The sequence below is a fragment of the Nocardioides sp. WJ219 genome (assembly GCF_058559815.1).
In genome coordinates this window covers 1-56771 of sequence record NZ_JBZUJV010000012.1, presented here as the reverse complement: position 1 = coordinate 56771, position 56771 = coordinate 1, and the positions used below count along the sequence as shown (strand labels likewise).

Below are 56771 nucleotides of genomic sequence, written 5' to 3'. Positions count from 1 at the left end.
CTCGGCGATCCCGGGCCAGCCGGGCAGCCCGAGCCGGCCGGAGAGCTCGCCCTCGTGGCAGCAGGAGGCGGGGCCGGCGAGCGTGGGGTCCTGGGCATGTTGGCTGACGACGCCGCCGAAGGCCTTGACGTACTCCAGCGCCCGCCGCATGACCCGCGCGTCGGCGACGCACCGGCCGTCGTCGGAGAAGACCGAGACCCGGGCCCGCGAGCGGTGCATGAGGCCGAGCTCGGCCAGCTCCTCGCCGCCGAGCCCCCGGGTCACGGCGCCGACGGGGTGGACGTCGACCAGGCCGGCGGCGCGGCCGAGGTCGTGGACCCGCTCGGCGGCCTCGGCGGTGTCGGTGACCGGGCTGGTGTTGGCCATCGCGAGCACCGCGGTGAACCCGCCGACGGCCGCCGCCTGCGACCCGGTGAGCACCGTCTCGGCGTCCTCGCGGCCGGGCTCGCGCAGGTGGGTGTGCAGGTCGACCAGGCCCGGCAGCGCGACGAGGCCGTCGGCGTCGACGACCCGGGCGCCGGCGTCGGACACGCTGCCGACCTCGGCCACGACACCGCCGTCGAGGAGGAGGTCGGCCGTCGTGTCGCCGTACAGGCTGGCGCCCTTGACGAGGATGCGCTCGGTCACGCTTCTTCTCCTGCCAGCAGGTGGTAGAGGATCGCCATCCGGACCGCGACCCCGGCCGAGACCTGGTCGAGCACGGCCGACTGGGCCGCGTCGGCGGCGTCGGCGGCGATCTCGAGGCCGCGGTTCATCGGGCCGGGGTGGCAGATCGGGACGTCGGGCCCGAGCAGTCGCAGCCGGTCGCGGGTCAGCCCGTAGCCGACGGTGTACTCGCGGGCGCTGGGGAAGTAGGCGCCGCTCATCCGCTCGCGCTGCACCCGCAGCATCATCACGGCGTCGGCCTTGGGCAGCACCTCGTCGAGGTCGTACGCCGTGGCGAACCCGGCCTCGGCCGACCACGACGCCACCCCGCTCGGCATCAGCGTCGGCGGCGCGACCACGGTGACGTCGGCGCCGAGCTTGGTCAGCAGCAGCACGTTGCTGCGGAAGACGCGGCTGTGGGTGAGGTCGCCGACGATGACGACGTGGCGGCCCTCGAGGCTGCCGAGCCGGCGCTGGAGCGTGTAGGCGTCGAGCAGCGCCTGCGACGGGTGCTCGTGGGTGCCGTCGCCGGCGTTGATCACGCTGGCGTCGACCCACTGGCTCACCTGCAGCGCGGCCCCGCTGGCGGCGTGGCGCATCACCAGCGCGTCGATGCCCATCGCGGCGATGGTCAGCACCGTGTCGCGCAGGCTCTCGCCCTTGCTGGCCGAGCTGCCCTTGCCGGTGATGTTGATGGTGTCGGCCGAGAGCCACTTGCCGGCGATCTCGAAGCTCGACCGGGTGCGCGTGGAGTCCTCGAAGAACAGGTTGATGACCGTGCGGCCGCGCAGCGCCGGCAGCTTCTTGACCTGGCGCCGCTGCACGTCGTGCATCTCGGCGGCGGTGGCGAAGAGCGTGGCGGCGTCGTCGGCGCTGACGTCGTCGATGGAGAGCAGGTGCTTGCGCATCAGCTGATCCACACCCCCTCGACGCCGTCGGGCTCCTCGAGGCGGACCATCACGCGCTCGGTGCGCGCGCTCGGCAGGTTCTTGCCGACGTGGTCGGCGCGGATCGGCAGCTCGCGATGGCCCCGGTCGACCAGCACTGCGAGCCGGACGACGTCGGGACGGCCGAGGTCGTTCATCGCGTCGAGCGCCGAGCGCACCGTGCGGCCGGAGTAGAGGACGTCGTCGACGAGCACGACCGTGCGGCCGTCGACACCACCCGGGGGTACGTCGGTCGGCTGCGGGCTGCGGGCGGGGTGGCGGCGGAGGTCGTCGCGGTACATGGTCACGTCGAGCGCGCCGACCGGGACCGAGACTCCCTCGACCTCCTTGATCCGTGTGGCGATCCGCCGGGCGAGCGGGACGCCGCGGCTGGGGATGCCGAGGAGGACGAGGTCGCCGGCGCCCTTGTTGCGCTCGAGGATCTCGTGGCTGATGCGGGTGAGCGCCCGGGCGATGTCACGGGCGTCGAGGACGACTCGTCCCTCGGGCTCACCCTGGTCGGGGGGTGCTGGGTGCGCAGTCACGGGTGCTGCCGGACCTCCTTCTCCGCCTCACGGGACGGCTCGTTAAAGGATGTCGATCGCGCCGACCCTAGCAGCGCCGATGCTGCGGGTCGCTACGTTGGTCCCATGCCCGACCTCCCGTTCCCCGACGACGTCCGCGCCCTCCTGGCCAAGCCCAACCCGGCGGTGGTCGCGACGCTGCGCACCGACGGCGCACCGGTGACGGTCGCGACCTGGTACCTGCTCGAGGACGACGACCGGGTGCTGCTCAACATGGACCACACCCGCGTGCGCCTGCAGCACCTGCGCCGCGACCCCCGGGTCTCGCTGACCGTCACCGACGCCGACGACTGGTACACCCACGTGTCCCTGGTCGGGCGGGTCGACGGCCTCACCGACGACGAGGGCCTGGTCGACATCGACCGGCTCAGCACCCACTACGCCGACCGCCCCTACCCCGACCGGGAGAGCCCGCGGGTCAGCGCCCGGATGGTCGTCGAGCGGTGGCACGGCTGGGGCGCCACCCGCCACGACGGCTAGCCCCAGGGGCGGCGGCTCAGGCGTCGGCGACGTCGAGGAGCACCTTGCCGACGACGCCGCCCTCGACGGCGTCGTGGGCGGCCGCGGTCTCGGCCAGGGGGTAGTGGTGCAGCGGCATGCCGGCGTCCTCCCCCACCCGGAGCGCGCCGGCGGCGACCGCGGCGTTGACGTCCTCGGCGCCGACACGCAGCACCTCGGCGCCGATCGTGTAGAGCAGGATCCCCTGCAGGCGGAGGTTCTTGGAGAACGTCGGGCGCAGCGGCACCGTCACCTCGTCGCCACCGTTGTTGGCGTAGTAGGCGATCGTGCCGTCGTTGGCGACGACCTCGAGGTCGAGCGCGAGGTTCTGGGCCGGCGAGACCTCCACGACCACGTCGACGCCGTCGGGCGCGACCTCGCGCACCCGCGCGACGACGTCCTCGGTCGGGTAGTCGATGACGTGGTGCGCCCCGGCCGCCCGGGCCAGCGCGGCCTTGGCGTCGCTGCTCACGGTCGTCACCACGGTGGCCCCCGCCCAGACCGCCAGCTGGATCGCCGCGTTGCCCACCGCACCGGCGCCGCCGGCCACCAGCACCGTCCGTCCGCTCAGCGAGCCCGGCGAGAGCCGGCCGTCGCCGGAGAGGGTCAGCGCCCGGTGGGCGGTCAGGGCCGGCACCCCGAGGCTCGCCCCGAGGTCGTACGACGCCCCCTCCGGCAGCAGCGCGACCAGGTCGGCCGGCTGCACCGTGAGCTCGGCGGCGGTGCCGATCGGGCGGCCGTGCTGCGCCATCCGCAACCAGACCCGGTCGCCGATGCCGAGGCCCTCGACGCCGGGGCCCACGGCCTCGACGGTGCCGGCGCCGTCCTGGCCGGGCGCGACCTGGTCGTGCGCCTTGGGCATCATCCCGCCACGGGACTTCCAGTCGGTCGGGTTGACGCCGGCCCGGACGAGCCGGACCACCACCTCCCCCGGGCCGGGGGTCGGGTCGGGAAGGTCGACCAGGTTCAGGACGGAGGACGGACCGTTGTCGGTGTAGACCACTGCGCGCATGGCAGGCCCAGCGTCCTCGCGGCGCAGGATGTTCCCCGATCTCAGTCCAGCGCCGCGAGCGCCGTCCGCGTGAGCTCGTGCAGCGTGCCCGAGGGGGGTCTGGTCAGCCAGTGCTCGTAGGCGTGCTCCGTCGCCGCCAAACGGGCCGCGACGAGGGCGCCGGGCCGTACGTCGTGCTCGGCGTCGACGCCCATCCGCCCGGCCACCAGCGCGACGAGCTCGGCGCGCTCGTCGTCGTCGAGCAACGAGGCGCGGCGTACCCGCGGGGGCGCGGACGCCATCGCGCGGCGCCACAGGTCGACGACCTCGGTCTCGTCGGCGAACTGGGCCGTGCGGTGCAGGATGGCCGCGGCCAGCCCGGCCGAGACCGGTTCGTCGGGGGGACGCTCGGCGAAGGCGCGCACGATCCGGGTGCGGCCGGCGCGGGTCACCCCGACGAGCAGGTCCTCCTTGCTGTCGACGTGCCGGAAGAAGGTGCTCAGCGAGACGCCGACCTCGGCGGCGAGCGCCTCCACGGTCACGCCGTCGTAGCCGTCGCGCGCGAAGAGCTCGAGCGCCGCCCGGTCGATCCGCTCGCGCAGCTCGAGGCGACGGCGCTCGCGCAGCCCGCTCATCGGGCCGGTCCCGACGGCAGCAGGGGCGGCACCGGTACGTCGATGGCGGGTCGCGCGCAGCCCCCGTCGACGTGCAGCAGCGTGCCGGTGACCCAGGCCGACGCGGGCGAGGCGAGGTAGAGCGCGGCGCAGGCGACGTCCTCGGGCTGCCCGGGACGGCCCATCGGGGTGTTGGCGTCGAACTGCGCGCGCAGCGCCTCGTCGGTGAGCACGACGTCGAGGCCGCGGGTCGCGACGCCGCCGACGCCGATCGCGTTGACGCGCACCCGGGGCGCCAGCTCGGCCGCGAGGTTGCGGGTCATCTGGTCGAGCGCGGCCTTGCCGGCGCCGTACGCGACGAACGCGGGGAGCACCATGTCGGAGGACCGCGAGGAGATGTTGACGATCGACCCCTGGCCAGCGGTGTCGACCATCGCGCGGGCGGCGAGCTGGCTGACCAGGAACGGCGACGTCACGTTGAAGCGCATCGCCACCTCGAAGAACCGCTCCGAGGTCGCCATCGCCGGCCGCGGCCCGGTGCCGCCGGCGTTGTTGACCAGCACGTCGAGCCGACCGAACCGGTCGACCGCCGCGTCTACCAGCCGGCGGCGGTCGTCGTCGACGAGGACGTCGGTGACGACCGCCAGCCCCCGGCGTCCGGTCTCCTCGACCCGCGCCACGACCTCGTCGAGGTCGGCCGCGGTGCGCGCGCCGACGACGACGTCGGCGCCGGCCTCGGCGAGCCCGATCGCGATGCCCCGGCCGATGCCCTGGCCGGCGCCGGTGACCACGGCGACCCGGCCGTCGAGGCCGAACCTGTCGAGGATCATCCGCGTCGTCCGACGCCGAGGTGCGGTGCCGCCCGACCGGCCAGCAGTGGCAGGTCGAGGTAGGTGCGGATGCCGGGCTCGGCGGCGACGACGTACGGGATCGCGCTGACGCAGTGGTTGGCGGTCACCACGACGCCGGGGTTGCGCACCAGACCCTCCTCGATCGTCGCGGGCTGCAGCCCCTTGAAGGTGACCGTGACGTCGGGGTCGCCGGTGACCTCGACCTCGAACCGCTCGCCCGCGGGGCCGAAGGACCAGGCGGGGTCGAGGCGCTCCTCCCCCATCAGCCAGTTGACGGTCGCGGTCACGACGGGCACGCCGTCGACGAGCGCTCGCCAACCGAACCTGCGGGCCGCGACCTGGCCCGGCTCGACCACGCCGATCGGCGCCTCGATCGGCGCGGTCGCGACGGCGACCTCCTGGACGCTCTCGATGCGCGGGTCGGCGTCGAAGCCCATCTCGGCCACCACCATCCGCACCGACGCCTTGAACCCCGCCCCGAGCAGCCCGACGATCGGGCCCGCCATCGCCTCCTCCGGAGCGACGCCGAACCCCATGAGGTGCCGCACCACGTCGGGGGCGCCGTAGGTGCGGATGTCGCTGAACTCCTCCGCGCGCACGTGGGTCACGCTCGCGGACAGGGCCGAGACCATCAGGGGGAAGCGCTCGGTGATTCCGCCGGGGTGGATGCCGGTGCCGTGCAGGCTGGTGCCGCCCTCGCGGCAGGCGTCGTCGAGGGCGCCGGTCCTGGTGCGGTCGGGGTAGATCCAACCGACGGGCGTGACGACGTTCTTGCCCGAGCGCAGTAGCGCGACGACCTGGCGCTCGTCGGGCAGCAGCGGGCTGTAGACGACGCAGTCGGCGTCGAGGGCGAGGACCTCCTCGACGCTGGTCGTGGCGCTCACCCCGATCGGGTCGAGCCCGGCCAGCTCACCGGCGTCGCGGCCGTGCTTGTCGGCGCTGTGCACCCACGCCCCCACCAGAGCGAGGTCGGGGTGCGCCACCACCGCCTCGATCGCCGCCCGCCCCACCCCACCCGTCGCCCACTGGACCACCCGGATCGTCATCCCGCGATCCAGCCAGAGGTGACATGGACTGTCAAGTTCGAAGTCAATGTCACGCTGCGTGGGGATAGTTCGTGACGTCATCAACGTCGCGCCGCGCGAAAGACGTTGATGACGTCTCGAACTATCCCGGTCTCAGAGGGCGGCGGCCATCCCGGCGCACGCCTTGAGCCACGACATCCGGGTGGCGTCGGAGAGGCGGGCGTAGGGGACCACGCTGCCGGAGACCAGGGCCGGGTCGTAGGGCACCCGGTAGACGCTGCGGGTGCGCTGCTCGTAGACCTGGGTGAGGTCGTGGGCGAGCTTGGCGTCGACCTGCGGCGAGGGGTCGGACAGCACCGTGACGCACTTGTGCTTGAGGTCGGTCAGCCCGGCGTCCTGGAGGGCGTCGAGCATCCAGAGCCCGCTGTAGCCGGTGTCCTCGCGCACGGTGCTGGTGACCACGAGCAGGTCGGCGGCCTCGGCGGCGGCGAGCCAGTTCTCGGCGCGCATGTTGTTGCCGGTGTCGATGAGGATGATCCGGTAGAACCGCTCGAGGAGGGCGTGGACCTCCTTGAAGTCGTCGGCGTGGATCATCCCGGTGACGTCCGGGCGCTCGTCGGAGGCCAGGACGTCGAAGTGGGCGTCGCCCTGGGAGCGCACGAACGCGCCGAGGTCGCCGATGCGGGACTGGTAGACGTCCTTGAACCGGCCGAGGTCCTCGAGCAGCTCACGGGTGGTGTTGCGGTGCGAGCTGCGGGTGCCCCGGATGCCGAGGGTGCCGCGGGTCTCGTTGTTGTCCCACGCGACGACGCCGCCACCGCGCACCGTGCCGAAGGTGAACCCGGCCGCGAGGACGCCGGTGGTCTTGGCGGCGCCGCCCTTGGGGTTGATGAACGCGATGGTGCGGGGGCCGTCGAAGTCGCGCTGGATCGCGGACCGGTCGCGCTCGTAGACGACCTCCTTGGGTCCCATGGCCGGCTTGACCAGGCCGCCGCTCCACCGGCGCACGCGTCCGCGCCAGCCCCACGTGGCCGGGCCGAGCTGCTGGTCGCTGTCGCGGCGGTCGAGGAAGTCGGTGGCCGTCATGAACCGGCGCACCTGCGGCTCCTCCTGGGCGGCCTCCGGCGGCGCTACCGGCGGCGCTGCCGGCGGGCCACCGTGGGCGCCGGTCGGCGGGGCCGAGGGCGGCGGGGCCGACGGCGGCGGGCCCACGGGGGCGGTGACCGGCGGCGGGCCCACGGGGGCGGTGACCGGCGCCGGGACGGGCGGCGGCACCGAGGGCGGTCCCGCGGGTGGCGGACCGACCGGCGGGACCGGAGCCAGACCGGGCGGCGGACCGGCCGGCGGCGGACCCGCGGGCGGCGGGGTGCCCGGGACCGCGCCGGGCACGGGCCCGCCCAGGGCCGGACCGGGTCCGGGGATGGGGTCGAGGAGCGGGTCGCCGATCCGGCCCCACGGGTCACCCGACGACGCTGACGACCCCGGCGGCGCCGGCGGGCCGGCGAGCGGGTCGACGTACACGTCGGCGAGCGGTTCGGCGGGCGGGTCGGCCAGCGGGTCTGCCAGCGGGTCGGCCAGCGGGTCGGCCGGCCCCTCCTCGCGATGGCCCGGAGCGGGCGCGGCGGCCCGCGCCTCCTCCTGCTGCCGCGTGTAGTCGGCCAGCTCAGCGGCGGTGTACAACCGGTCGCTGGTGGCGCCGGCGGCGGGCTCGTCCGGGGTGGCGTCGGTCGGCGACTGCGTCATGGGACTCCTCGGGGGGACGGTCGCGACACCACGGCCCAGGGGTGCCGCACGACATCGGGGTCCCTTGCCCGAACGGCCGGGGGCGAAACCTCCCCGGGCCCTTCAGAGCTGGTCGAGCGCCTTCTGGATGGCCCGGTGGAAGGTCAGGTAGGCGAAGTGCATGCCCCGCACCGTATCGATCGGCGTCCGGGCGTGGACGGCGGCGGCGAGCAGCCCCAGCACCTCCCCGCCGTACGGCGCCGCGGCGGTGGCGCCGACCAGGATCCCCCGCTCGGTGTCGGCGACCACCTTGATCACGCCGTCGGTGTCGTCGCCGTGGATCCAGCCGCGGCTGGAGCGCCCGATCGAGGCCACGCCGACGGCCACGGACAGGCCCTGCTCGCGCGCCTGCGCCTCGGTGAGCCCGACCCCGCCGACCTCGGGGTCGGTGAAGGTGACGCGGGTGACCGCGTGGTACTCCGTCCACGGGCCGTCCTCGCCGAGCAGGTCGCGCACCGCCGCGACCGCCTGGTAGCGCGCCACGTGGGTGTAGGGGCCGCGGCCGGTGATGTCACCGACGGCCCAGAGCCGGTCGCCGGCGCGCATCCGCTCGTCGGTCTCGACCGTGCCGGCCGCCGGGTCGAGGCCGACGCTCTCGAGTCCGACGCCGTCGAGGTTGGGCTTGCGCCCCGCGGCCACCAGCAACGCCGCGGACTCGACGACCTCGCCACCGGCCAGCCGGACGGCGAAGCGTCCGTCGTGGTCGACGCGCTCGATCTCGGTCGCGACCCGGACGTCGACGCCCTCGCGCCGGAAGACCCGGGTGACCACCTCGCTGGTCTCGGGCTCCTCGGTCCCCATGATCCGGGGCGCCGACTCCACGAGCGTCACGCGGGTGCCGAACCGGGCGAAGACCTGCGCCAGCTCGCACCCGATCGCCCCTCCCCCGACGACCACGAGGCTCTCCGGGGCCTCGGTCTCGCGGAAGACCTCCCGGTTGGTCCAGTGCGGCGTGGCGTCGAGCCCGTCGATCGGCAGCGTCGCGGGCCGGGTGCCGGTGCCGAGGACCACGCCGCGCCGGGCGATCACGACGGTCGGACCCGAGCCGTCGGCGAGGTCGACGACCACCCGGCCGGGGCCGTCGAGCCGCCCACGCCCGCGGACGATGCGCACGCCGGATTCCACGAGCCGGTCGGCGTGCACGTGGTCGTGCCAGTCGTTGGTCGCGGTGCGCACCCGCGCGGCGGCCTCGGCGAAGTCGGGCCGTACGTCGACCCGCCCACCGAGACCGGGCACGTGCCGCGCCTGCGCCAGCGCCTCCGCGCCACGCACCAGCAGCTTGGACGGCGTACAGCCGTGGAACGGGCACTCGCCGCCGACGAGGTCCTCGTCGACGGCCACCACGTCGAGCCCGGCGCGACCCAGCCGGTTGGCGGCGTACTCACCGCCGGGGCCGGTGCCCAGCACGACGACGTCGGTCTCGATGGTCTCCACCGGTGGCCTCAGCGCCTCAGGTAGCGCGACCAGGCGAAGCAGAACACGCCGTAGGCCGCGAACCCCAGGCCCATGGCGGCCAGCAGCACCGGCCCGAACGGCTGGTCGAGCACCTCGCGCAGCGCCTGGTCGAGCCCGCCGGACTTCTTCGGCTCGTGGGTGATGGCGGCGTAGAGGAACAGCCCGCCGACGACGCCGAGCGCGATGCCCTTGGCCACGTGCCCGACCCGGCCGAGCACGCGGTAGGCGGTGCCGGTCTGGCCGCTGCGGCCCTGGCCGTCGAGGTGCTTGAGGTAGGACTCCTTCCAGGCCATCCGCAGCAGCGCCACGCCGACGGCGATGATGCCCAGGCCGACGGCGCCGACGATCAGCTGGCCGCCCGGCCAGTCCATGACCTTGGCCGTGGTGGAGTCGGTGCCGCCCTTCGAGCCGCCGCCGGAGCCGGTGGCCACGGTGATCGCGCTGACGGCGATGGCGGCGTAGACGACGGCCTTGCCGGCGGAGATGAGCCGCTTGCGCAACCGCTTCTTCTCCTCGGTCTCGTCGCGGTGCCCGACGGCGGCGTCGAGGCCCTGCCAGACGACCATCAGCAGCATCCCGACGGCCACCAGCCAGACCAGGGCGGTGCCGAGCGGCTGCTCGGCCAGCTGCTGCATGGCGCCCTCGCTGTCGGCGCTGCCCTCGCGGTCGCCGAGCGCCAGCTGGACGGCGAGCCACCCGATGAGCAGGTGGACGACGCCGAAGGCGATCAGGCCGGCGGACGCGACGCGGTCGAGCCAGTCGCTCTGGTCGACCTGGCGCGCGGTGGACTCGGTGGTGTCGTTCACGACAGGTCTCCCAGCGCGGTCTCGATGGCACGGTGGAAGGTGGGGTAGGCGTAGATCATCGACTGCAGGGTCTCGACGGGTACGCCGGCGTGCACGGCGACCGCGAGGAAGCCGATGATCTCGCCGCCGGCCGGGCCGACGACCGTCGCGCCGACCAGGACGCCGCGGTCGGCGTCCTCGACGACCTTGATCAGCCCGCGCGCCCCGGGTCCGTGCACGAACCCACGCGACGACTGCTCCAGCGGGGTGCTGCCGACCCGGACCGTCAGGCCCGCGTCGCGGGCCTGCTGCTCGGTCATGCCCACCGCGGCGACCTCGGGGTCGGTGAAGGTGACGTGCGGCAGCGCGTGGTACGACGCCGGCGGACCGTCGTTCCCGAGGAGGTCGCGCTGGGCGATGCCGGACTGGTACATCGACACGTGCGTGAACGCCCCCTTGCCGGTGACGTCGCCGATGGCCCACAGCCCCTCGACCCCCGGCACGCGGAGCCGGTCGTCGACCTCGAGCGTGCGAGCCGTCGGGTCGAGCCCGACCGTCTCGAGCCCGAGGTCGTCGAGGTTGGGCGTGCGGCCCGCGGCCACCAGCAGCTGGTCGGCGGTGACCCGCTCGTCGCCGACGGTGAGGGTGAAGGTGCCGTCGGCGTGCTCGACCCGTGTCGTCTCGGCCGAGGTCATCACCCGGATGCCCTCGCCGACCAGGACGTCCTGCAGCAGCGCGCTGGCCTCGGGCTCGTCGCCCGGCACCAGCCGGTCGCCGTGCTGCAGCACCGTCACGCGGACGCCGAAGCGGGCGAAGACCTGCGCCAGCTCGCAGCCGATCGGCCCGCCGCCGAGCACCACCAGCGAGCCGGGCAGCGCGGTGGCCCGCAGGGCATCGCGGTTGGTCCAGTACGGCGTGCCGTCGAGGCCGTCGACCGGCGGTGCGGCGGGGCGCGTGCCGGGGTTGAGCACGATCCCGCGGTCGGCGGTCACCGCGCGGGTCGAGCCGTCGGGCAGCTCGACCACGACCCGGCCGGGGCCGTCGAGGCGGGCGACGCCGTGCAGCACCTCGGCGCCGGCGTCCTCGAGACGGCGTACGGCGATGGTGTCGTCCCACCCGGCGGTGGCCTCGTCGCTGACGCGGCGGGCGACCGGGGTCCAGCTGGCGGTGACGCTGACGTCACCGGCGAGGGTGGCGGCGCGGCCGGCCTCGGCGAGGGTGTCGGCGGCGCGCACCATCATCTTCGAGGGGATGCAGCCGTAGTAGGGGCACTCGCCGCCGACGAGGTGCTTGTCGACGGCGAGCACCCGCAGGCCTGCCGTGGCCACGGCGGTGGCGAGTGCCTCACCGCCGGGTCCGAGTCCGATGACGACGACGTCGTGGGTGTCGCCGGGTGTGTCCTGACCGGGTGTGCTCATGGGCGCCAGCATGGCGCACGGGGGGTCAGCCGACCGAGGGGTGGGCCCGCTGGATCGCGCCGAGGAGGCCGTTGACGAACGTCGGCGACTCGTCGGTCGAGAGCTCGCGCACCAGCGCCATCGCCTCGGTGACCGCGACCGTGTCGGGGACGTCGTCGGCCCAGAGCATCTCCCAGACCCCCAGCCGCAGCACGTTGCGGTCGACGGCGGGCATCCGCTCGACGCTCCAGCCGGTGGAGAACTCGGCGAGCAGCTCGTCGATGCGGTCGCGGCGCTCGGTGACGCCGCGCACCAGGGTGACGGTGTAGTCGTTGGACGGACCCTCCCCCGCGTCGATGGCGCGGTCGAGGAACTCGGTGGCCGACTCGCCGCGCATCTCGGCGGCGTACAGGACGTCGAGCGCGCGCTTGCGCGCCTTGGACCGGGCGGCCATCAGGCGGGACTCACGACTTGACGCGGCCCATGTAGGAGGAGTCGCGGGTGTCGACCTTGACCTTCTCGCCCTGGTTGATGAACAGCGGCACCTGGATCTCGTGACCGGTCTCGACGGTGGCCGGCTTGGTGCGGCCCGTGGCGCTGTCGCCGGCCAGGCCGGGCTCGGTGAAGGTGACCTCGAGCTCGACCGAGGCCGGCAGCTCGATGAACAGCACGCGGCCCTCGTTGGTGGCGACCACGGCCTCCTGGTTCTCCAGGAGGAAGTTGGCGGCGTTCCCGACGATCTCGGGGGCGATCTCGAGCTGCTCGTAGCTGCTGGTGTCCATGAACACGTACGCCGAGCCGTCGTTGTAGAGGTACTGCATGGTGCTGCGGTCGACGGTCGCGGTCTCGACCTTGGTGCCGGCGTTGAACGTCTTGTCGACGGTCTTGCCGCTCTCGACGTGCTTGAGCTTGGTCCGCACGAACGCGGGACCCTTGCCCGGCTTGACGTGCTGGAACTCGATGACGGCCCAGAGCTGGTTCTCGAGCTTGAGGACCATGCCGTTCTTGAGGTCGTTGGTGGTTGCCATGCGTGGGTCAGCCTTCGCTTCGGAGGATCGGGATCGACCGCGGGTCGGCGGTCGGGTCGGTGGTGGCCACGGACGCGAGACCGCTCCGGGCAACAGCGCAGGAGTCTATCGGCCGGGGCCGTGGTCCCGCGAAGCCGCGGGTCGCGGTGCCGGTCAGAGGCCGAGGCGGTCGAGGACCCGCTCGGTGGCGTGCCCGTCCTCGAGACCGGTGTACGTCGCCCGGAACCGCGCGTAGCGCTCGGCGTGCTGCGGCCACACGGTGTCGAGGTCGCCCAGCACCGCGAGCAGCTCCTCGGTGGTGCGCACCAGCGGCCCCGGCGCCTCGGGGACGAGGTCGAAGTAGAAGCCGCGCACGGTGTCCTGGAAGCGCTCGAGGTCGTGGGCCAGCAGCACGACCGGCCGGCCGGTGACCGCGAAGTCGAACATCGTGGAGGAGTAGTCGGTGACCAGCACGTCGGCGGCGGCGTACAGGTCGCGGACGTCGGGGAACCACGACGCGTCGTGGACGCCGGGCGTCGCGGCGATCGTCGCCCGCGCGGTGACCATGTAGTGGGCGCGCACCAGGAGCGCGTGCGTGTCGCCCAGGACCTCGGCGAAGCGCGGCACGTCGAGCGGCAGCTCGATCGCGGGCGACCCGTCGGCGAACGTCTCGTCGTCGCGCCAGGTCGGGGTGTAGAGCACGACCCGCGTGTCGTCGTCGATGCCGAGGCCACGGCGTACGTCGGCGCGCACGGTGGCGGCCTCGGGCCGGCTCAGCAGGTCGTTGCGCGGGTAGCCCGACTCGAGCACCTCGCCGTCGTAGTGAAACGCGCGGCGCAGCCGGGGGGTGCTCACCGGGTTGGGCGAGAGCAGCAGGTCCCAGCGGGCGACGTCGTGGTCGAGCCGGTCGAGGCGGCCCTCGGGCGCCCAAAGCACGTCGCGGTGGATGCGCTTGAGGGGCGTGCCGTGCCAGGTCTGGAGGTAGGTGGTGCCGGCGGGCTTGTCCCACTCGACCTCGGTGTGGGTGTTGGCGATCAGCAGGTCGCAGCCCTCGAGCGCGGCGCGGGCGTCGGGCCCGTCGATGTCGACGGTCTCGACGTCGTCGGGGAACAGGTGCGCGTGCGCCGGGTCGGCGAGCCAGACGTGCTCGAGCCCGGGCCGGTCGCGCAGCGCCTCGAAGAGCACCCGCGGGTTGTCGCTGAACCGTCCGTGGAAGCTCTGGTAGACGATCCTCACCGCACCGGACCCGCTGTCTCGAGCGACCCGGCCAGCAGGTCGTGCAGGGCGGCCCAGTCGTCGACGACGGTCACCGCGCCCGCCGCGAGCAGGTCGTGGCGGCGCTCGTCGCGCTCGTCGGCACCGACGTAGACCAGGTTGCCGACGACGGCCAACCCGGCCGCCACGGCCGAGGCGACCCCGGCGACCGCGTCCTCGACGGCCAGGGCCGTCGCGGGGTCGACGCCGAGGCGCTCGACCGCGTGCAGGTAGACGGCGGGGTCGGGCTTGCTGGTCGGCACCGGCAGGGAGTCCTGCGCGCTGAACCGGTCGGCGGCGGGGAACAGCCGGTCGAGGCCGGTGGCGACGAAGCAGGCGTCGAGGCGGGCCAGGGCGCTCGAGCTGACCACGGCCGGCCGCAGCCGGCGCGTCAGCCGCTCGAGCACGTCGGTCACGGCGGGGTCGGGGCGCAGGACCGCGGCGAGGTGGGCGGTCACGACGCGGGCCTCCTCGGCCACCCACTCGTCGAGCTCGTCGGCCGGCAGCTCCTGGCCGTGCTCGCGGGCCAGGTCGGTGGCCAGCGCCCGGAAGCTGCGGCCCATGGCGACGCGACGCAGGGTGGTGGCGTCGTACCGGTCGGGTGAGCCCCAGCGCTCGAGCAGCCGGTTGGTGACACCGACCGAGGCGTCGAACGCGGGCTCCTCGGAGGGGAACAGGTTGCCGTCGGCGTCGCAGAGGAGGGTGGCGACGGGCGGCAGGACGACGTCAGGAGGCAACGACATCCAGCGATCCTCCCTTGGTCGCCAGCGCCGCCTGCAGCGGCCTCCGCACGCTGCGCGTGCGGGCGAGGTCCTCGAGCCCGGCGGCGACGAGGAACGGGCGTACGTCGGCGGCCGCCGTGCTGGCCAGCGGCACCAGCACCGACGCCGCGGGGTCACTGGCGAGCTCGGGGGCGTCGGGGTGGTGGGCGAGGTGCTCGATCCATGCCGCGAGCACGCTCGTGAGGACGTGGTGGGGCGCCCCGACCCGCACGGCCCGGCGCAGCGCGGGCACCAGGTAGTGGGAGACGCGGACCGAGCCACGGGCACGGAGCCGCTCCAGCGGGTCGGCGAGCGGGTCGTTGGCGAACCGCTCGAGCAGCGTGCGTCGGTAGGCGTCCAGGTCGACACCGGGCACGGGGTCGAGCAGCGGCGCCACCTCGTCGGCCATCAGCCGGACCAGGGTGGCGACCAGGGCGGGGTCGCGCATGGCCTCGGCGGTCGTCGGATGGCCCGCCCGGCCGCCGAGGAAGCCCAGGGCGACGTGGCCGGCGTTGAGCAGGCTGGTCTTCATGGTGACGAACGGGCGCGCGTCGGTGACGAGCTGGACGCCGACGGCGTCGAGCGGCGGGCGCGCAGCGCAGAAGGCGTCCTCGACGACCCACTGTCGGAACGGCTCGCACACCACCGCGGCGGCGTCCTTGAAGCCGTGGCGACGGCGCAGCCACTTCAGGTGCGAGGCGTCGACGACCGGCGTGATCCGGTCGACCATGCTGTTGGGGAAGGTCACGTTGCGCTCGACCCAGGTGCCCAGGCGCGGGTCGATCGCGTCGGCCGCGGCCAGCACGCCGGCGCGGGCGGCGTGACCGTTGTCGGGCAGGTTGTCGCACGAGAGCACGGTGAACGGGCCGAGACCGGCGGCCCGGCGCACGGCCAGGGACCGGGCGAGCAGCCCGAACGCGTCGGGGCGGCTGCCGTCGGGGTGCTCGGCGATCGAGGAGCCGAGCCGGTAGGCCGGCGCGGTGATCGTCAGGGTGACCAGCTGGGTGGCGGGGTCGGCCAGGCGGCGGACCAGGGCCTCGGGATCGGCGAGCGCGTTGATGTGGTCGCGCTGCACACCGATGACCCGCGTCGTGCGGCCGGCCGGACCGACCTCGGTCACCGAGTAGAGCCCGTCCTGGCGCGCGAGCGCCTCGGCGCTGGCGCTGGTGCGCAGGCCGCTGCCGACCACGCCCCAGTCGCGCGAGACACCCGACTGGGCCAGGTCGTCGAGGTAGACCGCCTGGTGCGAGCGGTGGAAGACCCCCGTGCCGAGGTGGACGACGCCCGGTCGCAGCGAGCGCACGTCGTACGTCGGGACCTGGACGTCGGGACCGAGCCCGGCCACGGTGCGGCGGTCGAGCCTGCGGACCGCGCCGGTCACCGTGCCGCCGGAGGAGCGGTCGCGCTGCACGCTCGCCATCAGCGGGACCAGCCTGCGGGCGGCCGGGAGGGGGACGGGTGGCACGGGGTAGCGCGGGTCAGTGCGGCCGCGCGTGCCGTGAGAAGGGGGTCGGGGAGCATCCCGTCCGGTATCCGATTCAGTGACTTCCTGCTTCACTCGAAGGGGCGTGATCGATCACCCTGGCCGGGGTCCGGCCAGGAGAAGAGCCCACCTTAACCGAAGGTGAACGGCAGGGTACGACGGGGCTGCGCGGTCAGGGGCCGTGAGGGGGGATAGTTCGTGACGTCATCAACGCGCTGAAGCCCTCGGAACGTCGATGACGTCACGAACTATCCCCCGCCTCAGCCGATGCGGGTCAGCTGCTCGACCAGGCCGAGACGCTCCAGCCGGGCGTCGAGGGTCTCCGGTACGACGGCCCGCGGCGGCGGGGTCAGGGTCCACGTCCGTCGTGCCTCGGGCAGGAACAGCGCCCGGGACCGGGCCGCGAGGATCCGTCCCGCGACGGGCCGCGCGACTCGCCGGCCACCGCCTCGACGCACTCGATGCCATGGGACCGGAAGCGCTCGGCGCGCGCGACGTCCTTCGCGTGCTGGGCCCGTGAGCGATGGATCTCGCCGGAGTACTCACCCGCCAGTCCGGCGACCGGATCGAAGAGGTCAGGGACGCCGACCAGACCTCCCCGCAGGTCGTGGACGGGACTATTGACCAGCGGGGGATCCAGTCCGGCCGCCCTCGTCCACACCAGTCGCATCCACGTCTCCCGCGGCGACAGGGACTCGTCGACGGCGAGCGAGACGGCCTCGCGCGCCAACGGGGCCCCGTTGCGCGAGTTGCTCTCGCCGACGTAGGTGGCGAACAGCCAGACCGAGATGAGACCTGCCGCCGCCGTCATGTCGATCGCCGTGACCGCCGACCACAGCTCCCCACGGGTGTGGATCTCGTCGAAGAGGCAACGCTGCACACTCGCCACGGGCAACCCGGCGACCTCGTCGCGCTCCTCGGGCGCGAACCAGCGGGCGTGGTGCACCACGCCGGGCCGGTCGCGGCGGCGTACGACGCCCTGGGACACGATCTCGACGGGGAGCTCGCCCTCGCCGTGCGGCCCCAGCCCGTCGAAGTACGTCGCGCCGCGCCACCGCAGTCCGGCCCACCCGGTGACGCACCCGCGCGAGCCGTCCGGCGGCAGGGGGGCGGCCGCCTCCACGATCCGCTGCTCGACCGAGAGCCGACGACCCGCCGGCACGTAGTAGCCAGTGGCGACCCGCTCGAAGCGCGGCCCGGTGGCCTGCCGCCAGGTGATGCCGGGGACGCCCTTGGCACCCACCTCGATCGGCCACACCAGGTCGTCGGGTCGGCGACACGCGGGCCTCCACGCTCCCGCCTCTGCTGCACCGTCGTCCATGCCGGGCGTCTGCCTCGACCGGACCGGTGTCGAACCACCCCTCCGTCCGCCTGTGGACGACCGGTCCCGGTGGGCCGGCGGGATGCGGGCGGCCGGGGATAGTTCGTGACGTCATCAACGTCCCGGGACCCCTACGACGTTGATGACGTCACGGAGTTTCCCGGTGCTGGGCCTATCCCCCGACGAGGCGCGCGACGGACTCGAGGGCGAGGCGGTAGCCGTCGATGCCGCGGCCGGAGATGACCTCGGCGGCGTGGGGGGTGACGACGGAGGTGTGGCGGAAGACCTCGGGGCGTTGGGTGGGGTCGCTGATGTGGACCTCGACGAGCGGGGCGGTGAGCTGGGCGCAGGCGTCGAAGATCGCCCAGGAGTAGTGGGTCCAGGCGGCGGCGTTGAGGACGACGGGGGTGGCGTCGTCGGCGGCGTCGTTGAGGTGGTCGAGCAGGACGCCCTCGTGGTTGGTCTGGTGGACCTCGACGTCGAGGCCGAGGGCGGCGCCCCACTCGACGCACCGCGACGCCAGCTCGGCGTGGGTGGTGGAGCCGTAGATCTCGGGCTGGCGGCGGCCGAGGCGGCCCAGGTTGGGGCCGTTGAGGACGAGGGTCCTCACGAGCCGCTCCCGGCGAGGGCGGCGTACGCCGCGCGCAGGTGCTCCTCCGACGGCCCGCTCAGGATCGTGGGCGCGCCGACGTCGTCGAGGACGACGAAGCGCAGCGTGGCGCCGCGCGACTTCTTGTCGACGCGCATGGTGGCGAGCAGGTCGTCGAAGGGTGCGCCGTCGTAGGTGGTGGGCAGCCCGACCCGGCCGAACGCCGAGCGGTGCCGCTCGACCAGCTCGGCGGGCAGCCCCGCGGCGCGGTGGGCGAGCTCGGCGACGTAGACGCAGCCGATGGCGACGGCCTCGCCGTGGCGGACGCCGTAGTCCTCGGCGCGCTCGATGGCGTGGGCGAGGGTGTGGCCGTAGTTGAGCGCCTCACGCCCCGGGTGGCCCCCGACGCCGCCGGTCTCCTTCAGGTCACCGACCACGACGTCGATCTTGACCTGGATCGCGCGCTCGACCAGCTCGCGCAGCACCGGTGAGCTCGGCACCAGGTCGTCGGGGTCGGTGGTCTCGACGAGCCGCAGGATCTCGGGATCGGCGATGAAGCCGCACTTGACGACCTCGCCGAGCCCCGCGACGAGCTCGTCGCGCGCCAGCGTCTCGAGCAGCGCGAGGTCGCAGAGCACCCCGGACGGCTCGTGGAAGGCGCCGACGAGGTTCTTGCCGGCGGCGGTGTTGATGCCGGTCTTGCCGCCCACCGCCGCGTCGACCATCGCGAGCAGGGTGGTCGGCACGTGGACGACCCGCACGCCTCGCAACCACGACGCCGCGACGAACCCGCCGAGGTCGGTGGTCGCTCCCCCGCCGAGGGTGACGACGACGTCGGAGCGGGTGAACCCCTCCTCGCCGAGCGCCTCCCAGCAGTCGTTGGCGACGTCGGCCGTCTTGGCCTCCTCGCCCTCGGGCACGGCCAGGAGCGTGATGTCGCGCTCCTCCATCGCGTCCAGCAGCGGCTCGACGATCCCCTCGGCGAGGTGCTCGAGGCCCTCGGGGCAGATGATCGCGACGCGCAGCGCGTCGCCGACCATGGCCGGCAGGTGGCCGGCGAGGTGGTGCCCCACGACGACGTCGTACGGCGAGGCGCCGCCGACGTGCAGCACGGACTCGGCTGCGTGGTTCATGCCAGGGCCTCCTCGATGCGGGTCGCGACGTCGACGGGCGAGGTGTCGTCGGTGTCGACGACGACGGTGGCCACCGACTCGTAGATCGGGGCCCGCTCCTCGAGCGTCGCCTTGATCTGGGCGCGGACGTTGCCGAAGAGCAGTGGCCGGCCGGCGCCGAGCCCGACCCGCTTGACGGCCTCGGCCAGCCCGACGCGCAGGAAGACGACCCGGTGCCCGGCGAGCAGCGCGCGCGTCGAGTCGTCGAGCACCGCTCCCCCGCCCAGCGACAGCACGCCGTCGTGGGTGGCCAGCGCCTCGGCGACGGCGGCGCGCTCGAGCGCACGGAAGTGCGCCTCGCCGGACTCGACGAAGATGTCGGAGATGCTGCGGCCCTCGGCGGCCTCGACGTCGGCGTCGGAGTCGCGCGCGGTCACCCCGAGCCGCTCGGCGAGCAGCGCCGCGACCGTCGACTTGCCGGCGCCCATCGGGCCGACCAGCACCACCCGCGGAGAGGTCACCTGTACCTCAGCGCCGAGAGGTACGACGTGCAGTTGCGCCGGGTCTCCCCCACCGAGTCGCCGCCGAACTTCTCCGCCACGGCGTCGGCGAGCACGAGCGCCACCATCGCCTCCGCGACGATCCCGGCAGCCGGGACCGCGCAGACGTCGGAGCGCTGGTGGTGGGCGACGGTCTCCTCGCCGGTGGCCACGTCGACGGTGCGCAGGGCGCGCGGCACGGTGGCGATCGGCTTCATCGCGGCCCGGACCCGCAGCACCTCGCCGGTGGTCATGCCGCCCTCGGTGCCGCCGGAGCGGCCGGAGACGCGGCGGATGCCCTCAGGGGTCGGGACGATCTCGTCGTGGGCGAGCGAGCCGGGGGTGGCGGCGAGCTCGAAGCCGTCGCCGACCTCGACGCCCTTGATCGCCTGGATGCCCATCAGCGCGCCGGCCAGGCGCGAGTCGAGCCGCCTGTCCCAGTGGACGTGCGAGCCGAGGCCGGGCGGCAGGCCGTGCACCACGACCTCGACGACGCCGCCGAGGGTGTCGCCGTCCTTGTGGGCCTGGTCGATGCGGGCGACCATCGCGGCGGAGGCCTCGGGGTCCAGGCAGCGCACCGGGTCGTCGTCGAGGCGGGCGACGTCGTCGGGCTCGGGCCAGACCCCGGCCGGGGCGCGGACGGCGCCGAGCTCGATCACGTGCGACACGATCCGGGCGCCGACGGCCTGCTCGAGGAAGTTGGACGCCACCCGGCCGAGGGCCACCCGCGCGGCGGTCTCGCGGGCGCTGGCGCGCTCGAGGACGGGCCGGGCCTCCTCGAAGTCGTACTTCTGCATGCCGGCGAGGTCGGCGTGCCCGGGGCGGGGACGGGTCAGCGGCGCGTTGCGCGCCTGCGCCTCGAGCACCTCGGCCGCGACCGGGTCGGCCGACATCACGGTCTCCCACTTGGGCCACTCGGTGTTGCCGACGTTGATCGCGACCGGCCCGCCCTGGGTGCGTCCGTGCCGGACGCCACCGGTGATGGTGACCTCGTCCTGCTCGAACTTCATCCGCGCGCCCCGCCCGTAGCCGAGACGGCGACGGGCCAGGGAGTCGGCGATGTCGGACGTCGTCACCTCGACGTGGGCCGGGAGCCCCTCGAGGATCGCGACGAGTGAGGGGCCGTGGGACTCCCCCGCGGTCAACCAGCGCAGCATGGTGTCAGTCTCCCACCCGCCCCGCGGGCACGAGACCCGGTCACCCGCCCGCGAGACCCGGCCCGGGCGCGGGGTCAGAGCAGCCGGGGGCCGAGCACGATGCCGAGCAGCGACCCGGCCGCCATGAACGGGCCGAAGGGGAACTGCGTCCGCAGGTAGGACGCGCGCCGCTTGACGAGCGCGAGCACGAGCCCCGGGACGCCGAGCAGCACGAACCCGGCGTACATCCCGACCAGGAACTGCGGCCACCCGAGGTAGCCGAGCAGCAGCGCGAGCAGCGCGGAGAGCCGGACGTCGCCGTAGCCCAGACCGACCGGGTAGACGAACCAGAGCAGGAAGTAGAAGGCGAAGCCGACCGCCATCGCGAGGAGCCCGCGTTGCAGGTCGCCCCAGGTGCCGACCAGCCCGGCGTGGGTCACCACGGCCCCCAGCGCGAAGACGGTGGTGGGCAGCACCAGCATCGAGGGCAGCAGGCGGGTGCGCAGGTCGACGACGGCGAGCGCCACGACGACCGGCACCACGGGCACGAGCACCATCAGCAGCCAGGACCACCCGAGGGCCCACCCGACCAGGCCCGCCGAGACCCCCGAGACCACCATGGCGACCGGCGCGAACCAACCCAGCTCGCCGATGACGGCGTATTGCTCCTTGGGACCCTCGGCCAGCTCGTGCGCGGACTGCTCCTCCTCGGGCCGGTCGGGCGGCTCGGGAAGTCGCCGCACCACCAGCGGCACCAGGTAGCCGCCCAGGGCGCCGGCGACCGCGCTCGCGACCACCGCCTGGACCACGCTCACCCGGCCCTCGTCGCGACCGTCATCGCGGCCGTCATCCGGACGCCGCCCGCGCGTCGAGCGCCGCCTGGCCGGCGGCGCGCACCACGTCGAGCGGACCGGGACGGCCGGTGAACACCTCGACCTGCAGCACCGCCTGGTGCACCAGCAGGTCGAGTCCTCCGACGAGCACCCGGCCGGCGGCCAGGGCCGCTGCCGCCATCGGCGTCGGCCACGGGTCGTAGAGCACCTCGAAGGTCACGGGCACGGCCGCACAGCGCCGCACCAGGCTGGGCGTCTGGGCGGCGACCGGGATCGTGGACACGACGACGTCGCCATGCACCGCATCGTCGTCGAGACCACCGACAGTCACGGTCGGGGCGGCGGCGTGCGCGGCGATCGCCGAGGCGGTCTCCGCGGCGCGGTCGGCCGAGCGTGCCAGCAGCCGCACCCGACGGGCCCCGAGGTCGCACAGCGCGAGTCCGGTCGACGCCGCCGTCGCCCCGGCCCCCAGGATCGCGACGTCACCGATGTCGCCGTCCCAGCGCTCCCGCACCGCGGCGGCGGCGCCCGGCAGGTCGGTGTTGTCCAGGCGCAGCACCCCGCCGTCGAGCAGCAGGGTGTTGGCCGCACCGGCCAGGCGCACCCGCTCGGTGCGCCCGTGGGCCAGGGTGAGCACCTCGCGCTTGAGCGGCATCGTCAGCGAGAGTCCGCGCCAGGAGCCGTCGAGCGTGGCGAGGAAGTCGGCGAGCCCGCCCGAGGGCACCCGGACCGCCTCGTAGGTCCAGTCGAGCCCCAGCGCGCCGTACGCCGCCCGGTGCAGGACCGGCGACAGCGAGTGGCCGATCGGGTCGCCCAGGACGGCGCAGCGCATCAGCGCCCGCAGCGGTCCGGGTTGGCGTCGCAGTAGTCGCGCAGCTCCTGCTCGATGACCGAGAACTGCTCCGACGTCTCGGCGAACTTGGTCTCCCCGGTCTCGAGGTTGACGGTGACGTAGAAGAACCAGGGTCCCTCAGCCGGTCGGATCGTGGCCTCCAGCGACTCCCGGCTCGGGGTCGCGATCGGGCCCGGGGGCAGCCCCGCGTTGCCGTAGGTGCTGTAGGGGTTGTCCGCGACCGAGTCGATCTGGTCGAAGGTCAGCACCGCGAACTTCTCGCCGAGTGCGTAGTTGACCGTCGCGTCCAGCTGCAGCTTTCCGGCACTGGGTCCGTCGGGGATCTCCAGCCGGTTGTAGATCACCCGGGCGATCTTGGCCTTGCCCTGCTCGTCGAGCAGGCTGCCCTCGGCCTCGATGAGGCTGGCGATCGTGAGCAGCTCGTGCTCGCTGTAGCCCAGGCGCTCGGCGGCACCGGCCAGGTCGACGTCCTCGAGGGTCTTGAGGGTCCGCGCGACCATCGCCGAGAGGATGGTGGTCGCGTCGTCGTCGGGGAAGAACGTGTAGCTGCCGGGCGACAGGTAGCCCTCGGCCTTGCCCTCGGCGCTGGCGGGCAGTCCGATGGACCCGGGCTTGGCGAGCGCGGCGTCGTACTGCCGGCGCGCGATGCCGGTGTCCTTGGCCAGCAGGGCCACGATCTCCTCGGCCGTCTTGCCGCTGGTGAAGGTGAACGACGTGCCCTTGGTGGTGCCCTCGACCAGCAGGTCGACGACGTCGGCGGCCTTCATCTTCTTCTTCAGCTGGTAGTCGCCCTGGCCGATGTTGCGGGCGGCGTCGTTGGCCTCGGCGGCGTCGACGTAGGCCTCGGCCGAGGCGACGACACCGAGCCGCTCGAGGTTCTCGCCCATCACCGAGATCGAGTCGCCACCGGCGACGGTGAGGACGACGGCGCCGGACCCCGGACCGGGGTAGTCCTCGCCGGCCTGGTCGGCGAACGGGTTGTCGATGTCGACCGTGCGCCAGGCGACGACCGCGGCGACCGCGATCAGCGCGAGCACCAGCAGGATCGGCAGGCATCCCGAACGACGTCGCCCGCGGCGCCGCGCGCCCTGGCGGGGCGGCGCCGCGCGGTGGTCGTCGTCACCGAAGAGGGCTCCGCCCGCCTCGTGCTGGTGCTCAGACATCCTGCTCCTCTGCTCGCACGAGCTCCCCGGGCGGGAGTCCGGTGGCACGTTCGCTGTCGAGGGCGTGCTGCAGGATCACCACCGCGGCTGCCTGGTCGACCACCGCGCGGCGCTTGGCGCCCTTCGTGCCACGGTCGCGCAGCATAGCCTCCGCCGACACGGTGGTCAGACGCTCGTCGACCAGACGCACCCCGAGCGGCTCGATCGACGCCGCCAGGCGCACCGCGAACTCGCGTGTCTTGACCGCGGCGGGGCCCTCACCGCCCTTCAGGGAGCGGGGCAGGCCCACGACCACCTCGAGCACCGTCGTCTCCTCGCTGATCTCGCGCAGGATGCGCCGGATCCGCTTGAGGTCGCCCGGACCGCGGCGCACCGTCTCGACCGGGGTGGCGAGCACGCCGGCGGGATCGCTGCGGGCGACGCCGATGCGCGCGTCACCCGGGTCGATGCCGAGCCGGACTCCCGGCCTCACGCGCCCCGCACGCTGGCCAGCACCGCCGCCAGCGCCTCGTCGATACGGCTGGCGTCGGCGCCACCACCCTGGGCGACGTCGGCCTTGCCGCCGCCCTTGCCGCCCACGAACGGCCCGACCGTGCGGACCAGGTCGTTGGCGCTCAAGCCGCGCGCCTGCGCCGCCTCGTTGAGGGCGGCCACCACCGACACCTTGCCGTCGGCCGCGCCGATGACCACCACGACCGCGGGCTGGTCGCCCTGCAGCCGAGAGCGGACGTCGAGCGCGAGCGTGCGTACGTCGCCCCCGCCCGCGCCGTCGACACGGTGCGCCACGACGCGCACGCCGCCGACGTCGACGGCCCCGGCGGCCAGCTCGGCACCGCCGGAGAGCAGCTGCTGCAGCCGGACCTTCTCGATCTCCTTCTCCGCAGCCCGCAGGCGCTCGACGAGGTCGCCGACGCGGCCGACCAGGTCGCCGGGCTGGGTCTTGAGCAGGCCGGTGAGCTGGGCGACGACGTCACGCTCGCGGGCGAGGTAGGCGAAGCCCTCGACGCCGGTGTAGGCCTCGATGCGCCGGTTGCCCGAGCCGACCGACGCCTCGCCGGTGACCACGACGGTGCCGATCTGGGAGGAGTGGTCGACGTGGGTGCCACCGCACAGCTCGCGCGACCACGGCCCACCGATCTCGACGACGCGGACCTTGGTGTTGTCGTAGGTCTCGCCGAACAGCGCGACCGCGCCCCAGTCCTTGGCCTCCTCGAGCGTCATGTACTGCCACCCGACCGGCAGGTCGGCCCGCAGCGCCTCGTTGGAGACCTGCTCGATGTCGCGGACCTGGTCGGGGGTCAGGCCCGTCGTCCAGCCGAAGTCGAGGCGCAGGTAGCCGGGCCGGTTGTAGGACCCGGACTGCAGCGCGCTGGGGCCGAGCACCTGGCGCAGCGCCGCGTGCACGACGTGGGTGCCGGAGTGGGCCTGGCGCGCTCCGGTGCGCCACTCCGGGTCGACGCGGGCGTGCAGCAGCGCGGCGTCGGCCGACGACGCCGCCAGCTCGCCGTCGACGACGCGCACCTGGTGGACGACGAGCCCGCGGACCGGCCGCTGGACGTCGACGACCTCGAGCCGGCCGCCGTCGAACTCGATGATGCCGGCGTCGGCGGCCTGACCGCCCGACTCGGCGTAGAACGGCGTGCGGTCGAGGACGATCTCGCCGACCTCGCCGTTGCCGAGCCGGTCGACCGGCGCTCCCCCGCTGAGCAGCGCCAGCGGCCGGGACTCGGTCTCGAGCGTCTCGTAGGCCAGCCACTCGGTCGGGCCGTGCTCGTCGAGGACCGCGCGGTAGACGCCGGTGTCGGCGTGCTGCCCGCGCTTGGCGCGCGCGTCGGCCTTGGCGCGCTCGCGCTGCTCGGCCATGAGGGAGCGGAACCCGTCCTCGTCGACGCTGAGGCCGGCCTCGGACGCCATCTCCAGGGTCAGGTCGATCGGGAAGCCGAAGGTGTCGTGCAGCTGGAAGGCCTGGTCGCCGGCGATCGACGCGCCGCCGGACTCCTTCACCTTGACCGCGGCCAGGTCGAACATCGTGGTGCCGGCCTGGAGCGTCTTGCGGAACGTCTCCTCCTCGGCGTACGCGACGCGCGAGATGCGGTCCCAGTCGGTGTGGAGGTCGGTGTAGGTCTCCCCCATCTTGTCGCGGCTGACCGGCATCAGCTCGGGCAGGACGGCGTCCTCGCAGCCGAGCAGGCGCATCGAGCGGACCGCGCGCCGCAGCAACCGGCGCAGCACGTAGCCGCGCGCCTCGTTGCCGGGGGTGACGCCGTCGCCGATGAGCATCATCGAGCTGCGCACGTGGTCGGCGACCACCCGGAACCGGACGTCGTCGGCCGGGTCGGCGCCGTAGCGGCGGCCGGTGAGCTCCATGGCGCGCTCGATCACGGGGAACATCACGTCGATCTCGTACATGTTCTCGCGGCCCTGCAGTAGGAACGCGACCCGCTCGAGGCCCATGCCGGTGTCGATGTTCTTCTGCGGCAGCGAGCCGGAGACGTCGAAGTCGTCCTTGGCCCGCACCGCGCTCAGCTCGTCCTGCATGAAGACGAGGTTCCAGATCTCGAGGTAGCGGTCCTCGAGCTCGGTCGACATCGCCGGGCCCATCGCCTCCCAGTCAGCGTCGGGACCGTAGGCGGGACCGCGGTCGTAGAGGATCTCCGAGCACGGGCCGCCCGGACCGGGCACGCCCATCGACCAGTAGTTCTCCTTGGGGCCGAGCTGCACGATGCGGTCGGCCGGCAGGCCGGTGACCTTCATCCACAGCGCCAGCGCCTCCTCGTCGCCCGCGAGGATCGAGGGCCACAGCCGGCCCTCGTCCAGGCCCCACCCGCCGTCGGACTGGGACTTGGTGACCAGGTCCCAGGCGAGCTCGATGGCGCCCTCCTTGAAGTAGTCGCCGAAGGAGAAGTTGCCGCACATCTCGAAGAACGTCCCGTGCCGGGTGGTCTTGCCGACGTCCTCGATGTCGGGCGTGCGCACGCACTTCTGCACGCTCGCGGCCCGCTGGTAGGGCGGCGTCTCCTGGCCGAGGAAGTAGGGCTTGAACGGCACCATCCCGGCGTTGACGAACAGCAGGTTGGGGTCGTCGAGCAGCAGCGAGGCCGAGGGGACGGGGGTGTGCCCGGCGCGCTCGAAGTGCGCCACGAACCTCCGTCGGATCTCCGCGGTGTCCATCAGCTGCTGCCTGCTTCCTGGTCGTCGTGCTTGGTGGGCCCGGTCGGGCTGGAGAGGTGGTCCTGCTGGTCGGGGGTGGCGAGCTCCCGGTGTCGTGCTCGTCCATCGAGCGCCACGCCCAATCGCTCGCGCAACGGGGATTCGGCGTCCGCCTTGCCCTGGGCGACCTCGTCGCGGAACATCCGCAGGCCCACGACGGCGGCGCCGACCCGGTCCTGCAGTCCGTCGACGGTGAGGGCCTCGGCGGCGCGGCGGGCACGGACGGCGGCGTACAGCCCGGCCCCGGCCCCCGCGGCGAACCACAGGGTCCGGCTCATGCGGCGTCCTGGGCGCGGCGCCGCGCCTCGAGGTCGCGTCGGGCCTGCCGCTGGTCGGTGCGGCGCTGCTTGCGGGCACGCTTGACCTCGCGCCGCATCTCCCAGCGGATCCGCTGCCGCACCTCGGGGGCGAGCGCCCGCCGGAGACCGGCGGCCAGGGACGCGGCCTGGACGGCGCTCTCGCGCAGCACCAGGTCGGTGAACAACGGTGCCGACACGACAGGCGCCGGCTCGCTCGCCGGCTCGTCGTGACCCAGCACCGTGATGACGTACTCGTGGTCGTCGACGCGCGCCGGCGCCTCGGCCGTACGCCGCTCCACCGCCTCGACCCGCTCGGTGAGCGCGATCAGCGCGGCCGCGTCGGCCCGCGCGGAGTCGAGCGCCGCCGTGGCGAGCGCCCGCGAGCGCCGCAGCGCAGCCGCCAGCACGACGAGTGCGGCCAGGAGCACCACCAGGGTCGCGAGCACGGCCCAGGCGGGCACGCTCCACTCCCGGTCCATGACGCCCGACCCTATCGCCCGCGGATGATGCGCCGGACCCGCTCCCACCGCTCCTTGACCGCGGCCTCGGCGCCGATCTCCTTGGGTCGGTAGTAGACGGCGTCGGCCACCACGTCGGGGGCGTACTGCTGCTCGGCGATCCCATACGGCTCGTCGTGGCTGTAGGTGTAGGACGAGCCGTGGCCGAGCTTCTTCGACCCGGCGTAGTGGGCGTCGCGCAGGTGCGGGGGCACCGGACCCACCTTGCCCGCGCGGACGTCGGCCGAGGCCGCGCCGAGGGCGGTGGTCACGGCGTTGGACTTCGGCGCCACGGCGAGCGCGAGCACCGCCTGCGCGAGGTTGAGCCCGGCCTCGGGCATCCCGATCAGCTGGACGGCCTGGGCGGCGGCGACCGCGGTCGGCAGCGCGGTGGGGTCGGCGAGGCCGACGTCCTCGGAGGCGAGGATCACCAGGCGGCGGGCGATGAAGCGCGGGTCCTCCCCTGCCTCGATCATCCGGGCGAGGTAGTGCATCGCCGCGTCGGCGTCGGAGCCGCGGATCGACTTGATGAAGGCGCTGGTGACGTCGTAGTGCTGGTCGCCCTGCCGGTCGTAGCGGACGGCGGCCCGGTCGACGGCGGTCTCGGCCGTCTCGAGGTCGATCCGGTCGACGCCGCGCGCGGACGCCGCTCCCGCCGCTGCCTCGAGGTAGGTCAGCGACCGTCGGGCGTCGCCGCCGGCCAACCGCACCAGGTGGTCGAGGGCGTCGTCGTCGAGCTCGACGGTGCCGCCCAGCCCGCGCTCGGTGTCGGCGAGGGCGCTTCGCACCACGGCCCGGACGTCGTCGTCGCTCAGCGACTCCAGGCGCAGCAGCAGGCTCCGCGACAGCAGCGGGGAGATGACGGAGAAGAACGGGTTCTCCGTGGTCGCCGCGACCAGGGTCACCCACCGGTTCTCCACGCCCGGCAGCAGCGCGTCCTGCTGGGCCTTGCTGAACCGGTGCACCTCGTCGACGAAGAGCACCGTCTCCGCGCCGCTGCGCACGAGCTGGGCGCGGGCTGCGTCGATGGCGGCTCGTACCTCCTTGACGCCGGCCGAGACCGCCGAGACCTCGACGAACCGGCGTCCGGTCTGGCGGGAGAGGATCGAGGCGATCGTCGTCTTGCCGGTGCCGGGCGGACCCCAGAGCAGCAGCGACATCGACTGGTCGCCCTCGATCAGCTGGTGCAGCGGTGACCCCGGGGCACGCAGCTGCGCCTGACCGGCCAGCTCGTCGAGCGTGCGCGGGCGCATCCGGACGGCGAGCGGCGCCGAGGCGTGCACCGCCGCCGACAGGGACCCGCCACCGCCCGAGGCGCCGGGGCGGGGCGGTCCCGCGTCGAACAGGGCGTCTGGCTCGTCCAAGCCTCAGGCACGCCCGAACGTCTTGGTGTCCAGGTCGAACCACGTGTCGGAGTAGCCCGGGGTGGTGCTGAGGTCGGTGCTCGGGGTCGCACCCGGGTCGGGGCTCCCGGCGTTGTCGACACCCAGGAGGCGAGCCGTCAACGGGTCGGCGGGGTGCTGCCCGAGGGGACCCGGGAAGTGGCACGCGACCTTGTGCCGCTTGCCGATCTGCAGGAGCGGGGGCTCGTGCTTGGCGCAGATCTCCTGCGCGATCGGGCAGCGGGTGCGGAAGCGGCAGCCGGACGGCGGGTTGATCGGGCTCGGGACGTCGCCCTCGAGCCGGATCCGCTCACGCCGGCCACCGACGGCCGCCTGCTTGACGTCGGGCACGGCGGACAGCAGCGCCTGGGTGTACGGGTGCCGGGCGTGGTTGTAGATGCTCTCGCGGTCGCCGATCTCGATGATCTTGCCGAGGTACATCACCGCGACCTCGGGGCAGAAGTGGCGCACCACCGCCAGGTCGTGGGCGATGAACAGGAACGCCACGCCGAACTCGTTCTGGATGTCCTGGAGCAGGTTGATGACCTGCGCCTGGATCGACACGTCGAGGGCCGAGACCGGCTCGTCGGCGATCATCAGCTTCGGCTGCAGGGCCAGGGCGCGGGCGATGCCGATGCGCTGGCGCTGGCCGCCGGAGAACTCGTTGGGGTAGCGGTTGTAGTGCTCGGGGTTGAGGCCGACCACCTCGAGCAGCTCCTGCACCCGCGGGAGGATCTTGTTCTTGGGGACCACCTTGTGCACGCTGAGCGGGGTGCCGACGATGCTGCCCACGGTGTGCCGGGGGTTCAGCGAGGTGTACGGGTCCTGGAAGATCATCTGGACGTCGCGCCGCAGCGGTTTCATCCGCTTGTTGTCGATCGCCGCGAGGTCCTGCCCCTCGAACATCACCGTGCCGGCCGTCGGCTTGTAGAGCCGGGTGATCAGCTGCCCGGTGGTGGACTTGCCGCACCCGGACTCGCCGACCAGGCCGAGCGAGCTGCCGCGGGGCACCTCGAAGGAGATGCCGTCGACGGCCTGCACGTTGCCGACCGTCCGCCGCGTCCAGGTCGACTTGATCGGGAAGTACATCTTGAGGTTGTCGACGGTGAGGACGGCGTCGGCGTCGGACTTCAGCTCGGCAGCGGTGTGGGACTTCGCCCGCAGCTCCTCGAACTCGGGCGCCAGACCGGTGTCGTCGGCGAGATCGTGGGTGCCGTCCGGCTCGCCCGCGGCGTGCGCCCCGGGCTTCGCCAGGTGGACCTGGTCGCTCTCGATCTCGTGCTTGTCGGTCATCGGATCCTCTCGACCAGGTCGGGCGCGATCTCCGGGAGCACCTCGGCCTGGTAGATCATGTCTGGATTGGCCAGGTGGCAGCGCTTGAGGTGGGTGGCCGACCGCGGCCCGGGCACCAGGTCGGGCAACCGCGTCTCGCACAGGTCGCCGGGCACCTTGTCGCTGTGGGCACAGCGCGGGTGGAAGACACAGCCCTGCGGCATGTCGAGCAGGCTCGGCGGGTTGCCCGGGATCGGGATCATCCGCGCGTTCGGGTCGCCGGACACCTCGGGGACGCTGGAGAGCAGACCCCAGGTGTAGGGCATCTCGGGGTGCGTGAGGATGGCCGAGCACGCGCCGTACTCGACCGCGCGACCGCCGTACATCACCAGCACGTCGTCGGCCATCTCGGCCACGACCCCCAGGTCGTGGGTGATCATCACGATCGCGGAGTTGAACTCCCGCTGGAGGTCCTGCAGCAGGTCGAGGATCTGCGCCTGGACGGTGACGTCGAGGGCCGTGGTCGGCTCGTCGGCGATCAGCAGCGACGGATCGTTGATCAGGCCCATCGCAATCATCACGCGCTGCCGCATGCCGCCGGAGAACTGGTGCGGGAACTGGTCGATCCGGTGGTCGGGCTGCGGGATCCCGACCCGGCCGAGCATCTCGATGGCCCGCCGCCGTGCGTCGCGCTTGGTCGCCTCCGGGTGGTGGACGCGGTAGGCCTCGGCCAGCTGCGCCCCCACCTTGTAGAAGGGGTGCAGGGCAGCGAGCGCGTCCTGGAAGATCATCGCCACCGAGTTGCCGCGCATGGTCCGCAGCTCCTGCTCGCCGAGGTCGACCACCTCGGTGCCACCGACCTTGATCGAGCCGGTGATCCGGGCCGACTTGCGGTCGTGGAGTCCGAGGACGGCCATGCTGGACACGGACTTCCCGGACCCCGACTCGCCCACGATGCCGAGGGTCTTGCCGAGCTCGACGCTGTAGCTGAGGTCGCTGACCGCCTGGACGACGCCGTCGGCGGTGGGGAACCGCACCGTCAGGTCCTTGACGACCAGGTAGGGATCGTCGGACGTGGAGTCGCGGGTCACGCGAGCCTCACTCTCGGGTCAAGGAAGCTGTAGACGATGTCGACGACGATGTTCATCAGGACGACGGCGAACGCGAGGACCAGGGTGGTGGCCTGGACGACCGGGAGGTCGGAGATCTTCACGGCGTCGATGCCCCACTTGCCGATGCCCTCGAGCGAGAAGATCTGCTCGGTGAACACCGTGCCCGAGAGCAGGAACGCGACGTCGAGGCCGAAGATCGTGATCACCGGGACCAACGCGGATCGCAGCGCGTGCCGCATCACGACCGTGCGCGGTCGCAGACCCTTGGCCTTGGCGGTGCGGACGTAGTCCTCGCCGAGGGCCTCGACCATCGAGCCTCGCGAGTAGCGAGTGTAGGACGTGGCTCCGTAGAGCCCCATCACCAGCCACACCAGCAGGAGTCCGGAGACCCAGCTGACGGGGTTCTGGAACGGGGAGACGTACTCCACCGACGGGAAGATCGAGGTGCTGAGCGTGAGTATCAGGAAGCTCAGCAACGCGACGAGGTAGTAGGGGATGGAGCTGAACACCAGGGTCGAGGCGACCAGCGCCTTGTCGGCCACCGAGCCCCGTCTTCGCGCGGCCAGGACGCCGACGGTGACGCCGATCAGCAGGTAGAGCGCCGCCGCACCCACCGCGATGCTGACGGTGACCGGGAAGCGGTCCTTGAACTGCTCGGTGACCAGGCTCTTGTCCCGGTAGGAGACGCCCAGGCAGGGCGCCGGGCACTCGTAGGCGGACGTGCCGTGCACGATGGTGCGGCCGGCCACCAGGCCCTTGGCCCACTTGCCGTACTCCTCCAACATCGGGTTGTTGTACCCGAGGCGATCCTCGAACTCGACGAGCTTTGCCGGGGTGCAGCGGTTGTTGGTGTCGCGCCGGCACAGCTCGAGCGCTGGGCTCTTCGGGCCGAACCAGAACAGCGTGTACACCATCAGGGACACGAGCACCACGATCAGCGCGCCGGACAGCACGCGCCGGACCAGGAACGAGAACATCGAGGATCCCTCCGGATCAGGGGTTTGCGGGCTCCCGGGCCTGGGCGGTGCGTCCGCCCAGGCCCGGGAGGTGGTGCTGAGCTACCGGTCCGACGTCACTTGACGTAGATCGAGCGGTAGTCGGGGGCGCCGCCGACCGAGATGTCGTTGGCGAAGCCGCCGATGTCGGTGCCGATCCCGGCGATGCCCTGGTAGAAGCCGGTGTTGATGACCGGCATGTACTTCTCCATCACCATGTTCTCGAGCTCACCCCACGCGTCGGCCTGCTCCTCGACGGGGAGGGTGCGGATCCGCTCCATCTCCTGGTCGACCTCGGGCTCGGAGAACTGGCCGGTGTTGTAGGCCGCGCCCGTCTCCACGATCGGGGGCAGGAACGTGGCGCCGGAGGGCCAGTCCTGGCACCAGGCCGTACCGAGCAGGTTGATCTGCTTGTACAGCTTGTTGTCCGGGTCGGTCCACACGTCGTAGAGGCTGCCGGCGCTGTAGGGGTACATCTTGACCTTGAAGCCGCTCTCCTCGTAGCCGCGCTTGCGCTGCTCGGCGCCGGCCTCGCCCTCGGGCGTGCTGGCGTCGTAGACGAAGGAGACCTCGTACTCGCCGGGCTCGTAGCCGGCCGCGGCCAGCAGCTCGATCGACTTCTTCGGGTCGTAGGTGATCGGGTTGCCCTCGGGGCCCTCCCACGCCACGCGGCCGGCCATGCCGGGCGGCAGCAGGCCGAAGCCGAGCGTCTCGTCGGTCTCACCGTTGGCACGGGTGACGCCGGGCTTCTCGCCGGCGGCGGCCCAGACGTTCTCGTAGTCGTAGGCGAAGGCCAGCGCCTGCCGGACCTCGAGCTCCTTGACCTTGGAGTAGTTGGGCATCACGAAGCTGGTGCACGGCTGCGGACCGACGTTGGTCTGGTCCTGCAGGCCGTCCTGGAGCGCCTTGTCGTAGTCGGTCGCCTGCAGGTTGGTCACGATCGTGGTGTTGCCCTGGTCGCTGAAGACGGTCTCAGCGGCCACCTGCGGCTGCACGTCGAACTGGAAGGTGTACTTGTCGACGAGCTGACGACGAGCCGGGTCGGTGTTGGGGTCCCACTGGTCGTTCTTGACCAGCACGAGCTCCTGGTTCGGGGTGAACGACTCGACCTTGTAGGGACCGGTGGACAGCGCGTTGAGCCGGTAGTCGTCGATCGTGGCGTCGAGCGGGACCGGGCCGGTGGCCGGGAAGATGCCGTAGTAGTCCATCTCCGGGAACGGCTGGCTGAACTTCAGGATGAGGTCGCTGCCCTCGGTGGTGATCGCCGGGAACTCCTCGCCGTCGACGTACGGGCCGTTGTACTCCTCACCGCCCTCGAAGTAGGGCTTGGAGTAGGCCGTGCCGGGGCCGGTGGCGAACGCGTCGGCGTCGAAGGAACGCTTGAGACCGAAGGCGACCTCCTCGGCGGTGACCGGGTCGCCGGTCTCCCACTTGACGTCGTCCTTGATGGTGAAGCGCCACTCGGTGTAGTCCTCGTTGGGCGTACCGAGGTCGGTGGCCAGGTCGGGGACCAGCTCGTAGGAGCCGTCCTCGGCCTGACGGAAGGTCGTCAGCGACCGCAGGACCAGGTCCTGGAGGATCGCATTGTCGGTGACCGACCACAGGCTGGCGGGATCGATGTTGTCGATGCCGTCGTCCGGGTCGGGAGCGAGAACGGTGATCTCGCCGCCGGTCTGCGCACCCTCGAGCTCGGGGGCGGGCCCCACGGCGTCGGCGACCTTGCCGCCGGAGCTGCTGGCGCCCTCGGTGAAGTTGCCGTCGCCGCCCTCGTCGTCGGAATTGTCTCCGCCGCCGCCACAGGCGGCGAGTGACAGCGTGAGCACGGCAGCGCTCACACCGGCGGTAAACGCCTTCGTGCGTCTCATGGTGTGTTGCCTTTCTTCTTCTTCGGTTGCGCGGACCGGCACGGGACCGTGCGGCCAACGAATGGGGGGTGCGTCAACGACGCGTCTTCGGGTCGAACGCGTCACGGATCGCGTCACCGAGCAGGTTGAGGGCGACGACCAGGACCGCGATCCCGACGACGGGCGCCAGCAGGAACTGGGGGTAGAGCTGCCACCAGCTCGCGGCCTGCTCGATGGTGCGGCCCCAGGACTCCCGGCCGATGATCCCGATGCCCAGGAACGACAGGCCGGCCTCGGCGGAGACGTAGGCCGGCAGCCCGAGCGAGAACGAGACGATGATGGGCGCGATCAGGTTGGGCAGCATCTCCCGCACCAGGATCCGGTGCGTGGGGACGCCGATCACGCGGGCGGCCTTGACGAACTCGCGCTCGCGCAGCGACAGCACCTCGCCGCGCACGAGCCGAGCCACCGTCATCCATCCGAAGAACGTCAGGATCGCCACCAGCGCCCAGAAGCTCACCGTGGCGAGCTTCTCCGGGTCGGTGCCGAACCGGTCGTTGAGGATCGGCGCCAGCGCCAGCGCACCCACGAGGAACGGGAAGGTGAGGAACAGGTTGGTGCCGAACGAGATGATCGTGTCGGCGACGCCGCCGATGAAGCCGGCCACGAGCCCGAGGACGACGCCGATGATCGTGGAGAGCACCGCGGCCATCGTGGCCAGGAACAGCGACGTCTGGCAGCCCTTGAGCCACACCGCCAGGTTGTCGGTGCCGGTGCCCGGTGCGACGCCGAACGGGTGGTCGGGGTCGAACCCGTTGTTGGGCGGGCCGTCGAGCGGCAGGCTCGTCCTGAGGTTGACGTAGTCGCTGGCGCGCACCGTGTCGGTCGTGACCCCGAGCAGGCTGCACAGCTGGTCGGCGAAGACCCCGATGATCGCGAACAGCACCACGATGACGAAGCACACGACCGCGATCGGGTCGCGCCGCAGCCGGTCGAGCGCGATGCGCGTGGGCGAACGGCCGGCGATGGCCTTGCGATCAGCGCTGGACGGCACCTCGGTCGGGGAGTCGTCCTTCGCCAGCAGGTCAGTCGCAGGCAGCGTCATCTAGACCCCTTCGCGTCGCGGCCCGGACCCGATGTCCGTGCCGCGGCATGACTCTAGGTCACCTCGCGAGCGATGCAGAGCACTAAGGAGTAACGATCCGGTCTCGGCGCCCGAGGCGCGACTACCGTCCGTCAGCAGCCGTCTTCGACGGGACGTCCTTCGCAGCTTCGGCGTCGACACCGGCTTCCTTGCGCTGTTGTGCCGTGATCGGCGCAGGCGCAGCCGTGAGCGGGTCGAACCCGCCACCCGACTTCGGGAAGGCGATGACGTCGCGGATCGAGTCGGTGCGAGCCAGCAGCGCGCAGATGCGGTCCATGCCCACCGCGATCCCGCCGTGGGGCGGAGCACCGTAGGCGAACGCGTCGAGCAGGAAGCCGAACTTCTCCTGCGCCTCGGCCTCCTCGATCCCCATCACCGCGAAGACCCGCTTCTGGATGTCACTGCGGTGGATCCGGATCGACCCGCCACCCAGCTCGTTGCCGTTGCAGACGATGTCGTAGGCGTAGGCGAGCGCCGGACCGGGGTCGGTGTCGAAGGTGTCGAGGAACTCGGCCTTGGGGCTGGTGAAGGCGTGGTGCACGGCCGTCCAGGCCCCGCCACCGACGGCGACGTCGCCGCTGGCGACCGCGTCGGAGCTCGGCTCGAACAGCGGGGCGTCCACGACCCAGGTGAAGGCGTAGACCGAGTCGTCGAGCAGGCCGGCGCGGCGGCCGATCTCCAGACGGGCGGCACCGAGCAGGGCACGACTCGACTTGGGAGCGCCGGCACCGAAGAAGACGCAGTCGCCGGGTGCGGCACCGACGTGGGCGGCGAGACCGGCCTTCTCCTCGTCGCTGAGGTTCTTGGCGACCGGTCCCCCGAGCTCGCCGTCCTCCTGGACGAGCACGTAGGCAAGGCCCTTGGCACCGCGCTGCTTGGCCCAGTCCTGCCACGCGTCGAGCTTCTTGCGGGGCTGGCTCGCTCCCCCGGGCATGACCACGGCACCGACGTACGGCGCCTGGAAGACGCGGAACGGGGTGTCCTTGAAGTAGTCGGTGCAGTCGACCAGCTCGAGACCCATGCGCAGGTCGGGCTTGTCGGAGCCGAACCGGGCCATCGCCTCGGCGTAGGTCATCCGCGGGATCGGGCGGGGGATCTCGTGCCCGACCAGCGCCCACATCGCGGCGAGCACCTCCTCCATCAGCTCGATGACGTCGTCCTGCTCGACGAAGCTCATCTCGATGTCGAGCTGGGTGAACTCGGGCTGCCGGTCGGCGCGGAAGTCCTCGTCGCGGTAGCAGCGGGCGATCTGGTAGTAACGCTCGAGGCCGCCGACCATGAGCAGCTGCTTGAACAGCTGCGGGCTCTGCGGGAGCGCGTACCAGCTGCCCGGGGCCAGGCGCGCCGGGACGAGGAAGTCGCGGGCTCCCTCGGGCGTGCTCCGGGTCAGCGTCGGCGTCTCGACCTCGACGAACGCGCGCGCGTCGAGCACGTCGCGGGCGGCCTTGTTGACCTTGCTGCGCAGGCGGATCGCGTCGCCGGGGCCGCTGCGGCGCAGGTCGAGGTAGCGGTGCTTGAGCCGGGCCTCCTCCCCCACGTCCACGTGGTCGCTGATCGGGAACGGCAGGGTCGCGGCGGCACTGAGCACCTCGACGTCGGTGGCGACGACCTCGATCGCGCCGGTGGCGAGGTGGGGGTTCTCGTTGCCCTCCTTGCGTGCGGTGACCTCGCCGGTGACCTTGAGGCAGTACTCGGCCCGCAGCTGGTGGGCGACCTCCTCGTCGCGGATGACGACCTGGACGACGCCGCTGGCCTCGCGCAGGTCGATGAAGGCGACACCGCCGTGGTCGCGGCGGTTGGCGACCCAGCCGGCGAGGGTGACGGTCTGGCCGACGTGCTCGGCACGCAGGGTGCCGGACTCGTGGGTGCGGATCATGGTGAGGGCTCCTTGGTCAGGACCTGGGGTCGCAGGTCCTCTACTGGTGGGGTCCAGGCCGCCGGATCGGCGCCGACCTGGTCGCCGGAACGGATGTCCTTGACCTGGTGGCTCCCGTCGTCCTGCACGAACCAGACGAACGGGATGCCGCGGCGCTCGGCGTACCTGATCTGCTTGCCGAACTTCTGGGCGGAGGCGGCCACCTCGCACGGCACGCCACGGGCGCGCAGCGAGGCGGCCACCAGATCGCTCTGCGGCCGCGACGGCTCGTCGGTCACCGCGACCAGCACGGCGCTGGGCACCGACCGGCTACCGGTGAGCACGCCGTCGGCGAGCAGCGGGATGATCGAGCGCGAGACACCGAAGGAGACACCGACACCGGGGTACGTCGTCCGCCCGTCGCTGGCGAGGGCGTCGTAGCGACCGCCGCCGCCGACCGACTTGAGCCGCTCGTAGCCGGCCATGAAGATCTCCACGACGGTGCCGGTGTAGTAGTCGAGGCCGCGCGCGATGCGCAGGTTGGCCTCGACGGTGACCCGCTCGGAGGCCCCGGCCGCACACCCCTCGACGACGGCCGCGAGCTCGGACAGGCCCTCGTCGAGCAGGTCGTCCTCGACGCCGAGGGCGCGGACCCTCTCGACGAAGCTGGTGTCGGGGACCCGGATCGTGGCCAGGGCGAGGCACTGCTCGGCCTGGTCGGGGGTGGCGCCGGCGTCGGAGACGAGGAGCTCGGCGACCTTCTCGGCCGGCAGCTTGTCGAGCTTGTCGATGGTGCGGATGGCTGCCTCGACGTCGGGCAGCCCGAGGCCGCGGTAGAAGCCCTGGATCAGCTTGCGGTTGTTGAACTGGAAGCTCAGCGGTGGCACCGGCAGCGCGTCGAGCGCCTCCACCATCACCCGCATCACCTCGACGTCGTGGTGGAAGGGCAGCACGTCGCGCCCGACGATGTCGACGTCGGCCTGGGTGAACTGGCGGTAGCGGCCCTCCTGGGGACGCTCCCCCCGCCACGCCGGCTGGACCTGGAAGCGCCGGAACGGGAACTCGAGGTGACCGGCGTGCTCGAGCACGTAGCGCGCGAACGGCACGGTCAGGTCGAAGTGGAGCCCGACCCCGGCGTCGCTGCCGCCCTGGTCCTTCTGCAGGCGCTCGAGGAGGTAGATCTCCTTGGACGTCTCGCCCTTGCCGAGCAGCACGTCGACCGGCTCGACGGCGCGCGTCTCGATGTTGGCGAAGCCGTGCAGCTCGAAGGTGCGCGACAGCGACGCGATCACCTCGCGCTCGACGACGCGGGCAGCGGGGAGCAGCTCGGGGAAACCGCTCAGTGCGGTGGTCTTGGTGGCCATGGTTCTAGAGACCTCGGGTGACTCGGCCGGCGTCGTCGGTCTCGACGAGGTCGCGCAGGAAGGGGTTGGTCGCACGCTCGCGACCGATGGACGTCTGCTCGCCGTGCCCGGGCAGGACCACGATGTCGTCGGGGAGCGGGAGCACCTTCTCGCGCAGGCTGCGCAGCATCGTGGGGTGGTCGCCGCCGGGGAGGTCGGTCCGGCCGATCGAGCCGGCGAAGAGCAGGTCGCCGGAGAAGAGCAGCTCGGAGACGTCGGCGGGACCGTCGGCGTCGGCGTACGGCGTGCGGAAGGTGACCGAGCCCTCCGTGTGGCCCGGGGTGTGGTCGACCACGAACGTGAGCCCGGCGAGCCCGAGGCGCTGCAGGTCGGTGAGCTCACGGACGTCGTCGGGCTCGGCGAACTCGTGCTTGCCGCCGAGCACCATGGCCGCGGTCTCGCGGGACATGCCCTGCATCGGGTCGGCGAGCAGGTGCCGGTCGCGCGGGTGGATCCAGGCGGTGGCGTCGTAGGTGCCGGCGACCGGGGCGACGCACCACATGTGGTCGACGTGACCGTGGGTGACGAGCACCGCGACCGGCTTCAGGCGGTGCTCGCGCACGACCTGGGCGACGCCCTCGGCGGCGTCCTTGCCGGGGTCGATCACCACGCACTCGGTGCCCGGACCGGTCGCTGCGACGTAGCAGTTGGTCCCCCACGGGCCTGCGGGGAAGGCGGCGATCAGCACCGCCTCAGGGTAGCGAGGACCGACCCGTCCGGTCGCCCCGGTATCGCGCCGGGCGGGCGCGGTGGGTGGCGGGCGCGGCCATCGAGTGGCCCGGGTCACGGTGCGGGGCGTCCGGGCGTCGCGGTCTGCCTTAGGGTGGGGCAGCGCCACGACCGGACGAAGAGGGAACGCAGTGACGAGCAGCGAATGGGGCCGCGTCGACGACGACGGCACCGTCTATGTCAAGACCGCCGACAGCGAACGGGCGGTGGGGTCCTACCCGGCCGGCACGCCCGAGGAGGCGCTGCAGTTCTTCACCGAGCGGTTCGACGCCCTGTCGTTCGAGGTCCAGCTGCTCGAGCAGCGGATCAACTCCGGCAAGCTATCCCCCGAGGAGGCCGCCGAGTCGATCAAGACGGTGCGTGCCCAGGTGACCGACGCCAACGCGGTGGGTGACCTCGGCTCCCTCGTGGGGCGGCTCGACGCGCTCGCGCCGGTGCTCGCCGTCCAGCGCGAGGCGCGGCGCGCCGAGAAGGCGGAGAAGGCCGCGGAGTCCAAGGCGGCCAAGGAGTCGATCGTCGCCGAGGCCGAGAAGATCGCCACCGGCACCGACTGGCGCAACGGCGCCAACCGGCTGCGCGAGCTGCTCGACCAGTGGAAGGTGCTCCCCCGCATCGACCGGGCGTCCGACGACGCGCTGTGGAAGCGGTTCTCGAGCGCCCGCACGGCGTACACGAAGGCCCGCAAGGTCCACTTCGCCGAGCAGGACGAGAAGCGCGAGGGCGCCCGGATCGTCAAGGAGCGCCTGTGCAAGGAGGCCGAGGCCCTCGCGACCTCGACCGACTGGGGTCCGACCGCCGGCCGCTACCGCGACCTGATGCGCGACTGGAAGGCCGCCGGCCCGGCCCCCAAGGACGTCGACGACGTGCTGTGGAAGCGGTTCCGCGGCGCTCAGGACCAGTTCTTCGGCGCCCGGGACGCCGCCAACGCGGCCCTGGACGCCGAGTTCGCCGCCAACGCGGAGGTCAAGGACGCGCTCATCGTCGAGGTCGAGGCGCTGCTGCCGATCCGCGACCTCGACGCCGCCAAGAAGACCTTCCGCGACCTCGCCGACAAGTGGGAGGCCGCCGGCAAGGTCCCGCGCGACCGGATGAAGGACCTCGAGGGCCGCATGCGCGCCGTCGAGAACGCCCTGCGCTCCGCCGAGGACGAGCAGTGGAAGCGCTCGGACCCGGAGAAGTCGGCCCGCGCCAACGACATGGTCACCAAGCTCGAGGACGCCATCGCCAAGGTGGAGTCCGACCTCGAGAAGGCCCGCGCCGCCGGCAACGAGAAGAAGGTCCGCGAGCTCGAGGAGAACCTCGAGTCGCGGCGGTCGTTCCTCGACATGGCGCGCCGGGCCTCGGCTGACTTCGGCGGATAGGGCTCCATCGGGTTGGCGTTCGGGGATGGTTCGGGTGGCCGCGCGCGTAGCCGATCGGGCCTCACCGTCAAGGACGCTCGCTGCGCTCGCGCAGCGGGCGCCGAAGGCGATCCTTGAGGCCGAGACGCGGCCTGCTACGCGCGCGGCCGCCCGGCCCGGAGGCGCGGGACGGTCAGCAAGGAGATGGTCTCGAGACGGTTGCTAGCGCAACCTCCTCGACCAGCGTGAGTCGCGCGATCCCCCTCGACCTGCGTGGCTCGCGCAACCTCCTCGACCAGCGTGGGTCGCGCAACCTCCTCGACCGGCGGGCGTCGCCGTCAGGCCGTGATGCGGTAGGCGTCGAAGACGCCGGGGACGCTGCGGACCGCCTTGAGCACGGTGTCGAGGTGCTTGGCCTCGGCCATCTCGAAGGTGAAGCGCGACTTGGCGACGCGGTCGCGGGTGGTGGAGAGGTTGGCGGAGAGGATGTTCACGTGGGCGTCGGAGAGCACCATGGTGATGTCGGAGAGCAGGCGGGCGCGGTCGAGGGCCTCGACCTGGATGTTGACCAGGAACGTCGACTGGGCGGTCGGGGCCCACTCGACCTCGAAGACCTTCTCGGGCTGACGCTGCAGCTCGGCGGTGTTGGTGCAGTCCTTGCGGTGCACCGAGACGCCGCCGCCCTTGGTCACGAACCCAAGGATGTCGTCGGGTGGGACCGGCGTGCAGCACTTGGCGAGCTTGACCCACACGTCGGGTGAGCCCTTGACGATGACGCCGGCGTCGGTGCCGCTGCCGACGCGGGACCGGCCGCGGCGGCCGGTGATGGTGACGGCCTCGGCGAGGTCCTCCTGGACGCCCTCGTCGCCGCCGTTCATCTCGATCACGCGGCGGACGACGGCCTGGGCGGAGAGGTTGTTCTCCCCCACCGCGGCGTACAGCGCGGTCACGTCGGCGAGCTTGAAGTGGTCGGCGACCTGGGTGAACGACTCGTGGGTCAGGAGCCGCTTGATCGGCAGCCCCTCCTTGCGCATGAGCTTGGCGATCTGGTCCTTGCCGCGGTCGACGGCCTCCTCACGGCGCTCCTTGGTGAACCAGTGCCGGATCTTGGACCGCGCCCGCGGCGACTTCACGAACGTCAGCCAGTCGCGCGAGGGGCCGGCGTTGGCCGACTTGGAGGTGAAGACCTCCACGACGTCGCCGTTGTCGAGCGTCGACTCCAGCGGCACCAACCGGCCGTTGACCCGGGCGCCGATCGTGTGGTGGCCGACCTCGGTGTGCACGGCGTAGGCGAAGTCGACGGGCGTCGAGCCGGACGGCAGTGCGATCACGTCGCCGCGCGGGGTGAACACGTAGGTCTCGGCGCGGTTGATCTCGAAGCGCAGCGACTCGAGGAACTCCCCCGGGTCGTCGACCTCGGACTGCCAGTCGAGCAGCTGGCGCACCCACGACATGTCGTCGACGTCGCCGAGCCGCTCGGTGTCGCGTCCCTCGCGCCCGTCCTCCTTGTACTTCCAGTGCGCGGCGACGCCGTACTCGGCGCGGCGGTGCATGCCAAAGGTGCGGATCTGCATCTCGACCGGCTTGCCCTGCGGACCGATCACGGTGGTGTGCAGCGACTGGTACATGTTGAACTTCGGCATCGCGACGTAGTCCTTGAACCGGCCGAGCACCGGGTTCCAGCGCGAGTGCAGCACGCCGAGGACGGAGTAGCACTCGCGGTCCTCGTCGACCAGGATGCGGATGCCGACCAGGTCGTAGATGTCGGAGAACTCGCGGCCGCCGACGATCATCTTCTGGTAGATCGAGTAGTAGTGCTTGGGCCGGCCGGTGACGGTCGCCTTCACCTTGGCCTCGCGCAGGTCCTTCTCGACCTGGCTGATCACCTCGGCGAGGAAGCTGTCGCGCGAGGGCGCGCGCTCGGCGACCATCCGCACGATCTCGTCGTAGATCTTGGGGTGCAGGGTCGCGAACGCGAGGTCCTCCAGCTCCCACTTGATGGTGTTCATGCCGAGGCGGTGGGCCAGCGGCGCGTAGATGTCGAGGGTCTCGCGGGCGGTGCGCTCCTGGCTCTTGAGCGGCACGTAGCGCAGCGTGCGCATGTTGTGGAGCCGGTCGGCGAGCTTGATCACCAGTACCCGGATGTCGCGCGACATCGCGACGATCATCTTGCGGATGGTCTCGGCCTGCGCGGAGTCGCCGTAGACGACCTTGTCGAGCTTGGTGACGCCGTCGACCATCTGGGCGACCTCGTCGCCGAAGTCCTGGCGGCACTGCTCGAGCGTGTACGGCGTGTCCTCGACGGTGTCGTGGAGGAGCGCGGCCACCAGCGTCGGCTCGGTCATCCCGATCCCGGCCAGGATGGTGGTCACCGCGAGCGGGTGGGTGATGTAGGGGTCGCCGCTCTTGCGCATCTGCGTGCCGTGCATCTTCTCGGCGGTGGTGTAGGCCCGCTCGAGCAGCGCCAGGTCGGCCTTGGGGTGGTTGGTCCGCACGGCGCGGAACAGCGGGTCGAGCACCGGGTTGGCCGCGGCGCTGCGGGTGCCGATGCGCGCGAGCTTGGCGCGCATGCCCCGACCGGGCGGCCCGGACGCCGTGGCCGGGTCGCTCGCGCTGTCGTGGCGCGGGTTGCGGGGGGACGACGGCGTACGGCCGCCGGTGGCCGGGACCGTGCGCTCCTCCGTCATCCGACCAGCCTACGGGCTGCTCAGACCACGGAGAGGGCGGTCACCGGAAGTGCCCCCACCGCGTCGCGGCCGGGGAGGAACGAGAGCTCCATCACGACGGCGACGCCGACGATCTCACCGCCGGCGGCGGCCACCAGGTCGCGGGTGGCAGCGACCGTCCCGCCGGTGGCGAGGACGTCGTCGACCAGCAGCACCCGTTCACCCGGGGCGATGGCGTCGCGGTGCAGCTCGAGGGTGGCCTCGCCGTACTCGAGGGCGTAGGAGACGGCGTAGGTCTCGCGGGGCAGCTTGCCGGCCTTGCGGACCGGGACGAACCCGACGCCGAGCGCCAGCGCGACCGGCGCGCCGAAGATGAAGCCCCGCGCCTCCATGCCGACCACCTTGTCGACCGCCACCTCGCCGTCGGGCCCACGGCCGGCCGCCGCCAGGGCGTCGACGACGGCGCGGAAGCCGTCGGGGTCGGCGAGCAGGGGCGTGATGTCCTTGAAGACGATGCCCGGCTGGGGGTAGTCGGGTACGTCGGGCACGAGCCGCGCCAGGGCGTCGGCCGCCGTCACCGAGGACGCCACCGACTACTTCCCGCGCTTGGACTTCGGCTGCCGGGTCGGCTGGGTGCGCCCCGAGCTCCCGCTCTGTCCCATGGGCCCGCGGGGCGGCGGCGCCGTACGGCCCAGGCCGGCCGCGGTGGAGCCGGTCCCCGGTCGCGTCTTGGTCAGGGTGGGCCGGGTGGTCTCGAGGTCGTCGTCGGCCTCCTCGTCGAACCCGTCCTCGAGCTCGACGTCGTCGGGCTCGCTGCCGACCGGCAGGTCGTCGGCGAACGCCGGCACCGCGGCGTAGCGGTCGGCCTCGGCGCGCTTGCGCGCCTTGGCCCGCCGCTCGGCGAGGACGACCTCGTTCTCGTTGGACTTCAGGTGCACCAGCACGCGGGGCGCCAGGACGACCGAGGAGTAGACACCGGCGGCCATGCCGACGAACTGCGCGAGCGCGAGGTCCTGCAGCGAGCTGGCGCCGAGCTGGGTGGCGCTCACGGCCAGGATCGCGCCGATCGGGATGAGCGCCACGATGCCGGTGTTGATGGAGCGGACCAGCGTCTGGTTGACGGCGAGGTTGGCCGCCTCGGCGTAGGTCTGCCGGTTGGCCTTCATGTCCCGGGTGTTCTCGCGGACCTTGTCGAAGACCACGACCGTGTCGTACAGCGAGAAGCCGAGGATGGCCAGCACACCCGTGACCGCGGCCGGCGTCACCTGGAACCCGACCAGGGCGTAGACGCCCATTGTGATCACGACGTCGTGGATCAGGGCCACGAGCGCGGCGACCGACATCTTCCACTCGCGGAAGTAGGCCGCGATGAAGATGAGCACCAGCACCAGGAACACGATCACGCCGATGACGGCGCGGGTCGCGACCTCCTGGCCCCAGCTCGCGCCGATCTCGCTGATCGTGATCTCGCGCTCGTCGACGCCGGCCTCCTCGGCGAGCAGCCCGCCGATCTGGTCGGTCTCGGCCTGGCTGATGTCCTCGACCTGGATCAGGACCGACTGGCCACCGGTGGTCACGATCGGCGACTCGGCGCCCTCGATGCCGGTGCCGGAGACGATCTCGCCGTACTGGTCGACGAGGTCCTGGCTGGTCGTCTCGACCGGCACGCGGTACTCGGTGCCGCCGGTGAACTCGATGCCGAAGTTGAGCCCGCGGATGAACAGCGCGGTGAACGCGAGGAGCACGACGATGCCCGTGATGGCGTACCAGCGAGGACGCTTGTGGACGAAGTCGAGCGACTTGCGTCCGGTGTAGAGGTCGTTGCCGAGCCGTGATGCCTTGCCCATCAGGCGTTTCCTCCTGCGGTTGCGGCGGTCTTGGTGCGGGGCCCGCGGGGAGCGGGGGCGGGACCGTCGATGCCGAGGGTCTCGGGGCTGAGGCCGGAGAGCCGGTGGCCGCTGTTGAAGAAGCGGAACCGGGCCAGCCAGGAGACCATCGGCTTGGTGAACCAGAACAGGATCGCCAGGTCGACGATCGTGGTGAGGCCGAGGGCGAACCCGAAGCCCTTCACCGCGCCGGTGGCGAAGATGTAGAGCACGGCCGCGGACAGCAGCGAGACCACCTGGGCGGCCAGCCGGGTCACCTTGGCCCGCTTCCAGCCGGTCTCGACGGCGACCCGCATCGACTTGCCCTCGCGCATCTCGTCGCGGATGCGCTCGAAGAAGATGATGAAGGAGTCGGCGGTGACACCGACGGCGATGATCAGGCCCGCGATGCCGGGCAGGGTGAGCACGAAGCCGGCGGTCTCGCTGAGCAGCAGCACCAGGGCGTAGGTGACCGCGGCCGCTGCGAGCAGCGAGGCGACCACGACCGTGCCGAGCCCGCGGTAGTACAGCAGGCAGTAGATCAGGACCAGACCGAGGCCGAACGCACCGGCGATCATGCCGGCGCGGAGCTGGTCGCCCGCGAGCGAGGGGCCGATGGTCTCGGTGCTGGGCTCGAAGGAGATCGGCAGCGAGCCGTACTTCAGGCTGGTGGCCAGGCCCCGTGCCTCGGTCTCGCTGAAGCTGCCGTCGATCTGGGCGTCGCCGTTGGAGATCACCGCGCTGAAGTAGGGCGCCGACAGCACGACGCCGTCTAGGACGATCGCGAAGAACTCGGTGGGCGTGCCGGCAGGAGGCGTCTGCATCGCGCTGGACGCCTCGGCGAACACGTCCTCGCCCTTGCCGCCGATGTCCAGGTTGACGGAGTACTGCAGCTGACCCTGCTGGATGCCGTAGTCGGCGTCCTTGAGGTCGGTGCCCTGGACGACGGCGGGTGACAGCAGGTACTTGGCGGCCGGCTGCTCCGGGGTGTCGCCGACGGCCTCGGTGGCCGGGCCGCACGCGACGAGGGGCTCGAGCGGGTTGTCGACCGGCGCAGCGGGGAGAGCCGGGTCGGCCTCGGGGGCCTTGACGACCGAGCCGTCGTCGTTGCACACGTAGGCGTTGAAGAGGTCGACGTCGGCCTGGGTGTAGGCGCCGTCCTTGAACTGCAGCGCCTCGTCGAGCGGGGCGACGGCGTTCTCGTCGAACGTCTCGGTGGGCTCGCCGGGGGCCGTGGGCGTCGCGCCCTCGCTCGGGGCCGGGGACGCCGGGTCGCTCGCCGGCGGCGTGCTGCCCGGCTCGGACGGCTCGGTGGCGGGCGGGGTGCTCGGACCGTCGGTGCCGGAGCGCGCGAAGCCGGGGGCGACGCGGTTGGCGCCGGCCGGGCTCTCGGTCGCCGGGGCCTCGGGAGCGTCGGTCGCGGGGACGTCCGTCGAGCCCGCGGGGGGCGTGCCGGTCGCCGGGTCGGGGGGCACCACGGGCGTGGTGGGCTCGGTCGTCGGCGGGGTCTGCGGCGCGGCGCCCGTGGGCGGCGCGCACTGGTCCTGGCAGGCGACCAGGCGGAACCGCAGCTGCGCCTGGCGCTGGACGGTCTCGACCAGCTCGCGCTTCTGCTCGCCGGGGATCTCCACGACGATGTTGTCGCCCTGGGTGATCACCTCGGACTCGGTGACGCCGGAGCCGTTGACGCGCCGGTCGATGATCGTGCGCGCCTCCTCGAGGTTGTCGGCGCTCGGGTCGCCATCCGAGATCAGGGTGATCCGGGTGCCGCCCTGGAGGTCGAGGCCGAGCTCGGGCTTCCAGGAGCCGGCCAGGGCCACCAGCCCGTAGAGGATCGCCGTCCCCAGGAGGAACACCACCAGGGTGCGTCCCGGTCGGGCCTGCTTCTTCGCCACGTTCAGTTCTCCTCGGGCTCGGGCTTGGACAGCGTCTGCGCCGTCGAGGCCCCGTTGTCGGTGATCACGGTCTGGTCGGAGCCGGGCTCCGCGGTGGGGGCGAGGCCGCCCACGGCCCCCAGCGCGACGGTGACCGTCGTGCCCGGGGCGATCTCGACGTCGACCCGGTCGTCGTGCACCGCGCGCACCGTACCGAAGAAGCCGGAGGTCAGGACGACCTGGTCACCGACGGTGAGCGCGGCCTGCATCGCGCGTCGTTCGCGCTCGCGCCGCGCGCCCGGACGGACCACGAGCAACCAGAAGACGAGCAGCATGCCCACGAGGAGCAGCGGCGGGACGAGCCCTTGCACGGAGGGACCTCTCAGAACTGTCGAGCGGGAGCACGGGCCGCTGGAGCGCGGACCGGCCGACGGGAGAGTCTAGCCGCGAGGTCGCTGCCCCGGACCAATCCCCGCCAGCCTCCCAACGGTTCACGGGTCGAAGAGAGTTCCCGGGTCGGGTGTCGATCTCGGCGCAGCGAGGCCGAGGTGGTCCCACGCCGCGGGTGTCGCGATCCGGCCGCGCGGCGTGCGTGCCAGGAAACCGAGCCGCACCAGGAACGGCTCGGCCACCTCCTCGACGGTCTCCCGCTCCTCGCCGACGGCGACCGCGAGCGTCGAGACGCCGACCGGTCCCCCGGCGAACCGGCGGCAGAGGACGTCGATGACGGCGCGGTCGAGCCGGTCGAGCCCCAGTCGGTCGACCTCGTAGAGGTCGAGCGTGGCGTGGGCGACGTCGAGGGTGACGACGCCGTCGGCCCGCACCTGGGCGTAGTCGCGGACCCGGCGGAGCAGCCGGTTGGCGATGCGGGGCGTGCCGCGCGACCGGGACGCGATCTCGGCGGCGCCGTCGGCGGTGAGGGCCACGCCGAGCAGGCCGGCCGAGCGGTGGACGATCAGGTCGAGCTCGGCGGGGTCGTAGAACTCCAGGTGGCCGGTGAACCCGAACCGGTCGCGCAGCGGCCCGGGCAGGAGGCCGGCGCGGGTCGTGGCGCCGACCAGCGTGAACGGCGGGATCTCCAGCGGGATCGCGGTGGCCCCGGGACCCTTGCCGATGATCACGTCGACGCGGAAGTCCTCCATCGCCAGGTAGAGCATCTCCTCGGCCGGGCGCGACATTCGGTGGATCTCGTCGATGAAGAGGACGTCGCCCTCGTTGAGGCCCGAGAGGATGGCCGCGAGGTCGCCGGCGTGGGTGATCGCGGGGCCGCTGGTCAGGCGCAGGGGGGCCGACATCTCGGCGGCGATGATCATCGCCAGGGTCGTCTTGCCGAGGCCGGGCGGACCCGACAGCAGCACGTGGTCGGGGGCGCGGCCGCGCCCGCGCGCGGCCTCGAGCACCAGCCCGAGCTGCTCGCGGACCCGGACCTGGCCGACCACCTCGTCGAGGGTGCGCGGGCGGAGGGCGGCCTCGATCGTCCGCTCGTCGCCCTCGGCCTCGGCGGCCGTGAGCGAGCGGAGGTGCTGCTCCTCGGCGGTCTCCAGGTCGTCCTCGTGCACGGCGACGAGCCTGTCAGGCCTTGCTCAGGGCCCGCAGGGCGGCCCGGAGCAGCGCACCCACGTCGGGCTCGTCGCCGGCCTGGTCGGCCACGGCGTCGATGGCCTTCTCGGCGTCCCTGGTCGACCAGCCCAGCCCCACCAGGGCCTGGTGGACCTGGTCGCGCCAGGCGTCGATCGCGGGCGCGGCGGCCGCAGCGCCGGAGCGGGCGCCGGTGGGCGCCCCGATGCGGTCCTTGAGCTCGAGGATGATCCGCTGCGCGCCCTTCTGGCCGATGCCGGGGACGCGGGTCAGGGTCTTGACGTCCTCGGCCGCGATGGCGCGCCGCAGGTCGTCGGGCGCGAGGACCGCGGTGATGGCCTGGGCGACCTTGGGACCGACCCCCGAGGCGGTCTGCACCAGCTCGAACATCGACTTCTCGTCGTCGTCGACGAAGCCGAACAGGGTCATCGAGTCCTCGCGCACGACCATGCTCGTCGGCAGCGTCGCCGGCTGCCCGGCGCGCAGGGTGGCCAGCGTGCCCGGGCTGCACATCAGCTCGAGCCCGACCCCCCCGACGTCGAGCACCGCGCTGTGGAGCGTGACGGTGGCGACCTGTCCGCGGACGTAGGCGATCACGGCTTCCTCCTCGTGCCGCCGGCTGCGGCGAGCGCGGCGTCGATGCGCGCCTGCGCTCCCCCGCGCCAGATGTGGGTGATGGCCAGCGCCAGGGCGTCGGCGGCGTCGGCCGGCTTGGGGGCGACCTCGAGGCGCAGGATCCGGGTGACCATGGCGCCGACCTGCGCCTTGTCGGCACGACCGTTGCCGGACACCGCGGCCTTGACCTCGCTCGGCGTGTGCAGGGCGACCGGGATGCCCCGGCGGGCGGCGCACACCATCGCGATGCCGCTGGCCTGGGCGGTGCCCATCACGGTGCTGACGTCGGACCGGGCGAAGACCCGCTCCACGGCCACGGCGTCGGGCCGGTGCTCGTCGAGCCAGGCGTCGATGCCGCGCTCGATGGTGACCAGGCGCTCGGGCACCGGCAGGCCGGACGACGTCCGGATCACGTTGACGTCGACGAGCCGCAGCGGCCGCCCGACGTCGCCGTCGACGACACCCATGCCCATCCGGGTCAGGCCAGGGTCGATCCCCAGTACGCGCACGTCTTCCGAACCACCTTCCGTCGAACATCCGTTCGACGGACACGCTAGCCGCGGACCGGCGCGACCGCCGTGCGCGACACGCCGGTCGCGGCTCGGGGCTACGCGTCCGCGCCCTCGAGCTCGGCCATGACCTCGTCGGATACGTCGAGGTTGGCGTAGATGTTCTGGACGTCGTCGAGGTCCTCGAGGACGTCGATGAGGTGGAAGGCCTTCGCTGCGCCCTCGGAGTCGAGCGCGATCTTGGTGTCGGGCACGAACGACGCCTCGGCGGAGTCGTAGTCGATGCCGGCGGCCTGCAGGGCCGTGCGGACGCCGACCAGGTCGGTGGCCTCGCTGATGACCTCGAGGTTGTCGCCGAGGTCGTTGACCTCGTCGGCACCGGCCTCGAGCGTGGCCTCGAGGACGTCGTCCTCGGAGACCGAGCGGCCCTCCTGCGACACCGGCACCAGCACGACGCCCTTGCGGTTGAACAGGAACGAGACCGAGCCGGGGTCGGCCAGCGAGCCGCCGTTGCGCGACATGGCGGTGCGGACCTCCATGGCGGCGCGGTTCTTGTTGTCGGTCAGGCACTCGATCAGGAGCGCGACGCCGGCCGGGCCGTAGCCCTCGTACATGATCGTCTGGTAGTCGGCTCCCCCGGTCTCGGCACCGGAGCCGCGCTTGACCGCGCGCTCGATGTTGTCCTTGGTGACCGAGGACTTCTTGGCCTTCTGGATGGCGTCGAAGAGCGTGGGGTTGCCGGTCGGGTCGCCCCCGCCCATCCGGGCCGCGACCTCGATGTTCTTGATCAGCTTGGTGGTCATCTTGCTGCGCTTGGAGTCGAGTGCAGCCTTCTTGTGCTTCGTGGTCGCCCACTTGGAGTGGCCGGACATGCGCTACCTCTTCCAGATCTGGTCAGACGTGGTCCACGAACATGCCGTGGACCCGGGGGTCGTCGCCCACCTCGGGGTGGAAGGACGTCGCCAGGAGCGCGCCCTGGCGCACCATGACGATCCTATCCAGCGGTTGCCCGGTCGGCCCGAGGACCTCGACCCGGGCGAGCACCTCGACGTCGGGCCCGGTCGCCTCGACCCAGGGCGCGCGGATGAAGACGCCGTGCACCGGCGCCTCGAGCCCGGCCACGCTCACCGGGCCCTCGAACGAGTCGACCTGGCGACCGAAGGCGTTGCGGCGGACGGTCACGTCGAGGCCGCCGACCGTCTCCTGGTCGGCCGTGCCGTCGAGGATCCGGTCGGCGAGCAGGATCATCCCGGCACACGTGCCGAGGACCGGCAGCCCGTCCGCGACGCGACGCCGCAGCGGGTCGAGCAGGTCGAAGGTGCGCGCCAGCTTGGCCATCGTCGTGGACTCGCCGCCCGGCAGCACGAGCCCGTCGACCTCGTCGAGCTCGGCCGGACGGCGTACGGCGAGGGCGTGGACGCCCAGCGCGGTGAGCGCCTGCAGGTGCTCCCGGACGTCGCCCTGCAGGGCGAGGACGCCGATGCGGGGGCCGGACACGCGCTCACCCTAGTGGGCCCTCGCCGGCCTGGCGTCGCGCACCGATGGCTTACCCTCCCCCGGTGAGAGCAGCCGCGCGCCTGGTCCCCGTCGTCGCCGTCGTCGCCGTCCTCGCCGTCCTCGGCGTGCTGGCCTACCTGTTCGTCCCCGGCCTGCGAGGGGACGACCGCGTCGACGTGCCCGAGGACCGCCCCGAGAAGTGGTCGGCCAAGGTGCTGCCGCTCGTCGAGGTCGTCGAGGACGAGCGCGACCTGACCTTCAAGTACCCGGTGCACGTGGACTTCCTGTCGCCGGCCGAGTTCGAGAAGTCCGCCACCGACGACGACCTCACCGACGAGGACCGCGAGGAGATCGAGAAGTCGACCGGCTTCCTGCGCGCGCTGGGCCTGATCGGGCCGGACGTCGACCTCTACGCCGAGTCGCAGAAGCTCACCGGCGTCGGCTCGATCGGTTCCTACTCCTTCGAGGACCGCCGGATCCGCGTCCGCGGCACCAGGCTCACGCCCCGGGTGCGGGCGACGCTCGTCCACGAGCTGACCCACGCGCTGCAGGACCAGCACTTCGACATCGTCGACCGCTTCGAGGAGCTCCGGGACGCCGAGGACGGCTCGTCCGGTGTCTACCGCGCCCTCGTCGAGGGCGACGCCGACCGGGTCGAGCAGGCCTACGTCGCGGAGCTCACCGCCAAGGACCGGGAGACGCTGACGGCACAGGAGCGCGAGGACGGCCGCGACTTCCGCAGGCGCTCGAAGGGCATCCCGCCGGTGCTCGTCACGCTGTTCGGCGCCCCGTACACGCTCGGCGGGTCGATGCTCGCGCTGGCGACCGCCCTCGACGGTGACGACGCGGTCGACCGCCTCTTCGAAGACCCGCCGACCACCGAGGAGCACCTGCTCGACCCCTGGACCCTGCTCGAGGACGACGGTGACGCCGGCACGGCGGTCGAGGTCGACGCCCCGGAGCCGGGCGACGGCGAGGAGGAGCTCGACTCCGGCACCTTCGGCGCGTTCGGCTGGTACGTCGTGCTGGCCCAGCGGGTCGACCTGAAGGTCGCGCTGCGCGCCACCGACGGTTGGGGTGGCGACGCCTACTCGACGTTCGAGCGCGACGGCCAGGCCTGCGTGCGCGTGGCCTACCGCGGCGACACGCGCCGCGACGTGGACGAGATGGCCGCCGCGCTGGAGACCTGGATCGACGGCAGCCCCGGCTCCGCCCTGCTCCAGCGCACCGGTGGCGGCCTGACGTTCGCCTCCTGCGAGTCCGCCGACGCGCCGCCCACGGAGTCCGACGACGCCGTCCTGGGCCTGCCGGCCATCCGGACCGGCATCGCGGCACAGGTGCTCGAGAGCGGTGCCCCCGCGACGTTCAGCCGGTGCCTCGGTCAGGCCGCGATCGAGGAGTTCACCGTCGAGGAGCTCGGGTCCGAGGGCGAGGACCTGACCGCGAGGGCGGAGTCGCTCGCCCAGGGCTGCCTGGGTTGAGCCTCGGGCGAGGCACCGCCGAGGCCGCGCGCTGAGGCGATCAGGCGGGGCCTTCGCAGCTCATGTCGATGAGCGCGATGCCGTAGGTGCTGATCTCGTAGGCGGCGGTCGACGTCCAGGCCAACCCGCTCACCCGGGCGGTGACGGTCACGACGTACTGGCGGCTGCCGAAGAACGACCCGGGCGCCTGTTGCGGGGTGACGCTGATCGTGCGCGAGGTACCGGTGCCCTGGGGGGTGAGGGCGGTGCCGTTGCTCAGCGACGCCTCGTAGGTGACCGTCCTGCTCGGCACCGTGACCGTGGGGAACGTGAGCGTCAGCCTCGAGCCGTTGTCGGCGCAGGCAAGCGTGGGGTTGGCGATGTCGAAGGCCGTGAACGTGGCCGTGCTGGCCCGCGGACTGTCCGTGAACGCGGCCAGGGTCCCGTTGGCGCCGGTGACGGCCACCACCGCCGTCGCGCCGACCGCCAGGGCGGTGGCCGACCGGCCGACCCACGTACGTCGGCCGGCCGCGGCCAGGTGCCGGCCGCCGTCGGGTCGGGTGGCGGGCTCGGCCTCCGGGTCGCCCGCCCCACCGGAGGAGTCCTGGTCGTCGTCGGGCTCGCCGTCGTGGTCGCGGGAGGAACCGAGGATGAGCAGCATCAGGCTCAGGCAGGCGAAGGCGACCATGCCCGGCGGGGTGAGCAGGTGGGCGACCACGTAGCCGCCGTACGGCACGGAGAGGACGACGCGCTCGGCGCTGGTGACGACGTAGAGCTCGCTGTCCTCGCTGGCGTTGGCGTCGCCCTTGAGCACCAGGGTCGCCTCGTCGCCGCGGAGGGTGGAGGAGACGACACGGTGGGTGATCCGGTCGCCGTTGGCGGCGACCACGCTGACGACGTCGCCGGCCTCGATCTCCTCGGCGTCGACGGTCTGCGAGAACGCGAGCCCGCCCGTCGGGACCTCGGGCGCCATCGAGCCCGACCGGAAGACCAGGAAGCTGAAGCCGAAGAAGGCGACGGCGACCGCGGTGGCCACGGCGAGCAGGCCGAGGGCCGCGCCGAGCCAGAGCATCAGCTCACGCAGTCGTGAGCCCCAGGACGTCTGCATGACTCAGGTCACGCACCGACCTGCTTGGAGTCGAAGAGGAACGACGCGCTCCCCGTCTTCCCCTGCAGGCCGTTGGGCGCGGAGCTGTTGAGGCGGGCGACGACGCAGACCGTGTCGGACGCGCCGACGGGGAGCGGGCGGTTGGTCGCGTAGGACCGCGGGGACCCGTTCAGCACGACGGTGTTGGCGTCGGTCGCAGCCGTGCCGCCGCAGGTGCCGGCGCGGGTGCCGTTGGTGGTGGTGTTGGCCGCGGCAGCGCCGAAGGTCAGGGAGTACTGCAGGCCGTTCGCCACGGCGAGGTCGCCCGTACCGGTGCCGGTGAGGTTGTAGGTCAGCGGGATGGAGCCCTGGTTCTTCACCGGGAACGACGCCGCGACGCTCTCACCGGGCACCATGTTGTCCAGGGTAAGCGAGGCGATCGTGGTCGTGCCGCCGTTGTTGGGCTGGTCGGCCAGCTGGCCGTTGACCGTGATGTCCAGCGAGCCCGCGGTGAAGGTGCCGGTCTGCGCGGTGGCCGAGTCGGTCCAGAAGGCGAAGGTGCCCTGCACGCTGAAGCCCAGCGAGACGACGGCCACGGCACCGAGCGAGATGATCGCGCGGGTGCGGCCGGAGCGGCGACGACGCGGGGTCTGGCTGCGGTGGGTGCTCATGAGGTTCTCCTGGGGCTGGTGGCCGTGGGGGGCCAGGTCGAGCTGATGAGTAGAACGCTACGAGCGCCCGATCAAGAGCCCGGCCGGGAGCCGTCAAGATTGGCTCAAGGCCTCCGCGTCGTCCCTTGAGGTACGCCGGCGGACCACCAGGAACGCCCCGGAACCGAGCATCACCAGTGCCAGCGGGGGCAGCCAGGGGGCGATGTCGGCACCGGTGGCCGGCAGCACGCCGTCGAGGCCGCCGGCGATCGGACCGCCGTCGGAGCTGCCGCCGGCGTCACCGCCGCCGTTGCCCCAGTCCTCGTCCCAACCGTCGGCCCCGCTGTCGGCGCCGCCGTTGCCGCCGCCATTGCCGCCGTTGTCGCCGCCACCACCGGAGATGGCGCGGGCGTCGCGGAGCGTGACGGTGAAGGCGAGGTCGGCGGCGCGCACCATGGTCTCGTTGGGCGCGTCGGCAGCGAGCGTGACCCGGACGTCGACCGGGACCGGCTCGCCGGGGTCGATCTCCTCGGAGTCGACCAGCTCGTGGGCGCCCGCGTCCGCGGCCGTGGTCCACTCCTCGTCGCCGACGCGGGCCGAGACCGCGAGATGGCCGCTCGCGCGCAGGCCCTCGGCGTCGGCCTGGTCGACGGCGACGGTCAGGTCGCCGAGCTCGGCGGCGTCGTTGCGCACGAAGAACCGTGCGGTGCGCTCGTCACCGGGGACCCAGCTGGCCGTCGGGTCGAAGAGGGGGGTCTCCAGCGTGTCGTCCCAGTGCGCGCCGTCGTGGCTCAGCACCAGCTCACCCTCGGCGTGGGCCGGGGCGGCGGTCGCGAGCGTCGCGGTCGCGGTCAGGGCCAGCGACAGGGCCAGCGACAGGGCCAGCGCCGGGGCGCGGCGGCGGCGCATCAGGAGCTCCGGCGGGCGCGTTCGCGGGCGGCGCCGGCGAACATCGCGCCGGCGTAGAGGACCAGGGCGCCGGCGGCCGCGTAGACGAGGAGCTGGCGGTCGGTGCCGTTGAGGAGGGTGTTGACGCGGCCGAGGTGCGGCACGGAGTACCAGCGCTCGCCGCGGATCTGCTCGGGGCGGACCCAGGCCTCGTCGACGACGCTGTTGGCGTCGCCCTGGGTCTGGAAGGTGGTCTCGCCGCGCAGGTCGGTCTGGACGTCGACGACGCGGTGGGTGACCACGGTGGGCTTGCCCGAGTGGAGCTGGAACGTGATCACGTCACCGATCTCGACGTCGGCGGCCTCGGTCGGGCGGACCACGACCAGGGTGCCCGGCGGCATGCCGGGGGCCATCGAGCCGGTGAGGATGGTGTACGGCGTGGCCCCGCCGACCCGCGGCGCGGCGACGGCGATCGCGAGCACGCCGAGGCAGCCCAGGATGACCATCCAGGCCAGGATCCGGCCGACCCACCGCACCGGACCGTCACCGGTGCCGGCGTCGACGTGGACGTCGGTCTCGGGTGCGGCGCGGTGGGTGGGGGGCGCGGTCAGCGTCGACATGGGATCAGGCCTCTGGACTCAGGTGGTGGGGGGCAGCTGGTCGGGTGGTGGTGGTCAGAGACCCTTGTTGTCCTGGACGAGCTTGACGGTGAGGTCGTTGAGCTTGAACAGCACGTTCTGGGTGTCGTTGAGGTTCTTCGCCGCGGCGGAGTCGAAGGGGAAGCTGACCTGGATCTTCGCGGTCAGGGTCTTCCCACCGTCGGCCTCGGTGATCTTCTGCGTCGCACCCAGCGCGGTGGCGTCCAGGGAGTACGTCGCCGCGACCGGCAGACTGGTCGTCGTCGGCGCCGCAGCACCGGTCTTCGGGGTGGCGGTGAAACCGACCGTCGCCGGCACGGTCGGGGTGGCCGAGAGGTTGTCACCCTTGGCACCGACCACGAACGTGCACGACTTGGTGATCACGTCACCGGGAACGATCGAGGTCACCGCAGCACCGACCTTGGGACCGTTGGTGTGCTTCCAGGTCGGGTCGCACGCCTCGGTGTTCGGAGCCACGACCAGCGGGTCGATGGTCAGGTTGCCCGAGTTCACGCTGCCGCCGTTGACGACGGCGTCGTCGCTCCAGTAGGCCAGCGAGCCGACGCCGCCCATCAGGAGAACGGCAGCAGCAGAGGCGCCCAGGGCGCCCTTCGTGGTCTTGTTCATGACGATCCTTCGATGTGGGGTGGAACCGCCCGAACCAGATCCAGACGGTGACGACTTGCTGATGACCCCTATTCAGCCCCACCCAGGTCAAGCACCCCACAAGCCAGCCCACGCACTACCTCAAGGTCACC

General features: G+C 72.5%; 55 protein-coding genes (1 of these 55 running past the window's edge). 3 read left to right on the top strand and 52 right to left on the bottom strand.

Going from position 1 to position 56771, the window contains the following annotated elements; genetic code table 11:
* The 3 genes in view from AC4MBH_RS22035 to pyrR are tightly spaced (each overlapping or abutting the next) and all read right to left on the bottom strand, a layout consistent with a single transcriptional unit that may run on beyond the window.
* Window positions 1–627: the start of a dihydroorotase gene (locus AC4MBH_RS22035; RefSeq protein WP_491797556.1), read on the bottom strand. Its footprint begins 663 nt before the window's first position; 627 of the gene's 1290 nt are visible here — the first part of the coding sequence; it begins with the start codon at window positions 625–627; its stop codon lies off the left edge, out of view.
* The gene (locus AC4MBH_RS22030; protein ID WP_491797555.1) at window positions 624–1553 is read right to left on the bottom strand and encodes an aspartate carbamoyltransferase catalytic subunit; all 930 of its coding nucleotides are present in this window, start codon (window positions 1551–1553) and stop codon (window positions 624–626) included. The genes AC4MBH_RS22035 and AC4MBH_RS22030 overlap by 4 nt, the downstream gene beginning before the upstream one ends.
* On the bottom strand, window positions 1553–2116 hold the full coding sequence (gene pyrR, locus AC4MBH_RS22025; protein ID WP_491797554.1) for a bifunctional pyr operon transcriptional regulator/uracil phosphoribosyltransferase PyrR: 564 nt from the start codon (window positions 2114–2116) through the stop codon (window positions 1553–1555). Before pyrR ends, AC4MBH_RS22030 begins: the two co-directional genes overlap by 1 nt.
* A 105-nt stretch (window positions 2117–2221) precedes the next feature.
* Between pyrR and AC4MBH_RS22020 the strand changes: the two genes are divergently transcribed.
* Entirely contained in the window at window positions 2222–2635 is a 414-nt protein-coding gene (locus AC4MBH_RS22020) for a TIGR03618 family F420-dependent PPOX class oxidoreductase (RefSeq protein ID WP_491797553.1), read from the top strand.
* Window positions 2636–2651: 16 nt separating this feature from the next.
* On the opposite strand, the gene AC4MBH_RS22015 is transcribed toward AC4MBH_RS22020, so the two are convergent.
* The 34 genes from AC4MBH_RS22015 to AC4MBH_RS21850 form a co-directional block, all read right to left on the bottom strand.
* Entirely contained in the window at window positions 2652–3665 is a 1014-nt protein-coding gene (locus tag AC4MBH_RS22015; RefSeq protein WP_491797552.1) for an NADPH:quinone reductase, read from the bottom strand.
* 41 nt (window positions 3666–3706) lie between these two features.
* Window positions 3707–4279, bottom strand: coding sequence for a TetR family transcriptional regulator (locus AC4MBH_RS22010; RefSeq protein WP_491797551.1), 573 nt, complete (start codon window positions 4277–4279; stop codon window positions 3707–3709).
* Entirely contained in the window at window positions 4276–5088 is an 813-nt protein-coding gene (locus AC4MBH_RS22005) for a glucose 1-dehydrogenase (RefSeq protein ID WP_491797550.1), read from the bottom strand. Before AC4MBH_RS22005 ends, AC4MBH_RS22010 begins: the two co-directional genes overlap by 4 nt.
* Window positions 5085–6155, bottom strand: a complete 1071-nt coding sequence (locus tag AC4MBH_RS22000; protein WP_491797549.1) for an NAD(P)H-dependent amine dehydrogenase family protein — start codon at window positions 6153–6155, stop codon at window positions 5085–5087. The genes AC4MBH_RS22005 and AC4MBH_RS22000 overlap by 4 nt, the downstream gene beginning before the upstream one ends.
* 132 nt (window positions 6156–6287) lie before the next feature.
* Entirely contained in the window at window positions 6288–7877 is a 1590-nt protein-coding gene (locus AC4MBH_RS21995) for a MinD/ParA family ATP-binding protein (protein WP_491797548.1), read from the bottom strand.
* A gap of 102 nt (window positions 7878–7979) precedes the next feature.
* Window positions 7980–9350 (bottom strand): dihydrolipoyl dehydrogenase family protein, encoded by a 1371-nt coding sequence (locus AC4MBH_RS21990; protein ID WP_491797547.1) that lies wholly within the window; start codon window positions 9348–9350, stop codon window positions 7980–7982.
* A gap of 8 nt (window positions 9351–9358) precedes the next feature.
* On the bottom strand, window positions 9359–10177 hold the full coding sequence (locus tag AC4MBH_RS21985) for a DUF1206 domain-containing protein (protein ID WP_491797546.1): 819 nt from the start codon (window positions 10175–10177) through the stop codon (window positions 9359–9361).
* A complete protein-coding gene (locus tag AC4MBH_RS21980; RefSeq protein ID WP_491797545.1) occupies window positions 10174–11574 on the bottom strand; it encodes a dihydrolipoyl dehydrogenase family protein in 1401 nt (466 codons plus the stop codon). Before AC4MBH_RS21980 ends, AC4MBH_RS21985 begins: the two co-directional genes overlap by 4 nt.
* Window positions 11575–11599: 25 nt before the next feature.
* On the bottom strand, window positions 11600–12007 hold the full coding sequence (gene nusB, locus AC4MBH_RS21975) for a transcription antitermination factor NusB (protein ID WP_491797544.1): 408 nt from the start codon (window positions 12005–12007) through the stop codon (window positions 11600–11602).
* 10 nt (window positions 12008–12017) lie between these two features.
* The gene (efp, locus tag AC4MBH_RS21970) at window positions 12018–12581 is read right to left on the bottom strand and encodes an elongation factor P (protein ID WP_491797543.1); all 564 of its coding nucleotides are present in this window, start codon (window positions 12579–12581) and stop codon (window positions 12018–12020) included.
* Window positions 12582–12734: 153 nt separating this feature from the next.
* Window positions 12735–13796: a CDP-glycerol glycerophosphotransferase family protein gene (locus tag AC4MBH_RS21965; protein WP_491797542.1), complete on the bottom strand. Its 1062-nt coding sequence runs from the start codon at window positions 13794–13796 to the stop codon at window positions 12735–12737.
* Entirely contained in the window at window positions 13793–14557 is a 765-nt protein-coding gene (locus AC4MBH_RS21960) for an HAD family hydrolase (RefSeq protein ID WP_491797541.1), read from the bottom strand. The genes AC4MBH_RS21965 and AC4MBH_RS21960 overlap by 4 nt, the downstream gene beginning before the upstream one ends.
* Window positions 14541–16040 (bottom strand): mannitol dehydrogenase family protein, encoded by a 1500-nt coding sequence (locus AC4MBH_RS21955; RefSeq protein ID WP_491797540.1) that lies wholly within the window; start codon window positions 16038–16040, stop codon window positions 14541–14543. The genes AC4MBH_RS21960 and AC4MBH_RS21955 overlap by 17 nt, the downstream gene beginning before the upstream one ends.
* 367 nt (window positions 16041–16407) lie before the next feature.
* The gene (locus AC4MBH_RS21950; protein ID WP_491797539.1) at window positions 16408–17316 is read right to left on the bottom strand and encodes a hypothetical protein; all 909 of its coding nucleotides are present in this window, start codon (window positions 17314–17316) and stop codon (window positions 16408–16410) included.
* Window positions 17317–17551: 235 nt separating this feature from the next.
* Window positions 17552–17989: a type II 3-dehydroquinate dehydratase gene (locus tag AC4MBH_RS21945; RefSeq protein WP_491797538.1), complete on the bottom strand. Its 438-nt coding sequence runs from the start codon at window positions 17987–17989 to the stop codon at window positions 17552–17554.
* Window positions 17986–19101 (bottom strand): 3-dehydroquinate synthase, encoded by a 1116-nt coding sequence (gene aroB / locus AC4MBH_RS21940; protein ID WP_491797537.1) that lies wholly within the window; start codon window positions 19099–19101, stop codon window positions 17986–17988. The genes AC4MBH_RS21945 and aroB overlap by 4 nt, the downstream gene beginning before the upstream one ends.
* On the bottom strand, window positions 19098–19601 hold the full coding sequence (locus tag AC4MBH_RS21935; RefSeq protein ID WP_491797536.1) for a shikimate kinase: 504 nt from the start codon (window positions 19599–19601) through the stop codon (window positions 19098–19100). Before AC4MBH_RS21935 ends, aroB begins: the two co-directional genes overlap by 4 nt.
* Window positions 19598–20776 carry a chorismate synthase gene (aroC, locus tag AC4MBH_RS21930; RefSeq protein ID WP_491797535.1) on the bottom strand — a complete coding sequence of 393 codons (1179 nt, stop codon included), beginning with the start codon at window positions 20774–20776 and terminating at the stop codon, window positions 19598–19600. Before aroC ends, AC4MBH_RS21935 begins: the two co-directional genes overlap by 4 nt.
* Before the next feature lie 74 nt (window positions 20777–20850).
* Window positions 20851–21570: a prepilin peptidase gene (locus tag AC4MBH_RS21925; RefSeq protein ID WP_491797534.1), complete on the bottom strand. Its 720-nt coding sequence runs from the start codon at window positions 21568–21570 to the stop codon at window positions 20851–20853.
* Between the two features lie 31 nt (window positions 21571–21601).
* Window positions 21602–22420 carry a shikimate dehydrogenase gene (locus tag AC4MBH_RS21920; RefSeq protein WP_491797533.1) on the bottom strand — a complete coding sequence of 273 codons (819 nt, stop codon included), beginning with the start codon at window positions 22418–22420 and terminating at the stop codon, window positions 21602–21604.
* Complete coding sequence (gene mltG, locus AC4MBH_RS21915) at window positions 22420–23604, bottom strand: endolytic transglycosylase MltG (protein WP_491797532.1); 1185 nt, start codon at window positions 23602–23604, stop codon at window positions 22420–22422. Before mltG ends, AC4MBH_RS21920 begins: the two co-directional genes overlap by 1 nt.
* Window positions 23597–24076 carry a Holliday junction resolvase RuvX gene (gene ruvX / locus AC4MBH_RS21910; protein ID WP_491797531.1) on the bottom strand — a complete coding sequence of 160 codons (480 nt, stop codon included), beginning with the start codon at window positions 24074–24076 and terminating at the stop codon, window positions 23597–23599. Before ruvX ends, mltG begins: the two co-directional genes overlap by 8 nt.
* On the bottom strand, window positions 24073–26775 hold the full coding sequence (gene alaS, locus AC4MBH_RS21905) for an alanine--tRNA ligase (RefSeq protein WP_491797530.1): 2703 nt from the start codon (window positions 26773–26775) through the stop codon (window positions 24073–24075). The genes ruvX and alaS overlap by 4 nt, the downstream gene beginning before the upstream one ends.
* A complete protein-coding gene (locus tag AC4MBH_RS21900) occupies window positions 26775–27092 on the bottom strand; it encodes a DUF6167 family protein (protein ID WP_491797529.1) in 318 nt (105 codons plus the stop codon). Before AC4MBH_RS21900 ends, alaS begins: the two co-directional genes overlap by 1 nt.
* On the bottom strand, window positions 27089–27592 hold the full coding sequence (locus AC4MBH_RS21895; protein ID WP_491797528.1) for a hypothetical protein: 504 nt from the start codon (window positions 27590–27592) through the stop codon (window positions 27089–27091). The genes AC4MBH_RS21900 and AC4MBH_RS21895 overlap by 4 nt, the downstream gene beginning before the upstream one ends.
* 11 nt (window positions 27593–27603) lie before the next feature.
* On the bottom strand, window positions 27604–28974 hold the full coding sequence (locus AC4MBH_RS21890; RefSeq protein ID WP_491797527.1) for a replication-associated recombination protein A: 1371 nt from the start codon (window positions 28972–28974) through the stop codon (window positions 27604–27606).
* A 3-nt stretch (window positions 28975–28977) separates the two neighbouring features.
* Entirely contained in the window at window positions 28978–30285 is a 1308-nt protein-coding gene (locus tag AC4MBH_RS21885; protein ID WP_491797526.1) for an ABC transporter ATP-binding protein, read from the bottom strand.
* A complete protein-coding gene (locus AC4MBH_RS21880; RefSeq protein WP_491797525.1) occupies window positions 30282–31355 on the bottom strand; it encodes an ABC transporter ATP-binding protein in 1074 nt (357 codons plus the stop codon). The genes AC4MBH_RS21885 and AC4MBH_RS21880 overlap by 4 nt, the downstream gene beginning before the upstream one ends.
* Window positions 31352–32353: an ABC transporter permease gene (locus AC4MBH_RS21875; protein WP_491797524.1), complete on the bottom strand. Its 1002-nt coding sequence runs from the start codon at window positions 32351–32353 to the stop codon at window positions 31352–31354. Before AC4MBH_RS21875 ends, AC4MBH_RS21880 begins: the two co-directional genes overlap by 4 nt.
* Window positions 32354–32448: 95 nt before the next feature.
* Window positions 32449–34236, bottom strand: a complete 1788-nt coding sequence (locus AC4MBH_RS21870; RefSeq protein WP_491797523.1) for an ABC transporter substrate-binding protein — start codon at window positions 34234–34236, stop codon at window positions 32449–32451.
* Window positions 34237–34309: 73 nt separating this feature from the next.
* Window positions 34310–35320 (bottom strand): ABC transporter permease, encoded by a 1011-nt coding sequence (locus AC4MBH_RS21865; protein WP_491797522.1) that lies wholly within the window; start codon window positions 35318–35320, stop codon window positions 34310–34312.
* A 121-nt stretch (window positions 35321–35441) separates the two neighbouring features.
* Window positions 35442–37235, bottom strand: coding sequence for an aspartate--tRNA ligase (aspS, locus tag AC4MBH_RS21860; protein ID WP_491797521.1), 1794 nt, complete (start codon window positions 37233–37235; stop codon window positions 35442–35444).
* Window positions 37232–38578 carry a histidine--tRNA ligase gene (gene hisS / locus AC4MBH_RS21855; protein ID WP_491797520.1) on the bottom strand — a complete coding sequence of 449 codons (1347 nt, stop codon included), beginning with the start codon at window positions 38576–38578 and terminating at the stop codon, window positions 37232–37234. Before hisS ends, aspS begins: the two co-directional genes overlap by 4 nt.
* Before the next feature lie 4 nt (window positions 38579–38582).
* Window positions 38583–39305, bottom strand: coding sequence for an MBL fold metallo-hydrolase (locus tag AC4MBH_RS21850; protein WP_491797519.1), 723 nt, complete (start codon window positions 39303–39305; stop codon window positions 38583–38585).
* A gap of 172 nt (window positions 39306–39477) precedes the next feature.
* On the opposite strand from AC4MBH_RS21850, the gene AC4MBH_RS21845 reads away from it, so the two are divergent.
* On the top strand, window positions 39478–40707 hold the full coding sequence (locus AC4MBH_RS21845) for a DUF349 domain-containing protein (RefSeq protein ID WP_491797518.1): 1230 nt from the start codon (window positions 39478–39480) through the stop codon (window positions 40705–40707).
* Between the two features lie 317 nt (window positions 40708–41024).
* Here the strand turns inward: AC4MBH_RS21845 and AC4MBH_RS21840 are convergent, their stop codons facing one another.
* The 10 genes from AC4MBH_RS21840 to pdxT all read right to left on the bottom strand — a co-directional run bounded on the left by AC4MBH_RS21840 (window position 41025) and on the right by pdxT (window position 51290).
* Window positions 41025–43256, bottom strand: a complete 2232-nt coding sequence (locus tag AC4MBH_RS21840; protein ID WP_491797614.1) for a RelA/SpoT family protein — start codon at window positions 43254–43256, stop codon at window positions 41025–41027.
* 137 nt (window positions 43257–43393) lie between these two features.
* Window positions 43394–43942 carry an adenine phosphoribosyltransferase gene (locus AC4MBH_RS21835; RefSeq protein ID WP_491797517.1) on the bottom strand — a complete coding sequence of 183 codons (549 nt, stop codon included), beginning with the start codon at window positions 43940–43942 and terminating at the stop codon, window positions 43394–43396.
* 3 nt (window positions 43943–43945) lie between these two features.
* Window positions 43946–45199, bottom strand: a complete 1254-nt coding sequence (secF, locus tag AC4MBH_RS21830) for a protein translocase subunit SecF (RefSeq protein WP_491797516.1) — start codon at window positions 45197–45199, stop codon at window positions 43946–43948.
* On the bottom strand, window positions 45199–47112 hold the full coding sequence (gene secD / locus AC4MBH_RS21825; RefSeq protein ID WP_491797515.1) for a protein translocase subunit SecD: 1914 nt from the start codon (window positions 47110–47112) through the stop codon (window positions 45199–45201). The genes secF and secD overlap by 1 nt, the downstream gene beginning before the upstream one ends.
* 2 nt (window positions 47113–47114) lie before the next feature.
* Complete coding sequence (gene yajC, locus AC4MBH_RS21820) at window positions 47115–47462, bottom strand: preprotein translocase subunit YajC (RefSeq protein WP_491797514.1); 348 nt, start codon at window positions 47460–47462, stop codon at window positions 47115–47117.
* Between the two features lie 120 nt (window positions 47463–47582).
* A complete protein-coding gene (ruvB, locus tag AC4MBH_RS21815) occupies window positions 47583–48650 on the bottom strand; it encodes a Holliday junction branch migration DNA helicase RuvB (protein WP_491797513.1) in 1068 nt (355 codons plus the stop codon).
* Between the two features lie 13 nt (window positions 48651–48663).
* A complete protein-coding gene (ruvA, locus tag AC4MBH_RS21810) occupies window positions 48664–49266 on the bottom strand; it encodes a Holliday junction branch migration protein RuvA (RefSeq protein ID WP_491797512.1) in 603 nt (200 codons plus the stop codon).
* Complete coding sequence (ruvC, locus tag AC4MBH_RS21805) at window positions 49263–49793, bottom strand: crossover junction endodeoxyribonuclease RuvC (RefSeq protein ID WP_491797511.1); 531 nt, start codon at window positions 49791–49793, stop codon at window positions 49263–49265. Before ruvC ends, ruvA begins: the two co-directional genes overlap by 4 nt.
* A gap of 98 nt (window positions 49794–49891) precedes the next feature.
* Window positions 49892–50665, bottom strand: a complete 774-nt coding sequence (locus tag AC4MBH_RS21800) for a YebC/PmpR family DNA-binding transcriptional regulator (RefSeq protein WP_491797510.1) — start codon at window positions 50663–50665, stop codon at window positions 49892–49894.
* A gap of 22 nt (window positions 50666–50687) precedes the next feature.
* Window positions 50688–51290: a pyridoxal 5'-phosphate synthase glutaminase subunit PdxT gene (gene pdxT / locus AC4MBH_RS21795; protein ID WP_491797509.1), complete on the bottom strand. Its 603-nt coding sequence runs from the start codon at window positions 51288–51290 to the stop codon at window positions 50688–50690.
* Window positions 51291–51352: 62 nt separating this feature from the next.
* Between pdxT and AC4MBH_RS21790 the strand changes: the two genes are divergently transcribed.
* Complete coding sequence (locus tag AC4MBH_RS21790) at window positions 51353–52771, top strand: hypothetical protein (protein ID WP_491797508.1); 1419 nt, start codon at window positions 51353–51355, stop codon at window positions 52769–52771.
* Window positions 52772–52811: 40 nt separating this feature from the next.
* Here AC4MBH_RS21790 and AC4MBH_RS21785 read toward each other — a convergent pair whose 3' ends face one another.
* The 5 genes from AC4MBH_RS21785 to AC4MBH_RS21765 all read right to left on the bottom strand — a co-directional run bounded on the left by AC4MBH_RS21785 (window position 52812) and on the right by AC4MBH_RS21765 (window position 56640).
* Window positions 52812–53858: a signal peptidase I gene (locus AC4MBH_RS21785; RefSeq protein WP_491797507.1), complete on the bottom strand. Its 1047-nt coding sequence runs from the start codon at window positions 53856–53858 to the stop codon at window positions 52812–52814.
* 8 nt (window positions 53859–53866) lie between these two features.
* Window positions 53867–54508, bottom strand: a complete 642-nt coding sequence (locus AC4MBH_RS21780; protein ID WP_491797506.1) for a TasA family protein — start codon at window positions 54506–54508, stop codon at window positions 53867–53869.
* 93 nt (window positions 54509–54601) lie between these two features.
* Window positions 54602–55396, bottom strand: a complete 795-nt coding sequence (locus AC4MBH_RS21775; protein WP_491797505.1) for an LPXTG cell wall anchor domain-containing protein — start codon at window positions 55394–55396, stop codon at window positions 54602–54604.
* Window positions 55396–55995, bottom strand: coding sequence for a signal peptidase I (locus AC4MBH_RS21770; protein ID WP_491797504.1), 600 nt, complete (start codon window positions 55993–55995; stop codon window positions 55396–55398). Before AC4MBH_RS21770 ends, AC4MBH_RS21775 begins: the two co-directional genes overlap by 1 nt.
* Window positions 55996–56049: 54 nt before the next feature.
* A complete protein-coding gene (locus AC4MBH_RS21765; RefSeq protein WP_491797067.1) occupies window positions 56050–56640 on the bottom strand; it encodes an alternate-type signal peptide domain-containing protein in 591 nt (196 codons plus the stop codon).
* Between the last annotated feature and the right edge of the window lie 131 nt (window positions 56641–56771).

Coding starts and splice junctions, on each gene's coding strand:
- AC4MBH_RS22030 (WP_491797555.1), bottom strand. CDS start 1,553: ATGCGCAAGCACCTGCTCTCCATCGACGACGTCAGCGCCGACGACGCC.
- AC4MBH_RS22020 (WP_491797553.1), top strand. CDS start 2,222: ATGCCCGACCTCCCGTTCCCCGACGACGTCCGCGCCCTCCTGGCCAAG.
- AC4MBH_RS22015 (WP_491797552.1), bottom strand. CDS start 3,665: ATGCGCGCAGTGGTCTACACCGACAACGGTCCGTCCTCCGTCCTGAAC.
- AC4MBH_RS22010 (WP_491797551.1), bottom strand. CDS start 4,279: ATGAGCGGGCTGCGCGAGCGCCGTCGCCTCGAGCTGCGCGAGCGGATC.
- AC4MBH_RS22005 (WP_491797550.1), bottom strand. CDS start 5,088: ATGATCCTCGACAGGTTCGGCCTCGACGGCCGGGTCGCCGTGGTCACC.
- AC4MBH_RS22000 (WP_491797549.1), bottom strand. CDS start 6,155: ATGACGATCCGGGTGGTCCAGTGGGCGACGGGTGGGGTGGGGCGGGCG.
- AC4MBH_RS21995 (WP_491797548.1), bottom strand. CDS start 7,877: ATGACGCAGTCGCCGACCGACGCCACCCCGGACGAGCCCGCCGCCGGC.
- AC4MBH_RS21980 (WP_491797545.1), bottom strand. CDS start 11,574: ATGAGCACACCCGGTCAGGACACACCCGGCGACACCCACGACGTCGTC.
- nusB (WP_491797544.1), bottom strand. CDS start 12,007: ATGGCCGCCCGGTCCAAGGCGCGCAAGCGCGCGCTCGACGTCCTGTAC.
- efp (WP_491797543.1), bottom strand. CDS start 12,581: ATGGCAACCACCAACGACCTCAAGAACGGCATGGTCCTCAAGCTCGAG.
- AC4MBH_RS21960 (WP_491797541.1), bottom strand. CDS start 14,557: ATGTCGTTGCCTCCTGACGTCGTCCTGCCGCCCGTCGCCACCCTCCTC.
- aroB (WP_491797537.1), bottom strand. CDS start 19,101: ATGAACCACGCAGCCGAGTCCGTGCTGCACGTCGGCGGCGCCTCGCCG.
- aroC (WP_491797535.1), bottom strand. CDS start 20,776: ATGCTGCGCTGGTTGACCGCGGGGGAGTCCCACGGCCCCTCACTCGTC.
- AC4MBH_RS21920 (WP_491797533.1), bottom strand. CDS start 22,420: ATGCGCTGCGCCGTCCTGGGCGACCCGATCGGCCACTCGCTGTCGCCG.
- mltG (WP_491797532.1), bottom strand. CDS start 23,604: ATGTCTGAGCACCAGCACGAGGCGGGCGGAGCCCTCTTCGGTGACGAC.
- alaS (WP_491797530.1), bottom strand. CDS start 26,775: ATGGACACCGCGGAGATCCGACGGAGGTTCGTGGCGCACTTCGAGCGC.
- AC4MBH_RS21900 (WP_491797529.1), bottom strand. CDS start 27,092: ATGAGCCGGACCCTGTGGTTCGCCGCGGGGGCCGGGGCCGGGCTGTAC.
- AC4MBH_RS21895 (WP_491797528.1), bottom strand. CDS start 27,592: ATGGACCGGGAGTGGAGCGTGCCCGCCTGGGCCGTGCTCGCGACCCTG.
- AC4MBH_RS21885 (WP_491797526.1), bottom strand. CDS start 30,285: ATGACCGACAAGCACGAGATCGAGAGCGACCAGGTCCACCTGGCGAAG.
- AC4MBH_RS21875 (WP_491797524.1), bottom strand. CDS start 32,353: ATGTTCTCGTTCCTGGTCCGGCGCGTGCTGTCCGGCGCGCTGATCGTG.
- AC4MBH_RS21870 (WP_491797523.1), bottom strand. CDS start 34,236: ATGAGACGCACGAAGGCGTTTACCGCCGGTGTGAGCGCTGCCGTGCTC.
- AC4MBH_RS21865 (WP_491797522.1), bottom strand. CDS start 35,320: ATGACGCTGCCTGCGACTGACCTGCTGGCGAAGGACGACTCCCCGACC.
- aspS (WP_491797521.1), bottom strand. CDS start 37,235: ATGATCCGCACCCACGAGTCCGGCACCCTGCGTGCCGAGCACGTCGGC.
- hisS (WP_491797520.1), bottom strand. CDS start 38,578: ATGGCCACCAAGACCACCGCACTGAGCGGTTTCCCCGAGCTGCTCCCC.
- AC4MBH_RS21840 (WP_491797614.1), bottom strand. CDS start 43,256: ATGCGCGCCAAGCTCGCGCGCATCGGCACCCGCAGCGCCGCGGCCAAC.
- secF (WP_491797516.1), bottom strand. CDS start 45,199: ATGGGCAAGGCATCACGGCTCGGCAACGACCTCTACACCGGACGCAAG.
- AC4MBH_RS21800 (WP_491797510.1), bottom strand. CDS start 50,665: ATGTCCGGCCACTCCAAGTGGGCGACCACGAAGCACAAGAAGGCTGCA.
- AC4MBH_RS21785 (WP_491797507.1), bottom strand. CDS start 53,858: ATGCAGACGTCCTGGGGCTCACGACTGCGTGAGCTGATGCTCTGGCTC.
- AC4MBH_RS21780 (WP_491797506.1), bottom strand. CDS start 54,508: ATGAGCACCCACCGCAGCCAGACCCCGCGTCGTCGCCGCTCCGGCCGC.
- AC4MBH_RS21775 (WP_491797505.1), bottom strand. CDS start 55,396: ATGCGCCGCCGCCGCGCCCCGGCGCTGGCCCTGTCGCTGGCCCTGTCG.
- AC4MBH_RS21770 (WP_491797504.1), bottom strand. CDS start 55,995: ATGTCGACGCTGACCGCGCCCCCCACCCACCGCGCCGCACCCGAGACC.
- AC4MBH_RS21765 (WP_491797067.1), bottom strand. CDS start 56,640: ATGAACAAGACCACGAAGGGCGCCCTGGGCGCCTCTGCTGCTGCCGTT.